At 73.4% G+C, this 55284-nt stretch carries 54 protein-coding genes, 1 other RNA gene and 1 pseudogene; 18 read left to right on the top strand and 38 right to left on the bottom strand.

The genetic code is table 11. From position 1 onward, the window contains the following. Positions 1-214: 214 nt before the first annotated feature. The gene (locus tag ABZ570_RS10235) at positions 215-904 is read left to right on the top strand and encodes a DUF4191 domain-containing protein (protein WP_358059876.1); all 690 of its coding nucleotides are present in this window, start codon (positions 215-217) and stop codon (positions 902-904) included. A gap of 146 nt (positions 905-1050) precedes the next feature. On the opposite strand, the gene ABZ570_RS10230 is transcribed toward ABZ570_RS10235, so the two are convergent. After that, a complete protein-coding gene (locus ABZ570_RS10230) occupies positions 1051-1434 on the bottom strand; it encodes an RDD family protein (RefSeq protein WP_358059967.1) in 384 nt (127 codons plus the stop codon). Between the two features lie 318 nt (positions 1435-1752). On the opposite strand from ABZ570_RS10230, the gene glnA (ABZ570_RS10225) reads away from it, so the two are divergent. Further along, complete coding sequence (gene glnA, locus ABZ570_RS10225; protein ID WP_358059873.1) at positions 1753-3177, top strand: type I glutamate--ammonia ligase; 1425 nt, start codon at positions 1753-1755, stop codon at positions 3175-3177. Between the two features lie 85 nt (positions 3178-3262). Here glnA (ABZ570_RS10225) and ABZ570_RS10220 read toward each other — a convergent pair whose 3' ends face one another. Then, the gene (locus ABZ570_RS10220) at positions 3263-3472 is read right to left on the bottom strand and encodes a TM2 domain-containing protein (RefSeq protein WP_358059870.1); all 210 of its coding nucleotides are present in this window, start codon (positions 3470-3472) and stop codon (positions 3263-3265) included. 194 nt (positions 3473-3666) lie between these two features. Here ABZ570_RS10220 and ABZ570_RS10215 point away from each other — a divergent pair, with 194 nt between their 5' ends. Next, entirely contained in the window at positions 3667-4026 is a 360-nt protein-coding gene (locus ABZ570_RS10215; protein WP_358059868.1) for a helix-turn-helix transcriptional regulator, read from the top strand. A gap of 144 nt (positions 4027-4170) precedes the next feature. Next, positions 4171-5145, top strand: a complete 975-nt coding sequence (locus ABZ570_RS10210; RefSeq protein ID WP_358059865.1) for a hypothetical protein — start codon at positions 4171-4173, stop codon at positions 5143-5145. A 143-nt stretch (positions 5146-5288) separates the two neighbouring features. On the opposite strand, the pseudogene ABZ570_RS10205 reads toward ABZ570_RS10210, so the two are convergent. The 6 genes and pseudogenes from ABZ570_RS10205 to ABZ570_RS10180 all read right to left on the bottom strand — a co-directional run. Then, positions 5289-5399: pseudogene (locus ABZ570_RS10205) on the bottom strand (SRPBCC domain-containing protein); the annotation flags it as partial. Positions 5400-5437: 38 nt separating this feature from the next. Then, positions 5438-6931: a polyprenol phosphomannose-dependent alpha 1,6 mannosyltransferase MptB gene (mptB, locus tag ABZ570_RS10200; RefSeq protein WP_358059862.1), complete on the bottom strand. Its 1494-nt coding sequence runs from the start codon at positions 6929-6931 to the stop codon at positions 5438-5440. 7 nt (positions 6932-6938) lie between these two features. Then, positions 6939-8363, bottom strand: coding sequence for a polyprenol phosphomannose-dependent alpha 1,6 mannosyltransferase MptB (gene mptB / locus ABZ570_RS10195; protein WP_358059859.1), 1425 nt, complete (start codon positions 8361-8363; stop codon positions 6939-6941). A gap of 61 nt (positions 8364-8424) precedes the next feature. Next, positions 8425-10074 carry a hypothetical protein gene (locus ABZ570_RS10190; RefSeq protein WP_358059856.1) on the bottom strand — a complete coding sequence of 550 codons (1650 nt, stop codon included), beginning with the start codon at positions 10072-10074 and terminating at the stop codon, positions 8425-8427. Further along, a complete protein-coding gene (locus ABZ570_RS10185; protein WP_358059853.1) occupies positions 10067-13168 on the bottom strand; it encodes a bifunctional [glutamine synthetase] adenylyltransferase/[glutamine synthetase]-adenylyl-L-tyrosine phosphorylase in 3102 nt (1033 codons plus the stop codon). Before ABZ570_RS10185 ends, ABZ570_RS10190 begins: the two co-directional genes overlap by 8 nt. Positions 13169-13170: 2 nt before the next feature. Continuing rightward, positions 13171-13938, bottom strand: coding sequence for a type 1 glutamine amidotransferase (locus ABZ570_RS10180; RefSeq protein ID WP_358059850.1), 768 nt, complete (start codon positions 13936-13938; stop codon positions 13171-13173). A 374-nt stretch (positions 13939-14312) separates the two neighbouring features. Between ABZ570_RS10180 and ABZ570_RS10175 the strand changes: the two genes are divergently transcribed. Continuing rightward, positions 14313-15242, top strand: a complete 930-nt coding sequence (locus ABZ570_RS10175; RefSeq protein ID WP_358059847.1) for an LD-carboxypeptidase — start codon at positions 14313-14315, stop codon at positions 15240-15242. On the opposite strand, the gene ABZ570_RS10170 is transcribed toward ABZ570_RS10175, so the two are convergent. Further along, positions 15243-16127 (bottom strand): virginiamycin B lyase, encoded by an 885-nt coding sequence (locus ABZ570_RS10170; RefSeq protein WP_358059844.1) that lies wholly within the window; start codon positions 16125-16127, stop codon positions 15243-15245. A gap of 179 nt (positions 16128-16306) precedes the next feature. Here ABZ570_RS10170 and ABZ570_RS10165 point away from each other — a divergent pair, with 179 nt between their 5' ends. Continuing rightward, a complete protein-coding gene (locus ABZ570_RS10165) occupies positions 16307-16810 on the top strand; it encodes a hypothetical protein (RefSeq protein ID WP_358059841.1) in 504 nt (167 codons plus the stop codon). A gap of 288 nt (positions 16811-17098) precedes the next feature. On the opposite strand, the gene glnA (ABZ570_RS10160) is transcribed toward ABZ570_RS10165, so the two are convergent. Next, entirely contained in the window at positions 17099-18448 is a 1350-nt protein-coding gene (gene glnA, locus ABZ570_RS10160) for a type I glutamate--ammonia ligase (RefSeq protein ID WP_358059838.1), read from the bottom strand. Positions 18449-18727: 279 nt separating this feature from the next. Between glnA (ABZ570_RS10160) and ABZ570_RS10155 the strand changes: the two genes are divergently transcribed. Together ABZ570_RS10155 and panB are read left to right on the top strand one after the other, a co-directional pair. Continuing rightward, on the top strand, positions 18728-20488 hold the full coding sequence (locus ABZ570_RS10155) for an NAD+ synthase (RefSeq protein WP_358059836.1): 1761 nt from the start codon (positions 18728-18730) through the stop codon (positions 20486-20488). Positions 20489-20627: 139 nt separating this feature from the next. Beyond that, complete coding sequence (gene panB, locus ABZ570_RS10150; RefSeq protein ID WP_358059833.1) at positions 20628-21473, top strand: 3-methyl-2-oxobutanoate hydroxymethyltransferase; 846 nt, start codon at positions 20628-20630, stop codon at positions 21471-21473. Between the two features lie 325 nt (positions 21474-21798). Here the strand turns inward: panB and ABZ570_RS10145 are convergent, their stop codons facing one another. After that, entirely contained in the window at positions 21799-22230 is a 432-nt protein-coding gene (locus tag ABZ570_RS10145) for a VOC family protein (RefSeq protein ID WP_358059830.1), read from the bottom strand. A 131-nt stretch (positions 22231-22361) separates the two neighbouring features. Here ABZ570_RS10145 and ABZ570_RS10140 point away from each other — a divergent pair, with 131 nt between their 5' ends. Beyond that, complete coding sequence (locus ABZ570_RS10140) at positions 22362-22814, top strand: DUF402 domain-containing protein (RefSeq protein ID WP_358059827.1); 453 nt, start codon at positions 22362-22364, stop codon at positions 22812-22814. On the opposite strand, the gene npdG is transcribed toward ABZ570_RS10140, so the two are convergent. From npdG to ABZ570_RS10095, 9 genes are all read right to left on the bottom strand, one after another. After that, a complete protein-coding gene (gene npdG / locus ABZ570_RS10135; RefSeq protein ID WP_358059824.1) occupies positions 22801-23499 on the bottom strand; it encodes an NADPH-dependent F420 reductase in 699 nt (232 codons plus the stop codon). The genes ABZ570_RS10140 and npdG overlap by 14 nt on opposite strands. A gap of 118 nt (positions 23500-23617) precedes the next feature. Beyond that, positions 23618-25111 (bottom strand): RNB domain-containing ribonuclease, encoded by a 1494-nt coding sequence (locus tag ABZ570_RS10130; RefSeq protein ID WP_358059821.1) that lies wholly within the window; start codon positions 25109-25111, stop codon positions 23618-23620. Between the two features lie 78 nt (positions 25112-25189). Then, a complete protein-coding gene (locus ABZ570_RS10125; RefSeq protein ID WP_358059818.1) occupies positions 25190-26125 on the bottom strand; it encodes a histone in 936 nt (311 codons plus the stop codon). A 77-nt stretch (positions 26126-26202) separates the two neighbouring features. Further along, the gene (locus ABZ570_RS10120) at positions 26203-26406 is read right to left on the bottom strand and encodes a hypothetical protein (protein WP_358059815.1); all 204 of its coding nucleotides are present in this window, start codon (positions 26404-26406) and stop codon (positions 26203-26205) included. Positions 26407-26657: 251 nt separating this feature from the next. Continuing rightward, positions 26658-27629, bottom strand: coding sequence for a hypothetical protein (locus ABZ570_RS10115; RefSeq protein WP_358059812.1), 972 nt, complete (start codon positions 27627-27629; stop codon positions 26658-26660). Continuing rightward, positions 27623-27955 (bottom strand): PadR family transcriptional regulator, encoded by a 333-nt coding sequence (locus tag ABZ570_RS10110; protein WP_358059809.1) that lies wholly within the window; start codon positions 27953-27955, stop codon positions 27623-27625. Before ABZ570_RS10110 ends, ABZ570_RS10115 begins: the two co-directional genes overlap by 7 nt. A 113-nt stretch (positions 27956-28068) precedes the next feature. Then, positions 28069-28797: a hypothetical protein gene (locus ABZ570_RS10105; protein ID WP_358059806.1), complete on the bottom strand. Its 729-nt coding sequence runs from the start codon at positions 28795-28797 to the stop codon at positions 28069-28071. A gap of 78 nt (positions 28798-28875) precedes the next feature. After that, complete coding sequence (locus ABZ570_RS10100) at positions 28876-29346, bottom strand: hypothetical protein (protein WP_358059804.1); 471 nt, start codon at positions 29344-29346, stop codon at positions 28876-28878. A 31-nt stretch (positions 29347-29377) separates the two neighbouring features. After that, positions 29378-29908: a GNAT family N-acetyltransferase gene (locus tag ABZ570_RS10095; RefSeq protein ID WP_358059801.1), complete on the bottom strand. Its 531-nt coding sequence runs from the start codon at positions 29906-29908 to the stop codon at positions 29378-29380. Between the two features lie 173 nt (positions 29909-30081). Here ABZ570_RS10095 and ABZ570_RS10090 point away from each other — a divergent pair, with 173 nt between their 5' ends. Next, positions 30082-30552, top strand: a complete 471-nt coding sequence (locus tag ABZ570_RS10090; RefSeq protein WP_358059798.1) for a VOC family protein — start codon at positions 30082-30084, stop codon at positions 30550-30552. A gap of 964 nt (positions 30553-31516) precedes the next feature. On the opposite strand, the gene ABZ570_RS10085 is transcribed toward ABZ570_RS10090, so the two are convergent. Next, on the bottom strand, positions 31517-32059 hold the full coding sequence (locus ABZ570_RS10085; protein WP_358059795.1) for a dihydrofolate reductase family protein: 543 nt from the start codon (positions 32057-32059) through the stop codon (positions 31517-31519). Positions 32060-32510: 451 nt separating this feature from the next. Continuing rightward, an RNA gene (rnpB, locus tag ABZ570_RS10080) (RNase P RNA component class A) lies at positions 32511-32920 on the bottom strand. A gap of 226 nt (positions 32921-33146) precedes the next feature. Between rnpB and ABZ570_RS10075 the strand changes: the two genes are divergently transcribed. After that, complete coding sequence (locus ABZ570_RS10075) at positions 33147-33908, top strand: sulfite exporter TauE/SafE family protein (protein WP_358059792.1); 762 nt, start codon at positions 33147-33149, stop codon at positions 33906-33908. 66 nt (positions 33909-33974) lie between these two features. Here ABZ570_RS10075 and ABZ570_RS10070 read toward each other — a convergent pair whose 3' ends face one another. Then, the gene (locus tag ABZ570_RS10070; RefSeq protein ID WP_358059789.1) at positions 33975-35207 is read right to left on the bottom strand and encodes an MFS transporter; all 1233 of its coding nucleotides are present in this window, start codon (positions 35205-35207) and stop codon (positions 33975-33977) included. Positions 35208-35261: 54 nt separating this feature from the next. Here ABZ570_RS10070 and ABZ570_RS10065 point away from each other — a divergent pair, with 54 nt between their 5' ends. Continuing rightward, positions 35262-35741, top strand: a complete 480-nt coding sequence (locus ABZ570_RS10065; RefSeq protein ID WP_358059786.1) for a MarR family transcriptional regulator — start codon at positions 35262-35264, stop codon at positions 35739-35741. A gap of 75 nt (positions 35742-35816) precedes the next feature. On the opposite strand, the gene mctP is transcribed toward ABZ570_RS10065, so the two are convergent. The 7 genes from mctP to ABZ570_RS10030 all read right to left on the bottom strand — a co-directional run bounded on the left by mctP (position 35817) and on the right by ABZ570_RS10030 (position 42612). Continuing rightward, complete coding sequence (gene mctP / locus ABZ570_RS10060; protein ID WP_358059964.1) at positions 35817-37475, bottom strand: monocarboxylate uptake permease MctP; 1659 nt, start codon at positions 37473-37475, stop codon at positions 35817-35819. Further along, positions 37475-37717 (bottom strand): DUF3311 domain-containing protein, encoded by a 243-nt coding sequence (locus ABZ570_RS10055; RefSeq protein ID WP_358059783.1) that lies wholly within the window; start codon positions 37715-37717, stop codon positions 37475-37477. Before ABZ570_RS10055 ends, mctP begins: the two co-directional genes overlap by 1 nt. 153 nt (positions 37718-37870) lie before the next feature. Then, the gene (locus tag ABZ570_RS10050) at positions 37871-39091 is read right to left on the bottom strand and encodes a bifunctional RNase H/acid phosphatase (protein ID WP_358059780.1); all 1221 of its coding nucleotides are present in this window, start codon (positions 39089-39091) and stop codon (positions 37871-37873) included. A 5-nt stretch (positions 39092-39096) separates the two neighbouring features. Then, positions 39097-39834, bottom strand: coding sequence for a C4-type zinc ribbon domain-containing protein (locus ABZ570_RS10045; protein ID WP_358059777.1), 738 nt, complete (start codon positions 39832-39834; stop codon positions 39097-39099). Beyond that, positions 39831-40697, bottom strand: coding sequence for a Nif3-like dinuclear metal center hexameric protein (locus tag ABZ570_RS10040; RefSeq protein WP_358059774.1), 867 nt, complete (start codon positions 40695-40697; stop codon positions 39831-39833). Before ABZ570_RS10040 ends, ABZ570_RS10045 begins: the two co-directional genes overlap by 4 nt. A 78-nt stretch (positions 40698-40775) precedes the next feature. Next, the gene (locus ABZ570_RS10035) at positions 40776-41354 is read right to left on the bottom strand and encodes a flavoprotein (protein ID WP_358059771.1); all 579 of its coding nucleotides are present in this window, start codon (positions 41352-41354) and stop codon (positions 40776-40778) included. A 31-nt stretch (positions 41355-41385) separates the two neighbouring features. Continuing rightward, positions 41386-42612 carry a helix-turn-helix domain-containing protein gene (locus tag ABZ570_RS10030; RefSeq protein ID WP_358059768.1) on the bottom strand — a complete coding sequence of 409 codons (1227 nt, stop codon included), beginning with the start codon at positions 42610-42612 and terminating at the stop codon, positions 41386-41388. Positions 42613-42854: 242 nt separating this feature from the next. Between ABZ570_RS10030 and ABZ570_RS10025 the strand changes: the two genes are divergently transcribed. Then, positions 42855-43526, top strand: coding sequence for a bifunctional DNA primase/polymerase (locus ABZ570_RS10025; RefSeq protein WP_358059765.1), 672 nt, complete (start codon positions 42855-42857; stop codon positions 43524-43526). 75 nt (positions 43527-43601) lie between these two features. Then, on the top strand, positions 43602-43787 hold the full coding sequence (locus ABZ570_RS10020) for a hypothetical protein (RefSeq protein ID WP_358059762.1): 186 nt from the start codon (positions 43602-43604) through the stop codon (positions 43785-43787). Here ABZ570_RS10020 and ABZ570_RS10015 read toward each other — a convergent pair. Continuing rightward, positions 43784-44395, bottom strand: coding sequence for a hypothetical protein (locus tag ABZ570_RS10015; protein ID WP_358059759.1), 612 nt, complete (start codon positions 44393-44395; stop codon positions 43784-43786). The genes ABZ570_RS10020 and ABZ570_RS10015 overlap by 4 nt on opposite strands. An 850-nt stretch (positions 44396-45245) precedes the next feature. Between ABZ570_RS10015 and ABZ570_RS10010 the strand changes: the two genes are divergently transcribed. Further along, positions 45246-45503, top strand: a complete 258-nt coding sequence (locus ABZ570_RS10010) for a DUF3040 domain-containing protein (protein WP_358059756.1) — start codon at positions 45246-45248, stop codon at positions 45501-45503. Between the two features lie 39 nt (positions 45504-45542). On the opposite strand, the gene ABZ570_RS10005 is transcribed toward ABZ570_RS10010, so the two are convergent. Next, a complete protein-coding gene (locus tag ABZ570_RS10005; RefSeq protein WP_358059753.1) occupies positions 45543-46571 on the bottom strand; it encodes a hypothetical protein in 1029 nt (342 codons plus the stop codon). Further along, positions 46568-49750 (bottom strand): DEAD/DEAH box helicase, encoded by a 3183-nt coding sequence (locus tag ABZ570_RS10000; RefSeq protein ID WP_358059961.1) that lies wholly within the window; start codon positions 49748-49750, stop codon positions 46568-46570. The genes ABZ570_RS10005 and ABZ570_RS10000 overlap by 4 nt, the downstream gene beginning before the upstream one ends. A 63-nt stretch (positions 49751-49813) precedes the next feature. On the opposite strand from ABZ570_RS10000, the gene ABZ570_RS09995 reads away from it, so the two are divergent. After that, a complete protein-coding gene (locus ABZ570_RS09995) occupies positions 49814-50686 on the top strand; it encodes a carbohydrate kinase family protein (RefSeq protein WP_358059750.1) in 873 nt (290 codons plus the stop codon). Between the two features lie 6 nt (positions 50687-50692). Here ABZ570_RS09995 and ABZ570_RS09990 read toward each other — a convergent pair whose 3' ends face one another. After that, positions 50693-51214: a DinB family protein gene (locus tag ABZ570_RS09990; protein ID WP_358059747.1), complete on the bottom strand. Its 522-nt coding sequence runs from the start codon at positions 51212-51214 to the stop codon at positions 50693-50695. Positions 51215-51297: 83 nt separating this feature from the next. Here ABZ570_RS09990 and ABZ570_RS09985 point away from each other — a divergent pair, with 83 nt between their 5' ends. Next, positions 51298-51504: a hypothetical protein gene (locus ABZ570_RS09985; protein ID WP_358059744.1), complete on the top strand. Its 207-nt coding sequence runs from the start codon at positions 51298-51300 to the stop codon at positions 51502-51504. A 7-nt stretch (positions 51505-51511) separates the two neighbouring features. Here ABZ570_RS09985 and ABZ570_RS09980 read toward each other — a convergent pair whose 3' ends face one another. Further along, the gene (locus ABZ570_RS09980; RefSeq protein WP_358059741.1) at positions 51512-52675 is read right to left on the bottom strand and encodes a polysaccharide pyruvyl transferase family protein; all 1164 of its coding nucleotides are present in this window, start codon (positions 52673-52675) and stop codon (positions 51512-51514) included. 72 nt (positions 52676-52747) lie between these two features. Continuing rightward, complete coding sequence (locus tag ABZ570_RS09975) at positions 52748-53323, bottom strand: TetR family transcriptional regulator (protein ID WP_358059738.1); 576 nt, start codon at positions 53321-53323, stop codon at positions 52748-52750. An 89-nt stretch (positions 53324-53412) separates the two neighbouring features. Between ABZ570_RS09975 and ABZ570_RS09970 the strand changes: the two genes are divergently transcribed. Continuing rightward, complete coding sequence (locus tag ABZ570_RS09970; protein ID WP_358059735.1) at positions 53413-53997, top strand: dihydrofolate reductase family protein; 585 nt, start codon at positions 53413-53415, stop codon at positions 53995-53997. Between the two features lie 234 nt (positions 53998-54231). Here the strand turns inward: ABZ570_RS09970 and ABZ570_RS09965 are convergent, their stop codons facing one another. Together ABZ570_RS09965 and ABZ570_RS09960 are read right to left on the bottom strand one after the other, a co-directional pair. After that, positions 54232-55029: an alpha/beta hydrolase gene (locus tag ABZ570_RS09965; protein ID WP_358059732.1), complete on the bottom strand. Its 798-nt coding sequence runs from the start codon at positions 55027-55029 to the stop codon at positions 54232-54234. 86 nt (positions 55030-55115) lie between these two features. Further along, on the bottom strand, positions 55116-55284 hold a 169-nt coding region (locus tag ABZ570_RS09960; RefSeq protein WP_358059958.1), incomplete at its 5' end, for a GNAT family protein.

Raw genomic sequence — 55284 nt, 5'->3', positions numbered from 1 at the left:
TTCCCCTGTCGTGCGGTGTCGTGTCGTGTCCTGTCGACGTTGACTTTCCGCGCGAAGGTGGCCCCCGGGCATGGGTCTGCCGCCCGATCTTCGGCCGCTCCCCCTCCTTACCCCGGCGCCTCAGGTGCCCGGCGGCGACGTAAGGTACTCAGCCGCGCGGCGGACGGCCGGCCGCGGATCACCGCGGTGCGGAGCGCCCACTAGACTCTGCGGCATGGCAAAGCCCCAGGAGAAGGTCTCGTTCGGCCAGCGGCTGAAGCAGATCGGGATGGTGTTCCGGTTCACCGCCAAGCAGGACCGGTGGTTCGCGCCGCTCACCGCGGCCGCGGTGCTGATCCCGCTCGCGCTCACCGTGGTCGCGGTCATCGCCGGGGGCTGGATCTGGTTGCCGATCGGCATCCTGCTCACCCTGCTCGCCGTGCTGATCGTGCTCAACCTGCGGTCGAACAAGGCGATGATGAACGCCGCCGAGGGGCAGCCGGGAGCGGCGGCGCAGATCATGGAGAGCATGCGCGGCGACTGGCGGGTCACCCCGGCGGTCAGCTCCACCACGCAGATGGACATGGTCCACCTGGTGCTCGGTCGTCCCGGCGTGATCCTGCTCGCCGAGGGCAACCCGCAGCGCGTACGCGGGCTGCTCGGCCAGGAGAAGCGCCGGCTGGCGAAGGTGATCGGCTCCGCCCCGCTGCACGACTTCGTGATCGGCCAGGGCGAGGGTGAGCTGCCCATCCGCAAGCTGCGGATGACCCTGATGCGGCTGCCGAAGCCCCTCAAGCCCAGGGACGTCAACGCCCTCGACAAGCGGCTGAAGGCGCTCACCGCCCGCCCGCAGATGCCCAAGGGCGCCATCCCGAAGAACATGCGCCCCCCGCGCAGCGCCTTCCGCCAAACCCGAGGCCGCTAACCCATCACCCCCACCCACCCTCCCTCCCCTCCCAGCCCCCGCGATCTTGCAGATTGTGTCCCCGGAAAGTCCTAATAGTGACTTTCGTCGGGGCAGCAAGTGCAAGATCGCGGGGATGCCGGGGCGGGGACGGGGACGGGCGGGGGTTAGGGGCGGGGGGCGGGGGCGATGACGGAGTTGGAGAGGCGGTCGTGCAGGCCACGGCGGTGCCCGTCCATGATCAGGGCGGGCACGACCAGGACGAGCAGCACGCCTCGGAGCAGGGCGCGGACCAGGCCGATCCGGCCGCCGTCCGACCAGGCCAGGCAGCGGATCCGGGTGATGTACATGCCGGGCGTCTGGGCGAAGAGGCCGAGGAAGAAGGCGTACTCGACGACCAGCACCACCACCGGGGGCCAGCCGTCCCGGGCCGGGCTGGCGAAGAGCCCGGAGAACAGCAGGCAGAGCACCCAGTCGATGATCAGTGCGCCGAACCGGCGGCCGAGGCTGGGGGGTGTGAAGGTGGGGTCCGTGGCGGGGGGCACCGGCACGGTGGCGGTAGTGGTCACAGCGGTCAAGCGTAGTCACGCCCTCGCCGGGGCGGTTGGCACCACGGTGAGCAGGGGTGCGGTCACTGCCCGGGTACGCCGGTTCGGCACGCCTCGAAGAATGGGACAAAAACCCCAACCGCGGCCACCCGGTCGCAGCGAGCCCGGCCGGGTCCTCGGGTTGGCGGTGGCTGAGCGGGGTAGATGACGCTCCGCGAGGGACGTTACACGGCCGAAACAGAGGAGACACGGCCGGGCAACCGCACCGCCATACCGTCGCCAGGAGCCAGCCACCACCAGTGAGCCCGCCAGGGAGGACACGTGTTCGCCAATCCCGAGGAACTCCTGCGCTACCTCAAGAACGAGGACGTGAAGTTCGTCGACGTACGTTTCTGTGACCTGCCCGGCGTGATGCAGCACTTCAACCTGCCAGTCGAGTCCTTCGACGACAGCGTCTTCACCGACGGCCTCGCGTTCGACGGTTCGTCGATCCGCGGCTTCCAGGCGATCCACGAGTCGGACATGCTCCTGCTCCCGGACGTCGCGACCGCCTTCATCGACCCGTTCCGCGCGGAGAAGACCCTCGCGCTCAACTTCTTCATCCACGACCCGTTCACCCGGGAGGCCTACTCCCGTGACCCGCGGAACGTGGCGAAGAAGGCCGAGGCGTACCTGGCCGCGAGCGGCATCGCCGACACCGCGTACTTCGGCGCGGAGGCGGAGTTCTACATCTTCGACTCCATCCGCCACGAGACGTCCGCGCACCGGTCGTTCTACTACATCGACTCCATCGAGGGCGCCTGGAACACCGGCCGCGAGGAGGAGGGCGGCAACCGCGGCTACAAGACCGCGTACAAGGGTGGTTACTTCCCGGTGCCGCCGGTCGACCACTTCGCCGACCTGCGCGACAAGATCGTCCGCCGGCTGGTGGACAACGGCTTCACCGTGGAGCGCTCGCACCACGAGGTCGGCACCGCCGGCCAGTCGGAGATCAACTACCGGTTCTCCACTCTGCTGCACGCCGGTGACCAGATGCAGCTCTTCAAGTACATCGTGAAGAACGAGGTCTGGGCGAACGGCCGGACCGCCACCTTCATGCCGAAGCCGCTCTTCGGCGACAACGGCTCCGGCATGCACACCCACCAGAGCCTCTGGCTGAACGGCGAGCCGCTGTTCTACGACGAGACCGGCTACGCCGGCCTGTCCGACACCGCCCGCTGGTACATCGGCGGCCTGCTGCACCACGCGCCGTCGCTGCTGGCCTTCACCAACCCGACGGTCAACTCCTACCGCCGCCTGGTGCCGGGCTTCGAGGCGCCAGTCAACCTGGTCTACTCGCAGCGCAACCGCTCCGCCTGCACCCGCATCCCGGTGACCGGCAGCAACGCCAAGGCCAAGCGGGTCGAGTTCCGGGTGCCGGACCCGTCCAGCAACCCGTACCTCGCCTTCTCGGCGATGCTGATGGCCGGCCTCGACGGCATCAAGAACAAGATCGAGCCGCCGGCGCCGATCGACAAGGACCTGTACGACCTCCCGCCGGAGGAGTGGGGCAACGTCAAGCAGGTCCCGGGCTCGCTGCCGGAGGTGCTCGACGCGCTCGAGACCGACCACGACTACCTGCTCGACGGCGGGGTGTTCACGCCGGACCTCATCTCGACCTGGGTGGAGTGGAAGCGGACCAACGAGGTCGACCCGGTGCGCCTGCGCCCGACCCCGCACGAGTTCGCCATGTACTTCGACTGCTAGTCGCGGTCAAGCCACACCACCTGATACCCAGACGCCCCCGCTCTCCCATCACCGGCAGAGCGGGGGCGTTTCGTCGCCTGCTGGGTCAGACAGCGACCGGTACCGCAGCCGCGTTGACCTTCCGCACCTGCCCGGGCAGCGTGAACAGGTCGATCCACAGGCCGATGGTCAGCCAGCCGAACGTCAGCAGCATCGACACGGCCCTGGCCGTCTTGCCGAGGTAGAACTGGTGGATCCCGAGGGCGCCGAGGAAGAACCACAGCACGTAGGCGGTGCCGACGGACTTGGGTTGCATGGTGGGGGTACCTCCGTTGGGGGATGGGGTCCGGGGCAACGTACCGGACTGGCCGGCACCGGGGAATGGCTTGTCGTGTTGTGTCAGTGGGCCTCGCGGACAAGGAGGGCGAGCGCGGCGCCCATGCCGAGTACAGTCGGCCCAGCCGCATGCATCGGGTCCCGCTATACCTTCGTGTGCGGTATATTGAGGCGGTGGACACTCCCCTACGCGAACCCACCTATCTGATCCTCACCGCGCTCGCCGCGGAGCCGCTGCACGGGTACGGGATCATCGGCGAGGTCGGCGCCCTCTCCGACGGCCGCGTGACCCTGCGTCCCGGCACCCTCTACGGCGCCCTGGACCGGCTGGTCGACGCCGGTCTCGTGGAGGTCGACCGGGAAGAGGTGGTCGACGGCCGACTCCGCCGCTACTACCGCCTCTCCCCGGCCGGTCACGTCACCCTCACCGCCGAGACCGAGCGGATGCGGCGCAACGTCGAGGCAGCCACCGCCCGGCTGCGGCGTCGCGCCGCCGGCCGGACCGCCGCCCACCTGGCGGGAGGGCTGGCATGAGCGACCGTCAGCGAGCGAATCATCAGCGCAGTGCACCTCAGGCCGCCGCCGAGCGAAGCGAGGTGACGGCATGAGCGAGCGTCAGCGAGCGAATCAGCAGCGCAGTGTGCCTCATGGCGGCGCCGAGCGAAGCGAGGTGACGGCATGAGCGACCTGGAGCGCCGGTACCTGCGCCTGCTGCTCGCCTACCCTGCCGACTACCGCCGCCTACGCGGGGCCGAGATCGTCGGGACGTACCTCGACCTGGCCGGGCCGGGCCGCCGCTGGCCCTCGCCGGCGGACGCCGCGGACCTCGTACACGGCGGCCTGCGCCAGCGGCTGCGGGCCGCCGGCACCGCCGATTTCGTGCCCGGAGTGCAGCTCGCCGCCGTCCTCGCCTTCCTGACGGCGACCGCCCTGGCCGCGGTCTGGTCGGTCATCGAGCTACGCCCGCCGGCCTCCGAGTTCGGCGTTCAGCCGGTCGGCCCGTTCGCCAGCAGTGCGGTGGCGGCCTGGGCCGCCTGGCTGGTCGCGGCAGTGGGGTACGCCCTCGCCCCAGGGCGGTACGCGCGCCCCCTGCTCTGGGTCGCCGTGCTGCTCACCGCCCTGGTGGCGCCGGTCTCCGCGCTGACCGGTCTGACCCCGCCACCGCTGTTCGTGCTGGCGCCGCAGCTCGCGTTGGGCGTGGTCGCGCTCGGGATGCCGGAACGGCCGCCACTCGCGGCCCGGATCGCCCTGCTCCCGGCAGGTGCCCTGGCCGCTGCCCTGGCCGACCACTGGTTCACGACCGGAAACCTCTTCGCCGGCTACCGCAGCTTCGAGGCCGTCGCCACCCCACTCGCCGCCGGCGCGGTCTTGCTGATCGCCACCCTGGTACTCGCTCTCGGGTTGGCGCACCGGGGCGACTTCCGCGGCGGCTGGGCGCTCCTCGTCCTGGCCACGCCCCTCGGGCTGCTGTCGGTGCGGGAGCTGGCGGAAGGGGCCGTCGGCCGGAACCCGGACTGGGCCGCGCTGACCGCCACCACCCTGACCGTGGGCCTGGCCGGGCCGGCTCTGCTGATGCTCGCCGTGGCTGTCCGTACCCGGCTGGCGCCGCCGCGCGCGGCAAGGTGCTGCCCCAACTGCGGGTCTCCGCGCTGAGCCGCTGGTCGCCCCGCTCCGGCCGACGGGGGCGGAGCGGGGTGACCGGGGCCGCTCAGCCGGCGAGCAGGGCGTCCAGCTTGGTGAAGGAGCTGCCCCAGCCCTGCTCCGCGCCGGACCGGACGTTCGCGGCGAACGGACCAGCCGACCGGGCCGAACCACTGGGCGAACTGGTCCGGATCGGTGAACGCGCGCCACACCAGCTCGCGCGGGGCGTCGAAGACGCGGGTGATGACGAGTTCCTGGGTGGCCATAGGGGTGAGCGGTGGCCCCGTGAACCATCTCGACGAAGTCAGCGGGCGCGGCGAGCCAGCCCGACCCGGATCGCCCAGACGACCACCGCCACGACGATCCCGGTCATCACGATCGCCCCCGGGGCCTTGGTGAACCGGGCCAGGTTGCTGCCGTCCGGCAGCGTGAGGCACGAGGCCACCGCGCAGGGCGCCACGAACCACACCGCCCGGGCCACCGACAGCGTCGCCACCGCCAGCAGCGCCAGCGGCCAGGCCGCGTACCAGGGGTGGAAGACCGGGGCGAGCAGGACCGTGGCGGCCAGCGCCAGGCCCGCCCCGGCCAGCGCCACCCGGGGCCGGGCGGCGGCCAGCCGCGCCACCCGCTGCCGGACGTCGCCCAGCCGGCGCAGGTCCGTCCAGGCCCGCCACCAGAGCATCAACAGCAGCACCGCGAGCAGCGCCAGCGCGACCACCCGGACCACCGGCACGGCGTGCGGCTCCCGGCCGAACAGGCCGCCCACGTAGTCGATCACGAAACCCACCGCGGTCGGCGGCGAGGTCCACTGCTGGGACTCGCCGCTGTGGGCCAGGCCGGCCACCCAGCCCAGGCCCAGCCCGGCCGCCAGGGACGTGACCGCCAGCGTCGCCACCACTCCCCCGGCCAGCCAGCCGGCGTCGCGGAGCAGGGCCCGCACGGTGTAGCGGCCCAGGACCGCGGCGAGCGCGGCGAACGGGAGCACCACCACCGCGAAGGCCTTCACCGCCACCGCCAGCCCCAGCAGCACCCCGGCCAGCAGCAGCGTCGGCGGCTTGCCAGGCCGGCGCACCAGCACCAGCAGGCCGAACAGGAGCAGCCCGAGCCCGACCGCGTCGTTGTGCGCGCCGGCCACCAGGTGCACCCCGACGAGGGGGCAGGCCAGCGCCAGCCAGGCCGCCCGCCGGGCCGGCACCCCGACCGCGCCGGCCAGTCCGGGCAGGCAGAGCGCGGCCAGCAGCACCCCGGCCACCGCGAGCACCCGGAGCAGCACGACCGCCCCGGTCAGGCCGCCGCCGAGCAGCACCGCCAGGCCCGCCAGCAGGACGAAGACCGGCCCGTACGGTGCCGGGGTGTCCCGCCAGATCGGCGACACCGTGTCGGTCCACGGGCAGCCGGCGGCGGCCACCCCGACCCGGTACGGATCGGCGCCGTGCGTCCAGGACCAGCCCTGGCAGGCGTACGAGTAGACGTCCCGGCTGCCCAGCGGCGGCGCGGCCAGCAGCGGCAGCAGCCAGAGCCCGGCGGTCAGGTACGCCCACCGGGTCGACGGGGCACCCCAGCGCAGCGACCACCACGCCCCGACCAGCAGCGCCGTGCCGACCAGCCAGCAGCCGAGGACCACCGGGCCGTACGGGGCCCGCCAGATCTCGGGAAGGCTGGTGTTGTCAGGGGCGCCGGGGAGCGCGCCGCCCAGCCAGCCGGCGACGGCCAGCAGCACCGCCCCGGCGAGACCGGCGTAGCGGGCGACGGCGGCGGCGACGGGCCGGACCGGCCCGTCGGGCTCGCTCACCGGCATTCTCTCCTCAGTCGACGGCAGGGGCCGGCTGACGGTCGGCGGGTGCCGGCTGGCGGTCGGCACGAGCCGACCGTACCAACCGGACCGCCACCACGATCACCAACAGCGTCATCAGCGGCGCGCCGGGCATCTTGGTCCACCGGGGCAGGCCGGTGCCGTCGGCCAGGACCAGGAACGAGGAGACCAGCGCGACCAGCGCGAACCAGCCGGTCCGCCGGGCGGTCGCGGCGAGCACGGCCAGCGGCCACGTCCAGTACCACGGGTGGTACAGCGGGGCGAGCGCGACCGTGGCGGTGAGCGCCAGGCCGGCGTGCCAGAACGGCTCCCGGTGGCGGGCCCGCCACCAGAGCCAGACCAGCAGCACCGCGAGCACCGCCATCCCGATCCCCCGGGTCACCGGCAGCGCGTCCACGTGCGCGCCGAAGATCGCCGCGAGGTAGCCGACGGTCTGCCCGACCGCGGTCGGCGGCGAACTCCAGGCGACCACCAGCCCGCCCTGCTCCAGGCCGCTGATGAAGCCGAGGCCCAGGCCCGCGGCCACGGTCGCCCCGGCCAGTGCGGCCAACGCCCCGCCGACCACCCACCCGCCGTCGCGGACCAGCGCCCGGATCCGGTACGGCCCGACGATCGCGGCCAGCGCCGCGAACGGCACCACGACCAGCGCGGTGACCTTGATCGCGGCGGCCAGCCCGAGCAGCAGCCCGCCGCCGAGCAGCAGCAGTGGGCGGCCCGGCCGGGCGGCCACCACCGCCAGCCCGGCGATGAGCAGGCCCACCATGAGCGCGTCGTTGTGCGCGCCGGAGATCAGGTGCACGGGCACCAGCGGGCAGGCCAGCGCCAGCCAGAGCGCACGCTGCGGCGGCACCCCGCAGCGGCGGGCCAGCACCGGCAGGGAGACGGCGGTCAACGCCACGCCGACGACGGCGAGCGCCCGGAACAGCGCGATGCTGCCGAGCAGCGACCCGGTGGCCGCCACGATCGCGCCGCTGATCACCACGAAGAGCGGACCGTACGGGGCCGGGGTGTCCCGCCAGATGTACGAGATGGAGTCCAGCCACGGGCAGGGCAGGGTGGACACGCCCTGCTCGTAGGGGTTGATTCCGGCGTCGTAGCTGGCGCCCTGGCAGGCGTACGCGTACGAGTCGCGACTGCCGAGCGGCGGGGTGACCAGCATCGGCAGCAGCCAGAGCGCGACCGTGACCAGCGCCCAGCGGGTCGACGGCACCCGGTCGCGCAGCGACCACCAGGCCCAGCCCAGCAGCGCCGTGCCGACCAGCCAGCCGCCGAGGATCAAGGGCCCGTTCGGGCCCTGCCAGATGCTGACGGGGGAGGGACGCAGGTTGGCGTGCGGCAGCGCACCGCCGAGGAAGGCGGCGACGGCGAGCAGCGCGGAGCCGACCAGCCCGATCCAGCGCGAAAGATGGTGAGGCACTCGGACATGCTGCCAGCCTGGTAAATCGGGACGAACGGTGGGCACCCGACCGGGGCGCAGGTCAGCAGTTATTCCGCGGCACGAGGGCACTGGAGATCGAGAACTCACCTGGCGTACCGGCCCGCACCTCGGTCCACCCGTCCGGCCCTGGCCGCAGGCACCCGTCCGTCCCGGAGAGGGAGAGCCAGCGCGACCACCGCACGCGGACCGGCACGTCCCCGGCCCGGTCCGTGGTGAACCTCACCCGGGCCTGGTCGGCGGCGACCAGCCGGCCGGGCGTACCCACCAGCGGTGTCGGATCGACCACCGCGTACAGCCGCCAGTTCGCGTTCCGCCACACCTCGCGGAGGTAGGGCTGGCCGGCCAGGACCAGGTCGGCCTCGGCCCGTCCCCAACGGTCGAGCGGGACGTCGGGCGCGACCGCGACGTACTGGATCGCCTCCCGGCGGAGCCAGTCCGCGTACGAATCGGCGGTCAGCCCGTCGCCGTAGAAGAGTGCGTTGCGGTCGGTGTCCACCTGCCGCTCCCAGCCCCGCGCCAGGGGCACCGTCGGCGGCAGATACGCCGACTCCCAGTGGTCGCGCAGCGGCACCACCTCGACCCGACCCGGCGGTTGCCGTCGGGCCAGTTCGTCGGCGAGCGGGCGGTGGAAGGCGGCAGCGGTCTCCGGCGAGCCGGCTCCCGTGACGTCGTTGACCATGACCGGGTTCTGCCACCAGACCGTGGCCGCGAGCAATCCGGCCAGCCACGGGCCGGGCAACCGGGCGTACCCGGCGAGCACCGGCAGCGCGAAGAGCATCGGCAGCCGCAGCGCGTTGGAACCGATCGGGCTGGGCAGGTAGAACGCGGCGACCAGCAACAGCACGGTCAGCGCCGAGCCGATCCGCAGCACCCGGCACCGCCGGGGCAGGACGGCGAACACCAGCACGGCCAGCGCCACGTTGATCCGCATCGACTCGGCCGAGTAGGGCTGGGTGCCGCCGTTGCCGAACAGCACGGCCATCGGGGCGAGCGCGAGCGCCGGCGCGAGGCAGAGGACCAGGCTCTCGGCCAGCGGGCGGTCCACCCGCCAGCCGCCGGCCAGTCGCCGCCCCGGGCCGTCGCCGCGGCGCAGCGCGGCCAGCAGCAGCGCGGCACCGGCCAGGCCGGTGAAGAGCCCGGCGACCGGGCTGGCCCAGGTGGCGGTCGCGGCGAGCCCGGCCGCCAGGCCCAGCCGCACCGGCCGGCCCGGCCGCCCGGCGCTGACCGCGCAGAGGGCGAGCAGGCCGAACGCGAGGCCGACGGCGAAGGTGATCCGGCCGCTGGCCAGGTTGCCGACCAGCACCGCCGCGCCGAGCACCCCGGCGAGCGCCGGTCGGCGGGCCCGGTGCCGGACGGCGAGCCACCCGAGGGCCGCGGCGCCCACCACGGCGGCGAGGGCCCCCAGGGGCCGCACGCCGAGCCACGTCCCGAGCCGGGCGACGAAGAGGCTGTAGCCGTACTGGTTCACCCCGCCGTACCAGCCGAAGTCGATCGGCGCGGCACCATGGCGGGCGACGAACCCGGCCCGGGCCACCTGCGCGGCCAGGTCGGTACCCATCGGCGGGGCGAGCAGGAAGGCCACGGAGAGCAGCAGTGCCGCCGCCGTGGCCGGCAGCCAGCCGGGGGCCGTCCAGCGGCCGGCGCGAGGGCCGGCCGTGGTCGGCGCCTGGCGGGTCACCACCTCAACCATCGAAGACCCTTTCCATCGCCGCGCGGGAGCGGCGGCCGGTGCGCAGATATTCGTCGAGGAACTCGCCCGGGTCGTCACGGCCGAGCAGGCGCACCACCCCGGCCAGCTCCACCCCGTGCCGGGGCAGCTGGTCCCCGGCCCGGCCGCGGACCAGCATCAGCGCGTTGCGGACCTGCGCCGCGAGGGTCCAGCCGGCGGCCATCTCCGCCGCGTCCTCGGGCTCGACCAGGCCGGCGTCGCGGGCGGCGGCGAGGGCGTCGAGGGTACGCGTGCCGCGCAGCTCGGGTAGCCGGCCGGCGTGCCGGAGCTGGAGCAGCTGCACGGCCCACTCGACGTCGGCGAGGCCACCCCGGCCCAGCTTGGTGTGGGTGGCCGGATCCGCCCCCCGGGGCAGCCGTTCGGTCTCCACCCGGGCCTTGATCCGGCGGATCTCCACCACCTGCTCACGGGTCAGCCCGCCGGCCGGGTACCGCACCGCGTCGACCATCGCCTCGAACTCGGCGCCGAGGTCGGCGTCCCCGCACACGAACCGGGCCCGCAGCAGCGCCTGCGCCTCCCACACCTGCGCCCAGCGGGCGTAGTACTGGGCGTACGCGGCGAGGCTGCGGACCAGCGGGCCCTGCCGGCCCTCCGGGCGCAGGTCGGCGTCCACCCCGAGCGGCGGGTCGGGGGCCGGTGCGGAGAGCAGCCGGCGCAGCTCCTCGGCGATCGCGCGGGCCGCCGCACTGGCCGTTCCCTCGTCCGCGCCCGGCGGCGGGTCGTAGACGAAGAGCACGTCGGCGTCGGAGAGGTAGTTGGACTCGTACCCGCCGAGCCGGCCCATCCCGATCACGGCGAAGCGCAGCCCGGGCGGCGCCGGCTGGGCGGCCCGGGCGGCCCGCAGCGCGGCGGCCAGGGTGGCGTCCGCGACGTCGGAGAGGGCGGTGCCGACGGCGGTGACGTCGGCGAGGCCGAGCGCGGCCGGGCCGTCCGGCTCGGCACCGCTGTGGGCGGGGGCCAGCGCCCGGCCGGACTGCTCGGCGCGGCCCGGGGCGGGGGCCAGCGCCCGGCCGGAATGCTCGGCCCGGCTCGGAGCGGGGGCCAGCGACCCGGCTCGGCTCAGCACGTCGGCGCAGGCGAGGCGGAGCAGCTCCCGGCGACGCAGCGCGCGGACCGCCCGGACGGCCTCGACCGGGTCGGCGTGCCGGGCCGCCGCCGCGGCGAAGCCCTCGCAGAGCACCGCGCGGCTGCGCGGGGTCAGCTCGGCGTCCTCGGCCAGCAGCCGCAGCGCCTCCGGCTCGCGGGCCAGCAGGTCGGCGGCGTACCGGGCGGAGGAGAGCACCCGGGCCAGCCGGCGGGCGACCGGGCCGGAGTCCCGCAGCAGCCGCAGATACCAGGGGGTGCTGCCGAGCTTCTCGGAGACCTGCCGGTAGTTGAGCAGCCCCCGGTCCGGCTCCGGCGCGTCGGCGAATTCGCTGAGCAGCACCGGCAGCAGGGTGCGCTGGATCGCGGCGGTCCGGTTCACCCCGCCGGTGAGGGCCTGGAGGTGGCGCAGCGCCCCGGCCGGGTCGGCGAAGCCGAGGATCTCCAGCCGGTGCCGGGCCGCCTCCGGGGTGAGCCGCAGCCCCTCGGCGGGCACCCGGGCCACCGATTCCAGCAGCGGCCGGTAGAGCAGCTTCGCGTGCAGCCGGCGTACCTCGGTGGCGTGGGTGACCCACTCGGCGCGGAACTCCTCGACGGCGCTGCGGCCCGGGGTGGCCTGGTAGCCGAGCGCGGCGGCCAGCCAGCGCAGCGCGGCCGGCTCGGCCGGCACGGTGTGGGTGCGGCGCAGGCCCTGCAGCTGGAGCCGGTGCTCGACCCCGCGCAGGAAACGGTAGCCGCGCAGCAGCGCCTCCCCGTCGGCCCGGCCCACGTAGCCGCCGGCGACCAGGGCGTGCAGCGCCGGGATGGTCCCCGGTGCCCGCAACGACTCGTCGACCCGGCCGTGCACGAGCTGGAGCAGCTGGACCGCGAACTCGATGTCGCGCAGGCCGCCCGGGCCGCGCTTGATCTCGCGTTCCAGCTCCTTCGGCGGGATGTTGTCGATGATCTTCCGGCGCATCGCGCGGACGTCCTCGACCGCCTCCGGCCGTTCCGCGGCGGTCCACACCAGCGGCGCGAGCGCCTCGATCCACTCCCCGGCCAGGTCCAGGTCGCCGGCCGCCGGCCGGGCCTTGAGCAGCGCCTGGAACTCCCAGGTGCGGGCCCACCGGCGGTAGTAGGCCAGGTGGCTGGCGAGGGTACGCACCAGCGGCCCCCGGTTGCCCTCCGGCCGCAGCGCGGCGTCGACCGGCCAGGCGACCAGCCCGCACACCTGGATCAGCCGGGTGGCGACCAGGGTCGCGGCGGCCAGGTCGTCGTCGGCGGCGGCGACGAAGATGACATCCACGTCGGAGACGTAGTTCAACTCCTCGCCGCCGCACTTGCCCATCGCCACCACAGCCAGCCGGGGCCGGGCCGTGCCCTCCGGCAGCTCGTCGACGGCGATCTGGTACGCGGCGGCGAGGGTGGCGTCGGCGAGCCCGGAGAGCGCCGCCATGGTCTGCTCCAGCCCGCGCCCGCCGGTCAGGTCCGCCGCCGCGATGCGCAGCAGCGCCAGCCGGTACGCCTGCCGCAGCACCGGCACCGGGCCGGTGGCGGCGGTCAGTCGGGCGGCGGCGGCCAGGTCGAGCCGCCCCTCGGCGGCGGGCGCCTGCCCGCCCGGGCCGGTGGCCAGCACCGCCCACTGGCCGGGATTGGCCACCAGATGGTCGCCGAGCGCCGAGGAGGCGCCGAGCACCGCGACCAGGCGCCGGCGCAGCCCCGGGTCGGCGGCCAGGGCATCCAGCACCGCCGGCTTGTCCGCGGTACGGCGTTCCGCCTCGACGAGGCGGTGCAGCTGGCGCAGCGCCAGATCCGGGTCGGCGGCCCGGGAGAGGGCGGCCAGCAGCTCGACGGCCTGCTCGTCGGTGGGCTCCTGCACGTCCGGCCGCCACAGCCCGAGCCCGTCCGGGCCGAGCAGGTCGGCCGCCCGGGCCCGGCCGTCGCCCTCGGCGAAGCCGTACCGGGCCAGGCGCCCCCTGGTCGGCCGGGTCATGCTCAGTGCCCGAGCAGCGGCAGGCTGCGGCGCGGGGCGGCGTCGTCCAGCTCGCCGAGGGCGAGGGCGGCGAACCGGACGGCGAACGGCTGCCACACCTCCTCGACGTCGGCCATCACCCGGTCACAGGCGGCCACCACCAGCTCCGGGTCGTAGCCCAGCTCGGCCAGGAGCGTCGAGTCGCGGGCCCAGTCGGCGATCATGGCGGTGTCGCACTCGATGTGGAACTGCAGCCCCCAGGCCCGGTCACCGAGCCGGAACGCCTGGTGCGGGTAGCGGGTGGAGGCGGCGAGCAGGGTGGCCCCGTGCGGCAGCTCGGTGATCTCGTCGGAGTGCCACTGCAACACGTCCGGCATCAGCGGCACGTACCGGAAGAGCGGGTCGTCGTCGGCGGCGTCCCGCTTGCCGACCACGGTCGGCCCGACCTCCGGCCCGGACGGGCTCCGCTCGACCTGGCCGGCGTGCGCGGCGGCCAGCAGTTGTGCCCCGAGGCACACTCCGAGGGTGGGGATCCGCTGCCGGACCGCCTTGCGCAGCAGCCCCTCGAGGGCGGGGAACCAGGGCGCGCCGGGGCTGCCGTCGGGCAGCGGGTACGCCTGCTGCTCGCCGCCGAGCACCACCAGCGCGGCGTACCCGTCGAGGTCGGCGGGGAGCGCGTCGCCGGCGTGCGGGCGCAGCACCCGCAGGTCGAGGCCCCCCTCGATGAGCCACTCCCCCAGCCGGCGGGGGTCGTCGGTCGGGTCGTTCTCGATCACCAGTGCGGTCGCCACGACGTCGAGGCTATCCGGTACGCCCGACCACGCCCGGTTCGGCTCGGCCCGGCAGTCCGGCTCGGCCGGTCGGCCCGGCGGGCGGCCGGTCGGCGGCGGGGTGGCGAGGCGGGGATGTCTGTGGAGACGCTTTCGAGCTGATGGCACAACCGACTCAGGCCCGGCCTCGGGGCGGTGACCGGCCCGACCGGCGGCACCCCTGCGGGCGAGCGCGACCATGCCGGCCAGTTCCTGGTGATGTGAATCGTTGGTGAGGTCAGCTCGAAAGGCCGCGTAACAGGCACCACCAGCCCGATCGGCAGCCGCGCCGCGCGGTCCGGAGGCGGCCCGATCAGCGACTCGATCAGCGTGGGAGCCCCGATAGGCTGCCGCTCGTGCCCACCGACGACTCCCTGCGTCCGCCCGTCCTACGTCCTGGCGACACGGTGATGCTGGTGTCGCCCTCCGGCCCGACCCGCCCGGAGCGGGTGGCCCGCGGCATGGAGCTGCTGACCGGCTGGGGGCTGCGCCCGGTGCTGGCGCCGAACGCGTACGCCCGCCAGGGCTACCTGGCCGGCGGGGACGAGCTGCGGGCCGCCGACCTGAACGCCGCCTTCGCCGACCCCGAGGTGCGCGGGGTGATCTGCACCCGGGGCGGCTACGGCGCGCAGCGGGTGGTCGACCAGGTCGACATGGACGTCGTCCGGAGGGACCCGAAGGTGGTGGCCGGCTTCTCCGACATCACGGCGCTGCAGTTCGCGCTCTGGCGGGGCGCCCGGCTGGCGAGCGTGCACGGCCCGGGGGCGGCGTGGCTGGACGACCGCACCCCGCCCCGCTCGGCGGAGTCGCTGCACGCCGCGCTGATGACCACCGAACCGGTCACCGTCGCCGCCGTCGAGGACGAGGACACGTACCCGGTCCGGGTCCCCGGCCGGGCCGAGGGCCGGCTGCTGGGCGGCAACCTCTGCCTGATCACCGCGTCGATCGGCACGCCGGACATGCCGGACCTGACCGGGGCGGTGCTGCTGATCGAGGAGGTGCAGGAACCGCCGTACAAGATCGACCGGATGCTCACCCAGCTGCGCCGCTGCGGCGCGCTGGCCGGGGTCGCCGGGGTGGCGGTGGGCCAGTTCACCGAGTGCGCGGACGGTTGGGACACCACCGTCGCCGACGTGTTGGCCGAGCGCCTGGGCGACCTCGGCGTACCGGTCCTCGGCGGCCTCCCGATCGGCCACGGCGTCGGCCAGCTCACCGTCCCCGTCGGCACCCCCGCCGTCCTGGACGCCACCGCCGGCACCCTGACCACCGCCCCCGCCGTCCGCTGATCAGGGGGTCAGGTGGGCGACCGCGCCGGTCTCCAGGGCGATCCAGACCGTGGCGTCGGGAGTGACGGTGAGGCCGTGCGGTTCCGAACGCGGAGTGGGCAGTTCGTGAGCGGTGATCCGGCCGGCGGGGTCGATGTGACCGATCCGGTTCGCGCCCCATTCGGTGAACCAGCAGCCCCCGGCCGGGTCGGCGACGATCGCGTGCGGCCGGGCGGCCCGGTCCGGCAGCGGGAACTCCTCGATCCGGCCGTCGGGTGTGATCCGGCCCAGCTGTCCCGCGGCGATCTCGACGAACCAGAGCGCGCCGTCGCCGCCGAGGGTGATGCCCACCGGTCCGGCCGCCTCGGTGGGCAGGGCGTGCAGGGTCACGTCGCCGTCGAGGTCGATCCGGCCGATCGCGTTCGCCTGGTTGAGGGTGAACCAGAGGGCGTCGTCCGGGCCGGCGGCCAGCATCGACGGGAACCCGCCGGCCACCGGCAGGGAGAACGTGGTCACCGCCCCGTCCACGGTGACCCGGCCGATCGTGTCGTCGCCCATCCCGGCGTACCAGAGGGCATCGTCCGGGCCGACGGCGAGGCCGCAGGGACCGGTCCCCGGTGGCAGCGCGACGGAGCTGCGCTCCCCCTCGACGGTGAGCCGGCCGAGCCGGTGGTCGCCGGAGCGGGTGTACCAGAGCGCGCCGTCGGGTCCGGCCGTGATGATCAGCGGCCGGCTCTCCGCCGGGTCGCCGTCGTAGGTGCGGACCGCGCCGTCCCGCCCGAGCCGGGCCACGCCACCGGTCCCGGCCAGGGTCAGCCAGAGCGCGCCGTCCGGGCCGACCGTGACGGCGTACGGCCCGGAGCCGGGCCCGGTGAGGGGGATCTCGCGGATGACGGGTCTGGTCACGGGTTCACCTTTCGTCGTCGGACTGCCCACCGTTCCGGCCCGACCGCGCCTCGCGCAACTGGTTTGTCCGCATTTCGAAACCGGATTTTCAGCGCGTTGACAGGTTCGCCACGGGTTGCCTCCAGCTCCACCCGTCACTGTCGGTCACGTCAAGCACCACCACCGAACTGGAGAACCGCATGATCCGCAAGATGTCGAGGAAGCACGCGCTGGTCGGCCTGGCCGCCGCCGGGGTGCTCGGCGTGGGGATCGCTGCCCCCACGGTGGCGCTCGCCGACGACAAGAGCCCGAGCCCGAGCGCCAGCGCGAGCGCCGACCAGGGCACCGACCGCCAGCAGAAGCGGGCCGACCGCCAGGCCGAGTTCGCCGAGGCGCTCGCCAAGGAGTTGGGGGTGTCGACCGACAAGGTCACCGCCGCGCTGGAGAAGCTCAAGGAGCAGCACAAGGGCGACCGGCCGCAGCGGCCGTCGACCGAGGACCGGCAGGAGTGGCAGAAGGACCGGCAGGACTGGCAGAAGGAGCGGCAGGCGCAGCTCAAGGAGCGGCTGGACCAGGCCGTCAAGGACGGCAAGCTGACCCAGGAGCAGGCCGACGCGGTGCTGAAGGCCGTCGAGGCCGGCGTCTTCCCGGGCCCGGGCGGCCAGGGCCACCACGGCGGGTGGGGCGGCCGGGCCGGCAAGTGACCCGGGTGGCCTCGCCGGCTCCTCACCGGCCGACCCTCCCTCCCGGCCGGCTCATCCGGCGGGGCCACCTGCGCGACAGCGCATCGCCGACGTGGCGGCATCCCGCTCACCGGGATGCCGCCACGTCCGCCACCTCGGCGCGGCATCACCGCGACCAGCGTGCGCAGCGCCGCGCCGGCGGCCGAGGCGAACGGCGTGCCGCCGAGCCGGTGCAGCGCGACGGCCACTGGTGGGCCAAGGGTCTGCCGTCCGCCGAGGTCCGCGTCCTGCCCGGCTGACCCGGGCAGCCTAGAGCGAGAGGTACCGCTGCCGCTCGTACGGGGTGACCTCGCGGCGGTACTGCTCCCACTCGGCGCGCTTGTTGCGCAGGAAGAAGTCGAAGACGTGCTCGCCGAGGATCTCGGCGACCAGTTCCGAGCCGGCCATCACGTCGATCGCCTCGGCCAGGTTCTCCGGCAGCGCCTGGTAGCCCATGGCCCGGCGCTCGGCGCTGCTGAGCGACCAGACGTCGTCCTCGGCGCCCGGCGGCAGCTCGTACCCCTCCTCGATGCCCTTGAGGCCGGCGCCGAGCATGACCGCGAAGGCCAGGTACGGGTTGGTCGCCGAGTCGAGCGAGCGCACCTCCACCCGGGCCGAGTTCGGCTTGCCGTATGCCGGCACCCGGACCAGCGCGGACCGGTTCAGGTGGCCCCAGCAGACGTACGCCGGGCTCTCGGTGATCCGGTCCGGCAGCGCCAGCGGGAAGAGCCGCTTGTAGGAGTTGACCCACTGGTTGGTGACCGCGGTGTACTCCCGGGCGTGGGTGAGCAGCCCGGCAATGAACGACTTGGCCACCTTGGAGAGCTTCATCGGGTCGCCGGCGTCGTGGAACGCGTTGCGCTCCCCCTCGAACAGCGACAGGTGGGTGTGCATGCCGCTGCCCGGCTGGTCGGTGAAGGGCTTCGGCATGAAGCTGGCCTGCACGCCGGTGGAGAGCGCCACCTCCTTCACCACGTGCCGGAAGGTCATGATGTTGTCCGCGGTGGCCAGCGCGTCGGCGTAGCGCAGGTCGATCTCCTGCTGGCCGGGGGCCACCTCGTGGTGGCTGTACTCCACCGAGATGCCGATCCGCTCCAGCGCCAGCACGGCCTGCCGGCGGAAGTCCCGGGCCACCGCGTGGGTGGTGTGCTCGAAGTAGCCGCCGGTGTCCACCGGAACGGGCACCGAGCCGTCCGGCGGGCCGTTCTCGAGCAGGAAGAACTCGATCTCCGGGTGGGTGTAGAAGGTGAAGCCCTTCTCCGCCGCCTTGGAGAGCGCGCGGCGCAGCACGTGCCGGGGGTCGGCCCAGGACGGGCTGCCGTCGGGGAGCAGGATGTCGCAGAACATCCGGGCGCTCTCGCCGCTGACCCCACCCTCGAAGGGAAAGACCTGGAAGGTGGTCGGGTCGGGCATGGCGACCATGTCGGACTCGAAGACCCGGGCGAAGCCCTCGATCGCCGAGCCGTCGAAGCCGATGCCCTCGTCGAAGGCCGCCTCCAGCTCTGCGGGGGCCACCGAGACGCTCTTGAGCGTGCCGAGCACGTCGGTGAACCACAGCCGGACGAACCGGATGTCCCGCTCTTCCAGCGTACGGAGGACGAACTCCTGCTGACGGTCCACTTCCACACCTCGCGACACGTACGTCCGGCACCGGTCCGGCCGGTCCGGCCTGACCGCCCAGTCTCCACCGGCCTGGTTACGCCGACGTTACGCGACGACCCCGGGTACGTCCCGCCGTCCACATCCGGGTGCGTACGCCCCGGCCGAAGTTCCGCGCGGGGACGCCGTCGGCGTGGAACGGCGTCGGCCGGGGTCCGGCGTTGGGTCGAGGCCTGGCGTCGACCGGGGTCTCCGGCGTCCCGTCGGGTTCGGCCCGTGCCGCTGGGGCAAGATGAGCTCATGCCCACCCTGCGTCTCGCCCTGTGCCAGGTCGACCCGACTGTCGGCGACCTCGCCGGCAACGCCGAGCTGGTCCGCGCCTGGTCCCGCAAGGCCGCCGACGCCGGTGCCCAGCTCGCGCTCTTCCCGGAGCTGATGCTGACCGGGTACCCGGTCGAGGACCTGGTCTTCCGCCGTTCCTTCGTCGCCGCGTCGAAGGCCGCGCTGGAGCGGCTCGCCGCCGACCTGGCCACCGACGGGCTCGGCGAGCTGCCCGTCCTGGTCGGCTACCTGGACGCGGACGGCCCGCCGCAGGTCAGCTCCGACGCCGAGCCGGGCCGGGGCGCCCGCAACGCCGCGGCGCTGCTGCACCGGGGCGGGGTGGTGGCCCGGTACTTCAAGCACCACCTGCCCAACTACGGCGTTTTCGACGAGGATCGCTACTTCGTTCCCGGCGACACGCTGAACGTGGTGCGGATCGGCGGCGTGGACGTGGCGCTGACCATCTGCGAGGACCTCTGGCAGGCCGGTGGCCCGTTCGCGGTGGCCCGGCAGGCCGGCGTCGGGCTGGTGCTCAACATCAACGGCTCGCCGTACGAGCTGAACAAGGACGACGTCCGGTTGCCGCTGGTCCGCCGCCGGGCTGCCGAGGCCGGCGCCACCATCGCGTACGTGAACATGGTCGGCGGCCAGGACGAGCTGGTCTACGACGGCGATTCGATGATCGTCAGCGCGGACGGCACGCTGCTGGCCCGGGCCCCGCAGTTCGTCGAGCATCTGCTGCTGCACGACGTCGAGCTGCCCGCGGCGCGCGAGCCGGCCGGCGGGGACGGCGAGCTGGCCGGCGGGATGCGGGTGGCCCGGGCCGAGGTCGACGGGATCCCGCCGGCGCCGACCGGGGGGCCCGCGGCCGGCGGGGTCATCGAACCGGTCGCCGACGAGGCCGAGGTGTGGCAGGCGCTGGTGCTGGGCCTGCGCGACTACGTCAACAAGAACCGCTTCCCGTCGGTGGTGCTCGGCCTCTCCGGCGGCATCGACTCGGCGGTGTCCGCCGCCATCGCGGTGGACGCGCTCGGCCCGGACCGGGTGGTCGGGGTGTCCCTGCCCAGCCAGCACTCCTCCGAGCACTCCCGCTCCGATGCCGAGGACCTGGCCAAGCGGACCGGCCTGGACTACCGGATCCAGCCGATCCAGCCCATGGTGGACGCCTTCCTGGCCGGTATGTCGCTCTCCGGCGTCACCGTGGAGAACCTCCAGGCCCGGGTGCGGGGCGTGATCCTCATGGCGCTGTCGAACCAGGAGGGCCACCTGGTCCTCACCACCGGCAACAAGAGCGAGCTGGCCGTCGGCTACTCCACCCTCTACGGCGACTCGGTCGGCGGCTACAACCCGGTGAAGGACGTCTGGAAGACGCTCATCTGGCGGCTGGCGAAGTGGCGCAACGCCGACGCCGAGCGCCGTGGCGAGACCCCGCCGATCCCGGAGAGCTCGATCGGCAAGCCGCCGTCGGCGGAGCTGAGCCCCGGCCAGCTCGACAGCGACACGCTGCCCGACTACGACGTCCTCGACCCGATCCTGATCGGCTACGTCGACGGCGACCTGGGCCGGGACGGCCTGATCGAGTCCGGCCACGACCCGGCCATCGTGGACCGGGTGCTGCGGATGGTGGATACCGCCGAGTACAAGCGGCGGCAGTCCGCGCCCGGCACGAAGATCTCGATGAAGGCGTTCGGGCGGGACCGCCGGCTCCCGATCACCAACCGCTGGCGCGAGCACGGCTGACCGGCCGTCGCCCCGGCCCGCCAACCGCGGGCTGGCGAGTGACATCCTCCACTCCGCCCTGCCGCCGGCCGGTCGTCCGGTGCGACGATCGCGGCGGAACCCGGGGACCGCGAGCGCGGCCTCGAGGAAGGAGAGAGTCATGGTGGAATCCACCCCGGCCGAGGTCACCGCCCTCTACGGCGGGCCGGCCACCCGACGGGTCCGCACCCGCGACCTGATCGCCGCCAAGGAGCGCGGCGAGCGCTGGGCGATGCTCACCTCGTACGACCAGTACACCGCCTCGATCTTCGACCAGGCGGGGATCCCGGTGCTGCTGGTCGGGGACTCGGCGGCGAACAACGTCTTCGGCTACGAGACCACCCTGCCGGTGACCGCGGAGGAGCTGCTGCCCCTGGTCCGCGCGGTGGTGCGGGCCACGAAGCACTCGCTCATCGTGGGCGACCTGCCCTTCGGCTCGTACGAGGAGGGGCCGACCCAGGCGCTGCGCACCGCGGTGCGGTTCATGAAGGAGGGCGGCTGCCACGCGGTGAAGCTGGAGGGCGGCCGGCGCTGCGCCGCGCAGGTCGAGGCGATCGTCGGGGCCGGCATCCCGGTGATGGCGCACGTCGGCTTCACCCCGCAGAGCGAGCACACCCTGGGCGGCTACCGGGTGCAGGGCCGGGGCGACAGCGCCGAGGAGGTGATCGCCGACGCCCGGGCGGTGGCCGAGGCGGGCGCGTTCGCGGTGGTGCTGGAGATGGTGCCCGGTGAGGTGGCCAAGCGGATCACCGCCGAGCTGCGCATCCCCACCGTCGGCATCGGCGCCGGCCCGGACACCGACGCCCAGGTGCTGGTCTGGCAGGACATGGCCGGGCTGCGCACCGGTAGGGCCCCGCGCTTCGTCAAGCGCTACGCCGACCTGGCCGGCGCGCTGACCGAGGCCACCCGCCGCTTCGCCGATGAGGTACGCGGCGGCGAGTTCCCCGCCGCCGAGCACACCTTCTGAGTACGCCGGGCGGTGCGACCACCGGCCGCACCGCCCACCCCGGCGCCGCGCGCCTCGCTCCGGCCATGGCCCTGCTCAGGCATCGGTCAGGCCGCGCGGCTGCCCAGCCCCAGCCTGCCGCCGACCGCCTGCAGGGACGCGGTGCATCAGCGTGTAGGTCCAGGGTGTCGCGAAACCGATCGTGACCACGAGGTCGTACCAGGCGCTCGCGGACGGCGCGCAGCGCGGATCGCCGAACTGACCGCCCTGCGGGCCGAGCTGGCCGCCCGCGCCGGCACCGGCTGCCCACTCCGGCCGACCGACGTCAACGGCTGATCATCCACGGTCAGACCACGCAGAACTCGTTGCCCTCCGGGTCGGCGAGCTGCACGGCGTAGTGGCCGTTCGCCGAGTCGTCCATCGTGCCCAGCACCCGGGCCCCGAGCGGCACCAGCCGGGCCACCTCGGCATCAACCCTCGCCCGCCGCTCCGGTAACGGCACCTCCCGGCCGCCGCCGACCTTCAGGTCGATGTGCAACCGGTTCTTGACCGACTTCGGCTCGGGGACCGGCTGGAACCAGATCCGAGGCCCGGCCCCGGTGGGATCCTCCAGCCGGTCCGCACAGTCGCCGTCGCCCAACTCGTCGGCCGGAACCCCCACCGAGAGATACCAGTCCCGCCAGGTGGCGTGCCCCGCCGGAGCCGGCTGCGGCCGGTACCGCAACGCCTCCGCCCAGAACCCGACGAGCCGCCCCGGATCCCTGCAGTCGATTGTCATCTGCCACTCCATCCGGCGATGGTGCCCCATGGGTACGACGATGCATCACCGTCACCGTTCGGCGGTCGCACGGCGTGGGCAGCGCCGGGCCCGGACGGGACGGACCCGACCGGCGGATTCCGGTACGGTGCGTGGATGATCTTCCAGCCTGGGCAGGTCATCACCCGCCGGTAGTCGACGCCGACGGCAACACGCCGCACGAGATCTCCATCGACCTCATGCGCGACCCCAAGCTGACCGTCCTGCCCTTCAAGGAGTGGTGGTTCTTCCGGGAGGGCGTCTTCTCCGGCTGGTACGTCAACCCGGAGGAGCCGTACCTCCGACGGCCCGACGGCGTCGACACGACCGACCACGTCCTCGACATCGTCGTGACGCCGGAACGGCAATGGGCGTGGAAGGACACCGATGAGTTCACCGAGCGGGTCGGCAACCCGCTCTCCTTCGATCAGGCGACCGCCGACGCCGTCCGGGCCGAGGGCGAGCGGCTGATCCCGCTCATCGAGGCGGGCGAGTTCCCGTTCGACGGTATCCACACCAACTTCCGGCCGGACCCGCGCTGGATCCTGACCGTCACAGGTCGGTGACGCGGATGCCGGCGTGGGCCTTGTAGCGCTTGTTGATGGCGATCAGGTTGGCGGTGAACGCCTCGATCTGGTGGGCGTTACGCAGCCGGCCGGCGTAGATGCCCCGCATCCCGGGGATCCGGGCGGCGAGCGCGGCGACCACCCCGACCAGCTCCCGGTCCTCGGTGCAGATCAGCACGTCCAGGTCGATCCGGTCGATCTCGGGGTCGGCCAGCAGCGGCGCGCTGACGTGGTTGAACGCGGCGCACACCCGGGAGGCGGGCAGCAGCCCGGCGGCCTGCTGGACGGCGCTGCCCTCGGCGACCGACAGCGCGTACGGGCCCTGCTTGTCGAAGCCGAGCGGGTTGACGCAGTCGATCACGATCTTGCCGGCGAGCGGCTCAGCCAGGGCGGCGACAGTGGCGGCGTGCCCGTCCCACGGCACCGCGATGATCACCGCGTCGCTACGGCGGGCCACCTCGGCGTTGTCCACCCCGGCGACCGTCGCGTCCGCCGCCACGCCGGGCAGCGCGGCGATCTCGGCGGCGGACTGCGCCGCCCGGTCGGCCGAGCGGGAACCGATCAGCACGGTCTGCCCGGCCCGGGCGAACCGGTAGGCGAGCCCTCGCCCCTGGTCACCGGTGCCCCCGATGATGCCGACGGTCAGCCCGGAGACGTCGGGCAGCGTGGTCGCGTCGTATGCCATGCGCCCATCCTCGCAAACCCCACTCCCCGACCGACAGCGTGAGCCCAGCGGCAGTCGCCGCCCGCCCACCCGGCACGGGGGCGGCGGCGCGTGGGCGCGGGTGCGGGTCAGGCGTGGGTCAGGCGCGTTCGAAGAGGACCTTGCGGTGGGCGGGGTCGGCGCTGACCAGGCGGACCGGGACGCGCTCGCCGAGCGGCAGCTCACCGAGGCACCGGGCGCGGACCGGCGGCTCGTCCAGGGCGACCGTGCCGCCGGGCCGGCGTCCCGGCTTCGCCGCGCCGTTGCCCGACGGGCCAGCCGGCCGGGAGCCGTCCCCGGGCTGCCGGGGCACCTCGACCACCGGCCGTGGGGCGTCCACGTCCAGCACCGCCGCCTCGAACGTCTCCCCCACCCGGTGCTCCAGCAGCACCGCCTCGGCCAACTCGACCGCGCCGCGGGTCGCCGCCGACGCGGTCCGGTCGGTGTTCGTCATCACCTCCGGCAGCTTCGGCAGCGCGGCACGGGCCCACTCGGGCACCTCGCGGCCCTCGTGCAGGGCCAGGCAGACCTCGGTCGCGTACCGGTCGGCCAGCCGGCGCAGCGGCGCCGTGACGTGGGCGTACGCCGCCGCCACCCCGCCGTGCTCCGGCTGGTCGGGCAGCTGCCCGTCGAAGGCGGTGTACGCCGCCCCGCGCATCAGCTCGGCCGCCTGGTCGATGAAGGCCGCCGCCCGGGGCTGGGAGGCGTCCAGCCCGGCCAACACCTCGCCGACCGACATCCCCGCCGGCCAGGGCACGCCGAGCGGGCCGGCGGCCAGCCGCAGCCGCTCGACCGCTTCCGGCTTCGGCCGGGGCATCGTCCGTAGCAACCCGATCCGGCCGGCGAGCATGATGTCGGCGGCGGCCATCCCGGTCAGCAGGGAGATCTGCGCGTTGTGTTCCTCCATCGGGCCGGGCCCACGCAGCACCAGCCGCCAGCCGTCGCCGTCCGGCTCGACGTCCTGCTCGGGCAGGGGCAGGTTGATCGCACCCCGGCGCAGCCCGCGCGCGGTGAGCAGGGCACCGATCTCGGGCAGCAGGGCGATCGGCTCGGGCAGTCGACCGGCGTCGGCGGCGAGCTGCACGCCGACGTAGTCGAGTTTGGCCCGGCTGCGCACCCGCGCGCGTTCCAGGGCGACGCCCGCCGTGTCGCCGCCGGCGTCGAGGTCGATGGTCCAGAGCACGGCCGCCCGCTCGGCGTCGGGCAGCAGGCTGGCCGCCCCCTCGCTGAGCGTGTGCGGGTGCAGCGGCACGTTGCCGTCGGGCAGGTACACGGTCTGCCCCCGGCGCCAGGTCTCCTCCTCCAGCGCCCCGCCGGGGCGTACGTGGGCGGCGACGTCGGCGATCGCGTACCGGACCCGGAAACCGCCGCCGCGACGGCGGCTGAGGTGCATCGCCTGGTCGAGGTCGCGCGAGGCCGCCGGGTCGAGGGTGACGAACGGGATGTCGGTCCGGTCGGCGACGGCCGGCAACGGCGCGGCGGCGGACTCCTCGGCCTCGCGCTGCGCCGCGGTCGGAAAGCCCTCGGGCAGTCCCAGCTCGCGGCGCAGCGCGCCGAAGTCGATACGGGGCGCCAGTACGCGTCGGATCACCACGCCGTCAATCCTGACAGCGCGGCGCGTGATCCGCCCGCCGCTGCGGCGTGGCGCCGGTCAAGCGACGGGCCCCGGAGCTCAGCCGGCCCTCCGCCGGGTGCTCGCCAGCTTGGCCGTCGACCGGCCCGCCGCGACCCTCGTACCGGCCGGCTTCCGGGCGGCGGTGAGCCGCTTGTGGGTGCCGGTGGAGGTGCTCGTCCTGGCCTCGAGGCCGCTCACGGACGACGCCGTGGCGGTCGCCTTCCGGCCCGCCGCCTTACGCGCGGTCGAGGAGGTGCCGGTGGCCTTCCTCGCCGGAGCCTTCTTCGCCGCGGCCGTGGTCTTCTTCGCCGGAGCCCGTTTCGTCGCGGCCGTGGTCTTCTTCGCCGGAGCCCGTTTCGCCGCGGCCGTCGTCTTCGCCGTGGCCTTCTTCACCGCCGGGCCGGCTTTCCTCGCCGCGGTCTTCGTCACCGCGGCGGTGGCCTTTCTTCCGGTGGAGGTGACCTTCCGGGCCGCAGCCGTGGTCCGGGCGGGGGCCTTCTTCGCCACGGTCGTGGTCTTCCGCGCCGCGGCCGTGGCCTTCTTCGCGGGGGCCTTCTTCGCCGCCGCGGTCTTCCTGGCGGTGGCCTTCTTGGCCGGGGCCTTCGCCACGGTGGCCCGCTTGGCCGGGGCCCGCTTCACGGTGGCCTTCTTGGCCGGAGCCTTCGCCACGGTGGCTCTCGTGGCGGGCGCCTTCTTCGCGGCGGCCCTGGTGGCCGTGGCCTTCTTGGCGGGCGCCTTCGTGGCCGGGGCCGTGGCCTGCTTCGCGGGGGCCTTCCGCGCCGCCGACACGGCCTTTCTGGCGGCCGCCTTCTTCGCGACCGCCTGCTTCGCCGGTACCCGGCCGGCGCCGGCTCCCGAGGCGTTCGGGGACGCCTTGGTGACCGTGGCGGTGCGGGCGGTGGCCGCCCCCACGGTCCGCCGGGGGACGGTGGTCTGCTTCGCGGTCCGACGGGCTCTGGCCGGGCGGGTGGTGGCCTGCTGTGCTTCGGCCATCTCGGTTCCCTTCTTGGGGACGTGCCTCCGCCGTCGCGGAGCGCACGAGTACCTCGACGCGGGTCGTCCCGCGCCGTCTACCTGTCCTCCCCGGCCCAACGGGCGTCCTCGGCGTCCCACGCTTCGTTGCGCTCCCGCACCTGCTGCAGGGCGTTCGCTGCGTCGGCGGCCGAGGCGTACGGTCCGAGAACGTGCTTCGCGGGGCACACGTCGGCATCGGTCTCGACCCGGTGGTGTCGCGTGCACCAGTAGTAGTGCTCACCACTTCCGTCGTCGCTCATGCGATCACTGTGCAACGCGACGCGCCCGGCCGCCACCGGAACGCCGCAAATAGTCGCCGATGTTCTCCACAGTAGACGTGCTCCCGGCCGGGCGGGGCGGAACGGGAAAAGACGGCTGAACGGCGGGTGACCCCGACGCCTCGCGGCCGGCAGTACCGGCACGACGGCCGGTACGGGGGCCGGTCCGGAGTGCGGGTGGGCCCGGGTCGTGAGCTGGTCCGGCTGAGAACCACCCGGCCGGCCGGTCGCGGTCAGGCCGGCGACGCGACCGGCTCCGCCGCCGGAACGCCGTCCGGGCCCGCCGACCGCGCGGCCCCGACGACGTACGCCAGCGCGTACGGGGTGCAGGCCAGGTACAGGAAGGGCTGCAGCTCGACCAGGTCACCGATCAGGAACAGCTCCTCCCTCGTCGGACGGGGCAGCCCGAACGACCAGTCGGTCCAGCAGGTGAAGAGCCACAGCGGCGCGGAGATCCGGTCGACGGTGTCGCCCTGCGCCACCCCGTCGATGACGGTGTCCGGGCCGGCCGGGATGTGGTTGACCACGGTGAGCACCACCGCCACGTCCGCGGCGACCAGCGCGCCGAGCACGCCCAGGCACCAGGCGGCCCAAACGCGGCCCCAGCCGGCCAGCGTCCCGACGCCCCACAGCACCAGCGCCAGACCGGTCAGCCAGACCACCAGTCCGGGTACGGCACGTACCAGGTCGTCGGTGGTCTCGTTCAGCGCGTACTCGATGGCGACCGCGGTGAGGGCGATGGGCAGCACCACGCCGAGCGCCGGACCCAGCCGCCCGCGCAGGGCGGTACGCGCGGCGCCCCGGCCGACCCGTCGGGCGAACCACACCGCGAGCACGGCGGTGAGGGCGCTCACCACCAGCGCCTGCGGGACGGTCCGGCCCCCGACGAGGCCCACCTGCGCGACCAGCCCGTTGGACACGACCGCCGCGAGCACCAGGATCGCCAGGCAGGTCGGCGGGGCCAGCAGCAGCGTGGCGGCCGTCCGGCGGGCCCGGGCGTCGAACCGGGCCCGGTCGACGACCGGCGCGCCGGGCCGGCTGACGGCCAGGCTGGCGGCGAAGCCCAGCATCCGCCAGCGCTCCCCCCGCTCGGCCAGCACGTGCAGCTCGCCCTGCCACTCCCGGGACAGCTCGTCGCGCAGCTCCGCCGGCCAGCGCCGCACCGCCGACCGCAGCAGGAACCCGGCCAGCCGCCGGGTCACCACGCCGGGGCTCCCGTCGGCGCGATGCCGCCCCGGGGCGCCCGACCGTCCGGGGCGAGGGCCCGCAGCTCGGCCAGCGCCGGCCGGGCGGCGCGTACCCCTTCGGGGGTGAGCCGGTAGTAGCGGCGCGCGGGTCGACCGGCGGCGACCGGGTCGACCTCCTCCCACTCGGCGGCGAGCCACCCGGCCGTCTGGAGCCGGTGCAGCACCGGGTAGAGGGTGCCGCTGGGCAGGCCGGTGAGCTTCATCAGGTCGAGCCCGTAGCGCGGGGCCTCGGGGTCGGCGAGCAGGGCGGCGAGCACCTTCGCCACCGGGATCGTCATTCGCATGACGGCACTGTATCGGAACTCTACATAGGTGGCCACTCCCATCCGGAGACGCGCCAGCGGTCAGCCACCTTTCAGAGTGGACACGATGCCCCGGCACCGGCTGCGGGGATCGGTCAACGCTGCTGGTCGCCCAGGGCGTCCTGCAGGCGACGGTGCTCGACTTCGGTGCCGATCGCGCCCCGGCGCTCGGGGTGCAGGACGTAGTACCGGATGACGTCGGCGAGGAACTGAGCGTCGATGTTGTCCGTGGGTAGCGTCTCCTTCGCCACCCGCCCACGGCGTCGCACCAGCTCGGGCCGGGCGCACACGAGGCGCAGCCGGGTCGGCTGGTCGGCGGGGCGGTGCGTCTGCCCCACCGGCAACGCCTCCCACGGCACCGTCAGGGTCCCCCAGACCTCGCGGACGCGCACGCCCTCCGGCCGTAGCTGGACGCCGAGCCCACGCCATGTCGCGACAACGAACAGGGCGGCGAAGAACAGCATGGATATGGCAGGTAGCAACGAGTCGAGCGCCGCCGAGGTGCCGACCGAGCGGAGCAGTTTCCCCACCGCCTCCGCCGCGAGCAGCAGCACGCAGAGGGCCAGGTAGACCGGCCCCGCCCGGACCGGGCCGTCGAAGGCGGGCACGTCCGGCTGCGCCACGAACATCGCCGGACGCCGCTGGAGCCAGCTCGCCAGCCCCAGGCTCAGCAGAACCCCGACCACGGCGAGCACCGGAATCAGCCGTTGGCCACCGTACGGCACCAGCGCCGCCGCCGCGGCGTCCACGACGGCCACCACGACGCCCGCGGCCAGGATCGTGCGACGGTGACGAGCCGTCGCACGGAGGATCGTGGCGATCATGCGGTGACGGTACGGCAGCAGGTCAAGAAACGCCGCCGCCGAACAGCTCGACATCCGGGAGGTCCGGCTGCGACATCGCTAGCCCGTCGGACCGTCGTAATAGCCAGGGCGGGCGAGCAGTACCGCGTTGAAGTAGTAGCCCTGAGTCTCGGCCGGGTCATCGTCTTCGACGAACGAGCGCCAGAACGACAGGAGAAGGTCGGGGGCGACGAACGAGGCGCCGTCGTCCTCCTCGACAAGACGCACGGTCCGGCTCAGCTGGTTGACGACCTCCCTGGCGGGCAGGGCGAACACGTCCACACCCTGGTATGTCACCGTGTCGCCACCCTTGTACGGCCGCCCCAGCTCGATGGCTTCCACCGTCCCGCCGGCCCCGCACGACACGCTGATCATCAGGCCGCTTGGCCGGAAGACGTTCAGCCCCGGCCGGTCGGACTCGGAGACCGCAGCGGCGTCCTTGAAGCGGTCCAGAGCCAAACCCGCCTCGGTACGGCTCATTCCGATACGCAGCCAGCCAAGGGTGTCCGGTGGTTCAAGGACCAGATGCATTCGGACATGCTCGCAGGTCTGCTGGGCAAGCTCACGCGACGGTGCCGGCAGCCTGATCAACGAAACCGAGTCGCCGGTTCATAGCGATCGCGGACGCGTTACCCGGGTGATGAAGCGTCCCGAGCCACCGGTAGCCGGACAATCGAACAAATCGGATCGCCAGCAGCTTCATCGCCAGCGACAGGCCCTGCCCACGGTACGGCCCGAGGACGCCGGTCATCTCGCTGAACGCGAGCCCCCGGTCCGGGTGCAGCGAGGTGGCCGACATTCCGATCCACTCGTTGCCGTGAAGGGCGAGGACGACGCCGCCGGGGTTGAAGGTAGGTGCATCAATGCGTTGAGCGAGATATTCCTCGTAGGTGTAGAACTCCCCCCGATCAGGGATGTCGGCCGAGCAGGTCTTGTTGAGGTCGTAGAGCGCCCGCCGGTGATCGGGGGTGTCACCAAGTTCGGCCATCGTCGCGAAGTCGATGCCCGACGCGCGCGCCCGACGCAGGTACGGCTCGAAAGCGTGATCGTCGAACTCGTCAATGTCCAACTGAAGGCGCACCCACTCCGGCATGGCCGAACCTTACCCGTACAGCCGTCACGACCAGCGATGACAGCCAGAGTCGCCGTGTGAGCAGGCGTCGAGCCCCGTTCCCGCTGGTGGCGGGCTAGCGACTCCAAGTTCCGCTTCAACGTCTGGACGACGTCCTTGAGTCTTCCGCTACGTCAGTCTTTATGGTCGCCTGCATGGACGACATCACACCCGAGGTCACGCGTGACATCTACGGCATGCCGGCGTTCGTAACTTTGGCGGTCGCGGATCTTGACCGCGCCGTCGACTGGTACGTCAACGGGCTTGATTTCATATCTCTCTTTACGATGCCCGGTCCCGACGGCGTGCCGGCGTTGGTCCATCTTCGCCGCTGGCGGTACCAGGACATTCTGGTGCGCAAGGGAGTGGCGCCGGTTGGTGGTGAATGGACCACGAGCTTCATGGCCACCGCCGAGCAGTTGGATACGATCGCCGAGCGCGCCCGGATACATGGCGGCGGCGTTGTGGACGGACCATCCGAAACGCCGTGGAACACTCGTGACCTGCGGCTAACCGACCCGGACGGGTACACGATCGTCTACACCGCCCGCCGGCCGGCAGGGGAACGTGATGAACGCTTCAACGCGATGATGGAGCGGGAGGCCCGCCGGCAGCTCAGCGACTAAGTGTGTGCCCGATCCGTGCCCGATGCAGAGGACAAGACTGGCCAACAGCGGCACTTCGACGGCCTAAACCTGAACGCTCCGTGGCTACCTACCGGCTGGCACGGCTGCTCATGGTGTAGATGCTGACGGTCACAGGGTGAGCATCGGGAGCTAAGTCTCGTCCCGCTGCCGCCGTTCTAGCTCCCAGAGCCTCGCGCGGTCGCGGTAGTAGATCTCGTCCTGGCGATGCATCACCTCAACCAGGGCTTTGATGCCGGCGCTACGCCCGAAGCATTCTGCGTGGACGAGCCGCCGTGGGTTGGCCCGGAGGTCGTACACGTACGGCACCCACCGAGCCGGGCTCCATTCGGAACCGCTGCCGGGTCTACGGTCCTGGCTTACTGCCGGTCCGTCGGGATCGATCGGATTGCCGCATTCGGGGCATCTGAGCGACGGCACTCGAACAGTATGGGCTGCTTGAGTTGCCGCACGACATGTACCCAGCCGGTGCCAAGGCGGCCCGCAAGCGGGGCACGCCGGCCCGGCCTCGGCCTGCTGGTGACCTCCGGCCGGCATCGGCCGGGCCGGCCGGCCACGCTGCGGAGCACCAAGAGCATGAGGCGCTGAGGCGGGACGATCGCCATCGGGGTTGCTCTCCATCGAGGGCGGGGCGATCGCTGCCGCGCAGCAGAGCTGCTTGCCCCCGAGTCATGCGGGCACTGTTCGCGGTTCGACGACGACGAGGACCAGGGCGTGACCCATCCCCCGGCTGCCCGATCCTCTACGCCACCCGGACGGCGTCAAGGGCGCTGCGCGTCGGCACGCCGATGGCCTACGGCCACCCTTGACCCCGACCGGGCGCCGCAGTCCCTGGCATCTATCCGGTGGATGGGGGCAGACTGGCGGCTCTCCACTCGATCTTTCTCACGAGTCCCGCTTGTACCTCGTGTAGCGGCCAGGGTCAGCGGCATGTCTCGATCGGCGCTCAGGCCGGAAGGGCGCGGTACCCCAAGAGCAGGTGTCCGGAAGGTGTGGACTGCGCGTCAAGCAGCGTCAGCCGGCGCAGCGTGTCGTCGTGGTCGAACAGCCTTCGCCCGTCGTGGGCTAGCGTCGGAGTGATGACCAGTCGCAGCTCGTCGACCAATCCCGCTTTGAGGAGCGACTGGGCCAAGCTGATGCTGCCGTGTACTCCGATGTCACCGCCCTCCTGACGCTTTAGAGACGCAACATAGTCGGCGACGGGGACATCCACCAAGACCGTCCCAGCCCACTCCGTGGCGGGCTTACTGGACGTGATGACGTGCTTGGCTGTGCGGTTGATAAAGCTGGCGAACGGTTCGACGTCCGAGCTGGGCCAATAATCCACCCAGTAGTCGTACGTGCCGCGTCCCAGCAGCACGGTATCCTGCGTGCTGATGACGCTGGAAAGGTTCTCGAAAACCTGCTGATCGACGTCGAACATCCAGTTTCCCGGCTCTTCGGCAACTCCGTCTAAAGACAGCAGCTCATAGACCACGACCTTACGCATGCTCTGGTTTCCTTCGTTCCGGCGGCGGTCGCCGCGATGACGATGCGATGGCCCAGCGTAAGACACCGCCGTCTGGTCCGCGACTACGAACACCATTCCGAGACGTCCGAGCGCACGCTCCGCTGACGGGAGCCATCAACAGGAATCTGCGGATTAGAAGGTGGCTGTACAGCCATCGGTACAGCCAAGCCCGCCGGTGGACACCGCAGACCACCGGCGACATGGCGTGCAGGCACGAATGGTCACGCGCTTCCTGCCATGACCTGGCCCACCAGGTCCCTGCCGGCCGTGATCTTCGTCCTTTCAAACTGAAGCTCCGCCAGGGCGTCACCAGGGCGTCAGGGCGTCCCCAGGGCGTCAAACGCCGGCCAAAGTTGACCAACGACGACCATCGACACCCGAACATAGAACCAGGCCACAGCCTTGATCAGGTCTCTGAGCTGGTGGGCGACGGACGAGTCGACCTGTACGCCGGATTCTGTGACCGACGCTGCCCGAGGGCGCGTCGGCGGCGGCCATCCATCTCGGCCTGCCGTCACCGGCAGGCTCCAGCGGCCTACCCGCAGACATCGGGCGGGCCGCCCTCAAGCGTCTGCGCGGACCGTCGCCTCGCGGCGACGACCCTTTCTTGGCCTTGCTCCGGGTGGGGTTTACCGAGCCATCCCGGTCACCCGGGATGCTGGTGGGCTCTTACCCCACCGTTTCACCCTTACCGTCCCGTTTCGGGCCGGCGGTCTGTTTTCTGTGGCACTGTCCCGCGGGTCACCCCGGGTTGCCGTTAGCAACCACCCTGCCCTGTGGAGTCCGGACGTTCCTCGGCGACGAGCCGCAGCCCGTCGACGCGACCGCCCGGTCGACTCGTCCGTCGCGCCCTCATACTAACGATCCCCAAGCCGCCGCCATTTCCCGGCAGGCCGGTCAGCACACCAGCCACCGTTTGATCAGCTACCAGGCGATCGCCAGCACAGCCGGCGTGGCGACGGGAGCGGCCGGCGTCACCCTCCTCGTCGGGCCGTCCCGCCCGGAACGACGCGGGAGGGCAGCGAAAGGTTGAGTTCACGGTGGGTCGTACTAGCCTCTGGGGATCATGGACCTCTCCGACGCCGCGCTCCTGGTCACCGCAGGTCTCGCCGCGGGCATGGTGAACGCGGTGGCCGGGGGCGGTTCCCTCATCACCTTCCCGGCTCTGATCGCGATCGGCCTCCCCCCGGTCCCCGCCAACGTCACCAACTCCGTGTCGGTGTTCCCCGGGTACGTCGCCAGCGTGGCCGGCAGCCGGATGGACCTGCCGCGCGGGCGGCAGCTGTGGAGCCTGCTGCCCACCACCGTGCTCGGCACGGGCGTCGGCTGCCTGCTGCTGCTGTCCACCCCGGCGCGGGCGTTCGAGCTGGTGGTGCCGTTCCTGGTGCTGGGCGCGACCGCCGTGCTCGCCTTCCAGGATCCACTGCGCCGGTTGGTCGGCCACCCGGCCGACCTGAGCCCGCGCCGCCGTACCCTCAGCGTGCAGGCCATGGTCGCGGTCGGTTCCGTGTACGGCGGCTACTTCGGCGCGGCGCTCGGGGTGATGCTGGTGGCCGGGCTGGCGCTGGTGCTGGACACCACCCTGGCCCGGGTGAGCGCCATCAAGAACCTGCTCTCGGCGGTGGTGGGGCTGACCACGCTGGTGGTGTTCGCGCTCTTCGGGCCGGTCCACTGGGTGGCCGCCGCGGTGATCGCACCGGCCACGGTGGCCGGCGGCTACCTGGGTGCCCGGCTGGTTCGCCGGCTCCCGTCGGTGGTGCTGAAGACCGTCATCGTGGTCTTCGGCACGGTGATCGGTCTCTACCTGCTCTGGCGCGCCCTGCGCTGAGCAGGCCCGGACGCCGAACCGCCCCGGCGCGAGGCTGCGCCGGGGCGGTTCGACCAGGAGGGAACGTCAGTACGCCTCGCCGACCGGCTCCTCCGGGGAGTGCTCGGCGCCGCGGGCGGCCCGGTTCCACCTCGACCAGAGCACCCGCTCGCCGTAGCCGGCGGCCATCAGGTGCGCGAAGGCGAGATAGATCAGTACGCCGACGGCGAGCACCCCGAAGCCGACCCAGAACGGCAGGGCCAGTCCGTGTTCGGCGAGCTTGCCGGAGATGATCGGGGCCGGCGCGGCGGCGCCCCAGCGGACCAGGTTGAACGCCCCGGTGGCGACCCGCCGGTCGGCGGAGCCGAGGCCGAGCGCCAGGTCGGTGAGGTTGGCGTTGGCCAGACCCATGAACAGGCCGGCGAGCACCAGCACCACCAGCGACTCGGTGGTGCCGGAGGAGGTGGCGAAGAGCACCATGCAGACCAGCAGGCCGGCGATGGCGACACCGACGGTCTGGACGGCGCCGATCCGGTGCGCGAGCCGGTGGCCGATGAGCAGGATGCCGGCGGCCAGGCCGAGGCCCCACCCGGTGAAGGCCAGCCCCAGCGGGATCACGTCGAGGTGCAGGTAGAGCGGCGTGTAGCCGAGCACCACGAAGAAGACGAAGTTGTAGGTGGCGGTCACCACGCAGAGGGTGATGAACGCCGGCTTGCGGTACGTCGAGAAGATCTGGCCGATGCGTACGGGGGCCTGCCGGCTGGCCGGCTCGCGGAGCTTGCGCGCGGCCACGGCCAGCGCGAGCACCATGAAGACGCCGCAGACGAAGAACGGCAGCCGCCAGCTCACCTGGCCGAGCAGGCCGCCGATGAGCGGGCCGACGGCGAAGCCGAGCCCGAGCGCGGTCTCGAAGAGGCCGACCACCCACTCCCGGTCGTTCGCGAGGTTGACCAGCACCACCATCGCGGTGGCGAAGAACATCGCGTTGCCCAGCCCCCACACGCCGCGCAGCACGGAGAGCTGCACGATGTCGTTGCTGAACGACGCGAGGATCGCGGCGGCGCCGACCACCGTGACACCGGTGATCAGCACGGGCTTGAAGCCGAACTTCCCGCTGGCGAGGGTCGCCGGGATCATGCCGACCGCCATCACCGCGATGTACGCGGTGAACAGCAGCTCGACCTGCCAGGCGGTGACCCCGATCGCCGCACCGATGGCGGGCAGGATCGGGTCGACGACGGCGATGCCGGCGATGGCGAGGAACGCCACCAGCGTGGTGGCGTAGATGGCACTGCGGTTGGGCTCGGACTGCCGATCCACTCCGCCTCCCCAGATAGCTGTATCGTACAGGTAATTCGGTTGTATCATACAGCTATGAGCGACGACCACACGACGGGAACGGGTGCGAACGAGGTCACGCTCGGCCGGATCGAGACCGAGATCGCGCTGCTGATGCGGCTGGGCGAGGCGACCCGCCGGGCCACCGGCACGGCCGAGCACCGGGTGCTGGACCGGGCGGCGTACGTGATCCTGCGCTACCTGGACAGCGCCGGCCCGCAGAACGTCTCGGGGCTGGCCGCGCGGCTGAACCTGGACGGCTCCACGGTCACCCGCCAGGTCTCCGCCATGCAGCGCGACGACCTGATCACCCGTACGCCGGACCCCGCCGACGGGCGCGGCACCCTGGTCTCTCCCACCCAGGCGGGGCTGCAGCGGATGGCCGCCGTCCAGGCGGCCCGCACCCGGCTGTACGGCGACATCCTCGCCGGCTGGACCAGCGATGACCGGGAGGCCCTCGCGACGATGCTGCACCGCCTCAACGAGGCCCTCGACTCACGCAACCGCCCCCGCTGACCCCACGCCGGTCTGCCATTGGAGTTAGCAGGGGCCCCCTGTACAACGCCAGGCGTTAACAGGGGGCCCCTCCTTTCAGGCGACCGGCTCGCGCGCGGAGTCGGCGTCGCGGTCCGGGCCGGGGGTGACCCGGGGGTCGCCCTCGTCGGCGAAGTAGTCGTCCGGGGTGGTGCCGTCCACCCCGTCGGCCACCTTGCCGGCCCGCAGCACCAGGGTGAGCAGCGCGGCGACGACCAGGTTGACCAGCACCGCCACGATCCCGACATAGATCGTCTTCTTGGTGTCGAAGCCGAACTCGGAGAGCGGGAAGGCCGAACCGGCGAAGTGCTTCTTCCCGGTCACCGGGTTCGCGACCTGGTAGAGCATCCACATGCCGAGCGCCATGCCGGCCACCCAGCCGGCGATCAGCGCACCGCGGTGGAACCAGCGGGTGTAGAGGCCCAGCGCCACCGCCGGCAGCGTCTGGAGGATGATCACGCCGCCGATGAGCTGCAGGTCGATGGAGAACTGCGGGTCGAGGAAGACGATGCAGGCGACCGCGCCGACCTTCACCACCAGCGAGGTGATCTTCGAGACGTTGGCCTCCTGGGCCGGGGTCGCGTCCCGCTTGAGGTACTCCTTGTAGATGTTGCGGGTGAAGAGGTTCGCGGCCGCGATCGACATGATCGCCGCCGGCACCAGCGCGCCGATCCCGATCGCCGCGTACGCGACCCCGGCGAACCAGTCCGGGAACTGCGCGTCGAAGAGCCGCGGCACGATGGTGTTGGTGTCGAAGCTGTTCTCCTTGGTTCCCGGCAGCGGTGTCACCTTCGCCGCGATGGCCATGTAGCCGAGCAGCGCGATCAGCCCGAGCAGCAGGCTGTACGCCGGCAGCGCGGACATGTTCCGCTTGATCACGTCCCGGTTCCGGCTGGCCAGCACGCCGGTGATGCTGTGCGGGTAGAGGAAGAGCGCCAGCGCCGAACCGAACGCCAGCGTGACGTACTGGAGCTGGTTGTTGGCGTTGAGCAGGATGCCGTCGTTCGGATTGTTCGCGGTCGCCTGGAACTTCGCGTCCGCCGCGTCGAAGATGCTGCCCCAGCCGCCGAGCTTGTACGGCAGGTAGAAGACCGCCACCAGGATCACGAGGTAGATCAGCGAGTCCTTGACGAAGGCGATCAGCGCCGGCGCGCGCAGCCCGGACTGGTACGTGTAGGCGGCCAGGATGGCGAACGCGATGATGATCGGCAGGTGCCGGGCCAGCGCACTCTGCCCGGTGACGCCCATCGTCTTGAGCACCGCCTCGATGCCGACCAGCTGCAACGCGATGTACGGCATGGTCGCCACGATGCCGGTGATCGCGACCAGCAGCGCCAGGATCGGTGAGTCGAACCGGCTGCGCACGAAGTCGGCCGGGGTGACGAACCCGTGCCGGTGCGACACCGACCAGAGCCGGCAGAGCACCAGGAACACAATCGGGTAGACGACGATCGTGTACGGCACGGCGAAGAACCCGGCCGCGCCGGCCCCGAAGATCAGCGCGGGCACCGCGACGAAGGTGTACGCGGTGTAGAGGTCACCGCCGACCAGGAACCAGGTGATCCAGCCGCCGAAGCTTCGCCCGCCCAGGCCCCACTCGTCCAGGTGGGCCATGTCGCGCGGCGCCCGCCACCGGGCCGCCACGAAACCCATGGCGCTGACCACCAGGAAGAGCAGGGTGAAGATGATGATCTCGGTCAGGTGGTCGCGCCACATCATCGGTCACCCCGTTTCTTCGTCATCTGGTAGACGAGCGTGGTGGTGCCGACGCCGAGCAGGATCCAGGCCAGTTGCAGCCAGTAGAAGCGCGGGAACCCGAACAGCCGGGGTGAGTCGGCGTTGAAGAAGACCGGGATCAGCGGCACCACGATCGGTATGAAGAGCAACCAGTTCCAGGGACTGCGGTCCTTCGCCCTGGAGCGCGCCGTGACCGGCGCCTCCGGGTCGGGTGCTGCCATGTGACCCACCTCCGGAAAGGTCGTGACTCGCCAAGTGACGGCCGGAGGTTACGGCTATGTGAGCCAGGTCACGTTCACCCGGGTGGCGGCGGTGCGCCGAGTGGCCGCCCGCGTGCGCCGAACGGCGGAGGCGGGCGGCCGAACGCCTGAATGTCAGAGGCCGGTCAGGTGAGCGGTGTCGTTGACCGAGCGGACCGCGACGCCGCCGTCCGGATACAGGTCGAGCACCGAGAGGCCGGCGGTGTCCAGGTAGAGCCGGTGCAGGAAGGCGTCGCCGGCCGCGAGGGCGTCGCGCAGCACCAGCTTGATCGGCGAGACGTGGGAGACCACCACCACGCTCTCCCCCGGGTACGCGCTACGCAGCCGGTCGACCGCCCGGCCGGTGCGCTCGGCGACCGCGGCGAACGACTCGCCCTCCGGCGGGGCGATCCGGGTGGAGGCGAGCCAGGCGTCCAACTCCCCCGGCCAGCCCTCCCGTACCTCGGCGAAGGTCCGCCCCTCCCAGGCCCCGAAGTCGCACTCGATCAGGTCGTCGTCGGGGCGTACCGGGGGGTTGCCGACGGCGGCGGCGATCACCTCGGCTGTGGCCGTACAGCGGGCCAGCGGCGAGCTGACCACGGCCGCGACCGACGGCGCGAGGGCGGCCACCCGGGCGGCGGTCGCCCGGGCCTGGGCCCGACCCCGGTCGGTCAGCGGCACGTCGTCGCGGCCGGAGTAGCGCTTCTGCACGGTCCGCCCGGTCTCGCCGTGCCGGACCAGGATCAACCGGGTCGCGGTCTCGGTGGGGCGCGGCTCCCAGGAGGCCGGCGTGGTGGCCGGGTCGGTGCCGGTGGCCCGGCCGGTGGCGGCCCGGGCGGCCACCTCGCGGGCCGCGGCCCGGGCGGCCGAGTCCGGGCCGGCCACCTCGCGCGGGGGCTCCACGATCCGTGGCGGCTCGACGGCCGGCCGGGCCGGCGCCAGTCCGGCGGCGGCGTCCATCGCCGCGTTGGCCAGCGCGTCGGCGTGCCGGTTGCGTTCCCGGGGCACCCAGCTGAACCGTACGCTGGCGAACCGCCCGACCAGGCCGGCGGCCTGCGCGGCGAGCGGCCGCAGTCCCGGGTGCTTGATCTGCCAGCGGCCGCACATCTGCTCGACCACCAGCTTGGAGTCCATCCGCGCCTCGACCTCGGCCGCGCCCAGCTCGGCGGCGGCCTCCAGCCCGGCGATCAGGCCCCGGTACTCGGCGACGTTGTTGGTGGCGGTGCCGATCGCCTCGGACCGTTCGGCCAGCACCTCGCCGGTCGCCGGATCGCGGACCACCGCGCCGTAGCCGGCCGGCCCGGGGTTGCCCCGCGACCCGCCGTCGGCCTCGACCACCACCGCGCGCACCGCCACGACGGCTACAGCCCCGACTCGCTGGTGCGGACCAGGATCCGCCGGCACTCCTCGCAGCGCACCACGTCCTCCGGGTCGGCCTTGCGGATCCGGGCCAGGTCGGCCCCGGAGAGCTCCAGCCGGCAGCCGCCGCAGCGCGCACCGGTGAGCAGCGCCGCGCCGAGCCCGCTGTCCTCGCGGATTCGCTCGTAGAGGGCGACCAGGTCCGCCGGGAGGTCGTTGGCGAGCGGCTGGCGGGCGCTCCGCTTGAACTCCTCCTCCTTGGCGATCTCGGCCAGACTTGCGTCGCGGCGCTGCTCGGCGGCGGCCCGCCGGTCCCGGGTCTCGGCGAGGCGGCGCTCGACGCCGTCGAGCACCCCCTGCGCGGTCTCCCGCTGCTCCATCAGCTCCAGCTCGGCATCCTCCAGGTCGCCCTGCCGGCGGTTGAGCGAGACCAGCTCGTGCTGGATCGCCTCCAGCTCGCGGGCCGGCCCGGTGCCGGCGGCCAGCCGCGCCTCGTCCTTGCTCTTGCGAGCACGGACCTGGTCGATGTCCTTCTCCAGCCGGGCGATGTCCCGGTCCAGGTCGTCGACGGCCACCTGGGCGCGGACCCGCTCGTCCTCCAGCGCGGAGAGCTCCCGGGCGAACGCCTCCAGCTCGGCCAGCTCGGGCAGCGACCGGCGGCGGTGGGCGAGCTGGGCCAGGGTGGTGTCGATCGCCTGCAGGTCGAGCAGCCGGCGCTGCACCTTCGGGTCAGCCTTCACGGTGGGGGCTCCTTGTCGTCCGGTCGGGGTGCGGCGGCATGCACGGTCCACGGGTCGGTGTCCAGGTCGGACACCACGGTCTCGACGCCCAGTTCGCCTCGCAGCTGGGCGGCCAGGTCGTCCAGCCAGGGTCGTTCGGTCGCCCAGTGGGCGGCGTCCAGCAGGGCCGGGCCACCGGCGGCGAGGTGCTCGCCGGCGGGGTGATGGCGCAGGTCAGCGGTGAGGAACGCGTCCACCCCGGCAGCGGTCGCCTCGCCGAGGAAACTGTCTCCCGAGCCGCCACTGACCGCGAGGGTACGAACCATACGCCCGGGATCCCCGGCGGCGCGAACCCCCCAGGCGGTGGCCGGTAGCACCGCGGCGGCGTGCCGGGCCAGCTCGGCGAGGGTCATCGGCGTGGGCAACTCGCCGATCCGGCCGATGCCACGCCCCGGGCCGTCGGCCGGCGAGCCGGGCCGGGGCCGGTGCAGCGGGCGCAGCCCGGTCAGCCCGAAGCGGGCGGCGAGGGCGTCGGAGACGCCCGGGTCGGCCACGTCGGCGTTGGTGTGGGCGACGTACAGCGCGACGTCCGACTTGATCAGCCGGTGGACGATCCGCCCCTTGTAGGTGGTGGCGGCGACCGAGGAGACCCCGCGCAGCAGCAGCGGATGGTGCGCGACGATCAGGTCGGCCCCGGCGGCGAGCGCCTCGTCCACCGTCTCCGGCACCACGTCGACCACGCAGGCGATCCGGCGTACCGGATTCGTGGGCTCGCCGACGACCAGGCCGACCCGGTCCCACTCCTCGGCCCAGGCGGGCGGGTAGCGACGGTCGAGCGCAGCCACCACGTCGGCGACGGTGGGCGGGGATCCGGTTGTGCTCACGGCCGGCCAGCTTACCGGCGTCCGGGCCCGGTCAGGGCGTCGGACGGAAGGGCCGGCGCCCATTTCGGGCCGGGCCGCTCAGCCGACCCGGGCGGCCGGGCGCGGTGTGCCGCGCAGCGCCGCGAGGCCGACCCCCCAGGGAAAGGCGTCCAGGTGCCGCTCGCCGGTGCCCGGCGAATGCAGCGGTACGACGTGGTCACCGAAGACGACGCGCACCCCCCACTCGCGCAACCGGTCCAGGCTGGTGCGGAACGCCGGGTGCGCGGCCATCGCCGAGTTGGTGTAGGGGACCGCGGCGATCGGCACCCCGAGCCCCTGCGCCTCCACCAGCAGCCCGAGGGCGAGCGTGTCGGCGATGCCGACCGCCCACTTGTTGACGGTGTTGACCGTCGCCGGGCAGACCAGCATCGCGTCCGCCGACGGCAGCACGTCCGGGTCGCCCGGGTTCTTGTAGTGGGTGCGTACCGGGTGACCGGTCTGCCGGGCCAGCGCCGCCCGGTCGACGAACTTCGCGCCGTCCGGCGTGGTCACCACGCAGACGTCCCAGCCGTCCTGCTGGGCCAGGTCGACCAGCCGGCCGACGTGACGGGCCAGCGGCGACCCACAGGCGATGACGTAGAGCACCCGACGGTGCAGCTGACTGGTGTGACCGTTCATCCCACGAGCACCGCGCTGATGATTCGCTCGCTCATACTCCGACTCCCATGTGCTCAGCCAACTCCGCGATCGGCGGAGGCGGCGCACCCCGTGTGCGACGGAGCACGTCCGACATCACCTCGTGCGCGATCGGCCGGCAGCGGATCTCGGACGGGGCGAGCCGGTCGCCGCGCAGCAGCATCTCCCCCGCGTTCGCGACGTCGCCGATCTGGGCGTAGCCGCGGGCGATGTCGAGCAGGTGGTGCGCGCGCCGCTCGGGCAGCAGGGCGTTGAACGCGGGCTCGGAGATGCCGTGGTGGATCTCCACCGCCCGGCCGCCGTCGCCCATCTCCACCGCCGCGGCCGCCCGGTGCAGCTCCAGGTTCGTCGGACCGAACGAGGTCCAGTAGTGGTTCTGGTCCCCGCCGAGCAGGGTGGCCGCCTCCTGCGCGCCGGCGAAGAGGTCGTCCACGGTGGCGGAGTCGCCGATCCGGGAGGCGGCCATCGCACCCTGGAGCAGCAGCATGCCGTAGACGGAGAGCCGGCCCGGGGTGGCCTCGTTGCCGCCGCCGGGAGCGAGCCGGTTGGCGATGTTCACGTTGAGTTCGAGCGCGGGGCGGGCCCGACCCATCGCCACCAGCGCGTTGCAGACCCGGGTGGTGGCGATGCCGGCCAGCAGCTGGTCGTCGGCCCGCTGGGCGACCGCCATCGAGCGGTCGGCGGCCAGCCAGGCCAGGTCGCACTCGCCGAGCTTGCGCAGCACCGACGAGGCGATCTGGTAGACCTGCCCGAGCAGGTGGGCCGCCTCCATGGCCTGGTCGCCGCCGTAGCCGGCGTCGGCGGCCTGGGCGTCGCGTAGCAGCTTCGGCAGCGCGCGGGTGAGCATGCCGTAGCGGCCGTACTGGTAGGTGAGCCAGGCGTGGTTGACCGCCTTGCGCATGTCGCCGAGCGGCGGGGGGTAGGGCGCCGCGTCGAAGTACGCGCTCATCGAGTCGTACCGCTCCAGCGCGGCCCGGATCTCCTCGACCTCGACCTGGTCGATGCAGTTGAGGGCGTCGCTACGCCGCTCCGGGTCCTTGCCGAGCAGCAGTTGCACGTCGACCTGGAGGATGTCGGCGATCTCGTAGAGGACGGAGAACTTGTCCAGCCGCCGCACCCCGCGCTCGACCTTGTCCACCCAGCTCTTGGACTTGCCGAGTCGGTCGGCGAAGACCTGCTGCGACATCTTGCGCCGGCTACGCCAGTACGCCACCCGGCGGCCTATGGGCAGTTCGTCCATCTCGCAGTCCCTCCCCCTCGCCGTTCTCGGCTGATCCCCCGAGCGGGCCCTCGCGACGGCCCGTCGGTCTTGCGATTCCCTCTGGTCGCACAGTCTGTACGTCAGCCGTACGGCCAGCCCTCGTAGTTTCCGTGCAAGTTGCATCAGCCGTTCGTCAAGTCAACGAGCGCACGTTACGGCAGTGACGGCGCTCGACGTGTGACATGGACCGCGTCCGATCAGGGCGAGAGGGGATGGCGCAGATGTGGGGGAACGTCGGACCGCGGGTGGCTCGCCTGTCGCCACTGGAACGGGTCCGGCTGCGCCGGGTCGCCGTCCGGTACGCCGCGCACGGCTGGGCGGTGACCCCCGGCGCCTGCCTGGCCAACCGCCGCTTCGTCTGCGGCCGGGCCGGCTGCCCCACGATCGGCTGCCATCCGGCCCTCGAGGACTGGGAGCACGCGGCGAGCGCCGACCCGGCCCGGGTGGCCACCTGGTGGCGCAGCCGCCCGCACGCGGTGCTGCTGCCCACCGGGCGTTCCTTCGACGTGCTGGAGGTGGCCGCCCACCTCGGCCGGCACGTGCTGGACGCCGTCGCGGCCCACCCGGCCGGCTTCGGCGTACGCGGGCCGGTCCTGGTCACGCCCACCGGCCACTGGATGTACCTGGTCCGCCCGGGCGACCCGCTCCGGCCGGAGCTGGAGCACTGCTTCCAGGTGGTCCGGCACGGTCCCGGCTCGTGGATCCCGGCGCCGCCGACCCCGCTGCCCGAAGGAACGGTGCGCTGGGCGGTCGCCCCGGAGCAGGCCCGCTGGCAACTGCCCGACTCCTACCTGGTGCAGAACGCGCTGATCAAGGCGTTGCGGGCGGCCGGCGTCACGCTCACCTCCGACCTGCTGCCCGGCCAGCTTCCCCTGCCGCGCCGCAGCCGCTGACCGGCGGGTTCCCGACAACTCCTCCCCCGACAACGTCCTCCCCGGTGCCGGACTCGTTGCACCAGGTGACGGCGCGTGCGCGCCAAAGCGGGGGTGACCATGTCCACGGACGACGCAGCCCGCCACACCGGCGGCACCGAACCATCGCGGCACCACCGCCGCCCGTACCGCTGGGCCGGCACCCGCCCCTGGGGCACCCGCCCCGGCCGCCCCCGCCCCACCAACTCCCGCCCCAACACCACCCACCGCCCCCTCCGCTAACCCCCCATTCCCCACCCCCCATCCCCCGCCCCTCCCCCGTCCCCTCCCCTCCCGCCGCGATCTTGCACTTTCTGCCCGCACAGATCGGGCATCCTACGCAAATCCCCGACAGCAACTGCAAGATCGCGGCTGGGGTGGGGAGGGGTGGGGGGGTCGCGGAGCAGGGTGCCGAGCTCGCCGAGGATCGACTTCCGCTCCGGGCCGGCGTAGCCGACCACGAGCAGGGCGAGGTGGGCGAGGACGGCCACCAGCAGGGTGGCGCCGAGGTCCCCGGGGCACCCGGGAGAGGCGCTCGCGTGCAGGGCGCCGAGCCGGCTCACCATGAACACCTGGACCAGCAGCAGGTAACCGGCGGCCAAGCCGGTGATCCGGCCGGCGGCGGTGAGCAGGTCGGTGGTCCCGGTCAGCGAGCCGGCCGGGGTGTCCAGCCACCAGGGCAGCACCGCCGCGACCAGGCCGAGCCAGAAGAGCACGGCCAGCGCCCGCCGGCCGCCGGGCCCGCGGCGGGGCAGCCCCCGGGGCGGGGGTACGAGGGCGGCCGGCCGACCGTCGGACGGCTGGGGCGCCCGGGTATGGCGGCCAGTGGGGTGGGTGTCCTGGTATGTCATTCGCGCAATTTCATCGGGGCGAATTTCTGCTGGGGAAAATCCTGTCCACCTCTGCCGGCGCGAGTCCGAACCGCCCCTGCGCGACGGATCCGTAGACGCGGAAAATGCTGCGGTATTCAGTTATGCCCCCGTTGTCCTGCTCGTTCGATGCGTACCAATTGCCGAGCAGGGACCGGGCGAGTCCACGCCCGCCGAGGATGATGGCAACCGCGCCATGATCATGATCCGTGCGGCCCTGGTTCGAGGCGACCCGCCCGCCGCACTTCGCCGGGCACCATGATCGGCACGTCGGCGGCCCGGGCGCCGAGGTCGGTACGGAAGGCCGCCGGCACCCTCCAGGTTGGACAGGTCGGGGCCGGAGGCCGGGGCGACCCGGGTCGACCCGGTGGGGGGTTCAGGCCGCCCACGTGCCACTCCCGATTCCTCCGAGCGCCGCGACGCCGGCGACCGGGAGAGGGCTACGGAGCGGCGAGGTTGCCACGGGACGGTAACCAGGTACTCGGGGTCGCTCAAGGCACGCCGACGGCGCAGCCGAGTGCACTTGAGACAGTGCTCAGGACGCGAATCGTCGGCTCCTCCGGCCCCGTTGCCGGCGTACCGGAGCAGCGACGACCACGGGCGGCGACCGTCGCGACGTGACGTTTTCGGCCGCCTCGGTGCCGTTCGCGACGTTCGAAGGCCAGCAAAATTTGAGGCGCGGATAAGCCCCCGCTGAGGTTCCTCGACCGGAAATGCGGCCGCGGTGCGTTCTGCCCGAACCGATTGAAAGTAGCGGCAGCAGGGGCGCGTGACCCGCCGCCATTCCGGGTATGCCGCCGAACCGCTGAAGCCGTGAGGGGAAGGACCCGCCATGCTCAGCAAAGAGGATCAGCGCAGGTTTGAACAGATCACCCGCCAGCTGCGGGAAAGCGACCCGCAGTTCTTCGCCCGGCTCGACCACCGGGCCCGGGCCCGCCGAGGCCGGTACCTGATGCTGCTGACGATCGTGCTGTGGGCCTCGCTGCCGGCGATGACCGTGCTGGCCGGGCGGCTGGCCGGCGCGATCTGCGCGGTGGTGCTGCTGGCCAACGCCGGATTCATGTGGCGGTTCCGGCGACGCTGGCTATGACCGCCCCGACCGTCCGGCCCATACCGAGGGCGGGCGGGGTCAGCGCGCCGAGGGGTCCGGCTCCGTCGCCGGTCGGCGGCCGAACTCCCGGTACGCCCGGCGCAGCCGTTCGACGAGGCCGGGGCCGCCGATCGCCGCCCCCGGCGGGGCGAGCTGGCGCAGCAGCAGCTCCGGTCCGGTCGCCAGAGTGGGCGGCTGGTCGGGCAACGACACCGGGGACAGCCAGAAGCGGTCCACCGCGTCGGCCAGCGGGGCCGGCGGCAGTCCGCCGAGCACCCGCCCCGCGCCGGCGACGGGTGGCTCGCCGGCCCCGGCCCGGTCGACCGCCGGGCCGCCCGGTCCACCCGCCGCCGTCCGGCCCTCCGGTGCGCCGGCCCGGGTGGCAGCAGCGCCGGCCGTCCGGTGGGACGGGGTGGCGGCGCCGGCCGTCCGCCCGGGCGGTGCGCCGGCCGGGGTGGCGGCGGCACCGCGCAGCGTACGCAGCCGGGCGAGCAGCTCGCCCCGGCTCCGGCCGCGCCAGTGCAGCAGCTGGAACGGGTCGGCGTCGAACGCCTCCGCGAGGAGGTAGAAGCTGGCCGCCAGGTGTTTGCACGGGACGGCGAAGTCGGGACAGCCGCAGTGCTGGTCCAGCTCGGCCACCTCGGCCGGGAAGAGGGGCGCGCCCGCCGCGGCGAACAGCTCCTCCAGCTCGGCCGGCAGGTCGCCGGCGAGCAGCCGGGCGCTGAAGAACGCCTGCCCGGCGAGCTCCGCCTCGATCCGCTCCCACACCTCGTCCGGGTACGCCGCCAACCCGATCCGCACCGGGTACGGCTTGGGCCGGGAGCCCTGCACGCTGGCGGTGACCAGCCCGGGGGCGACGTCGAGCCGGAGCACCTGGCCCCGGCGCGCGTACGCCCGTCCCCGGGTGAGCCGGGTGCCGAGCGCGAAGGACTCCAGCACCTCCAGGAACCGCCGGGACCACCAGGAGCGCCCGATCGCGCCCCGGGTGCTGCGCGCCTTCAGACCGCCCTCGACCCGGCGGGGCGGCCCGAACTCGGCGAACCGGGGGCGTTCGTCCGAGGTGCTCACTCCACCACCGCCCCGGCCTCCAGCGTGAACAGCTCGCGCAGCGTATCGGTGGAGAGTTCGGTGACCCACTGCTCGCCGCTGCCCACCACCCGCTGGGCGAGGCTGCGCTTGTCCGCGATCATCGCGGCCACCTTCTCCTCCACGGTGCCGGCGCACACGAACTTGCGTACCTGCACGCGGCGGCGCTGGCCGATGCGGAACGCCCGGTCGGTGGCCTGGTCCTCGACGGCCGGGTTCCACCAGCGGTCCACGTGCACCACGTGGTTCGCCGCGGTCAGGGTCAGCCCGGTGCCGCCGGCCTTGAGCGACAGCACGAACAGCGGCGGGCCGTCGGGCGACTGGAACCGGGTCACCAAGGCGTCCCGCTCGGCCTTGCCGACGCCACCGTGCAGGTAGAGCACCTCCCGGCCGGTACGGGCGGACAGGTGACCCCGCAGCATCCCGCCGAACTCGGCGTACTGGGTGAAGAGCAGGGCCTTCTCCCCCGCCGCCAGGACCTCGTCGACGATCTCCTCGAGGCGTTCGAGCTTGCCGGAGCGGCCGGGCAGCGCGGAGCCGTCGTGGAGCAGTTGCGCCGGGTGGTTGCAGACCTGCTTGAGCCGGGTCATGGTGGCCAGCACCAGGCCTCGGCGTTCCATCCCGTCGCTGGATTCGATCTTCGCCATCATGTCGTCGACCACCGCCCGGTAGAGCGCGGCCTGCTCGGCGGTGAGGTTGCAGAGCACCTCCATCTCCAGCTTCTCCGGCAGGTCGGAGATGATCGACGCGTCCGTCTTGAGCCGGCGCAGCACGAACGGGCCGGTGACCCGGCGCAGCCGTTCGGCCACCTCGGCGTCCCCGTGCCGCTCGATCGGCTCGGCGAACCTCTTGCGGAACGTGGCGGCCGGCCCGAGCAGGCCGGGGTTGGCGAACTGCATGATCGACCAGAGGTCGGCCAACCGGTTCTCCACCGGCGTACCGGTGACCGCGACCCGGTGCCGCGCGGGCAGCGACCGGACCGCCTCGGCCTGCCGGGTGGCGGCGTTCTTGATGGCCTGCGCCTCGTCCACCACCACCCGGTGCCAGTCGATCCCGGCCAGCTCGAACGCGTCCCGCGCGGCCACCGAGTAGGTGGTGAGGATCAGGTCCGCCGCGTGCACGGCCGCCGCGAACTCCGCGCCCCGGGCCCGCTCGGCCCCGTGGTGCACGTGTACGCGCAGCTCTGGCGCGAACTTCGCCGCCTCCCGCTGCCAGTTGCCGACCAGGGACATCGGACAGACCAGCAGGGTGGGCCCGACCTCCGGCGGGTCACCGGCGAGCAGGGCGAGCAGTTGCACCGTCTTGCCGAGCCCCATGTCGTCGGCGAGGATCCCGCCCAGCCCGAGCGACTGGAGGAACGCCAGCCAGGCCAGCCCGCGCCGCTGGTACGGCCGCAGCGTCCCGGCGAACCCGGGCGGCGGGTCGGCCGGGGCCAGCCGCCGTTCGGCCTCCCCGGCCAGCAGCTCGCCCAGCGCGCCGTCGGCGGTCACCTCCAGCACCGGCAGCTCGTCGGGGCGGTCGGCGCCGGCCAGGCCCATCCGGAGCAGGTCGGCCACGGTCAGCTCGCCGGCCGAACGGAGCAGCCGCAGCCCGGCGGCGAGCCGCTGCGGGTCCAGCTCGACCCAGCGGCCCCGCAACCGGACCAGCGGTGACTTCAGCTCGGCCAGCGAGGCCAGTTCCTCGGCGGTCAGCGGCTGGTCGCCGAGGGCCACCTCCCAGCGGTAGTCCACCAGGGCGTCCAGCCCGAGCCCGCCGGAGGCGGCGGCCACGGTGCCGGGCGCGGTGCGGCTGCGGGCCCGCAGCCGGGCACCGAGGCGCGACGAGGAGCGCCGCCACCAGGACGGCAGGAGCACCCCGAACCCGGCCGCGTGCAGCACCGGCGCGCCCTCGCGGAGGAACCGGTGCGCGCCGTCGGCGTCCAGGTCGGTCCCCTCCGGCGCGGCGGTCCGCAGCGCGTCCTCCAGCTCCGGCCAGAGCCGGCTGGCCCGGCCCAGCTCGGCGAGGAGCGTCTCCTGCGGGTCGACCCCGCGCCCGGCGAGCGCGGCGGCCGGCCCTCGCCACACGTCCGCCGCGTCGACCACCAGGCCCGGCTCGTCGGCCGGCTGCAGGCCGAACTCGACCCGCCAGGATCCGCCCTCGACCAGCTCGGCCACCGGATCGGCGTCCGGCTCGACCAGCCGGAAGGCGGCCCGTACCGCGCCGCCGGCGGCGTCCCGCTGCCAGGCGTCCAACTCGGTACGGAGGGTGTCCAGGGCGGCCGGCTCGGTGTTGAAGGCGCGCTCCGGCCCGGTGAGCGCGGCCAGCCAACGCGGCACCGGTCCGCCGGGACGCATGCCCCGGTGCAGCGGGATGTCGGCCAGGGCCGCCCGGGCCGCCGCGTCGGTCAGCGCGTCCAACGCCGCCGCGACCAGCTCCCCGGGCTCGACGGCGGCCGGCACCACGCCCTCAACGGCCCGGCCGACCGCCCATTCCACGGCGGCGCGGGCGGCCGGGGGCAGGGCGAGGGCCAGCGAGCGCGCCCAGGCCGCGTCCGTGCCGGTGAGCAGGGGGCGCCACACCGCTCGCGCGGTCACCACGTCCGAGTCGTCCACCGGGCGCAGGTGGCGCCGGCCGTCTCCGGTGCCCCGCGCGCTCCGGCGCCGGCCGCCCGGTCGCACCGGGTCGGGCCCGGCGGCGGTGGGGCCGGTGGATCCGGGGGGCACGTCGGCCACGCCGGGCAGCACCCGGCCGCGGGCCACCAGGTCGGCGGCGAAGTCGGCCAGCTGGGCCAGGTGGCGCAGGTTCGCCCCAGCCACGGCGTCCGCCGGGTCCAGCGCACGGAGCAGGGCGTACGCGGCGTCCGGCGGGTACGTGAGGGCCGGGACCCGCCACCGGGCGAGGGTGACCGGCCCCCGGACCGGCGCCTCGACGGTGGCCCGGACCAGCTCCGGCGAGTCGAGCGGCGAGCCGGCCCGGGTGGGCAGGATGAGCAGCACGGAGGCCGGCTCGGCGGCCGGGTCGCCCAGCACGGCGGCGAGCCTGGGATGGTCGGCGGCGAACGGGTGCGGGCGCTCACGCGGGGGACGCCCGGGGCGGCGGGGGGCACGGGACGGCCGGGTGCTGTCCTCGGCCCAGACGGCGAGCCCGGCGCCGGGCAGCCACAGCCCGTGGACGACCAGCACGCACTCCCCCTCGACGACGCCCGGGGCAAGGATAGGCGGCACCGGCCGGCTAGTGTCGGCGGCATGCTCGATCTGCTCGTGATCGGTGGCCTGGGCGTCGACATCCGCGCTCGGGTTCCCGCGCTTCCGCTGCCGGCCGCCGACTCGCTGACCGTACCCCCGGTCGAGCTACGGATCGGCAACACCGGCGCCGGGGTGGCGCTCGCCGCGCACGCCCTCGGCCTGCGGGTGGCGCTGGTCGACGTCCTGGGGGCCGACCCGGCCGGCGACGTGGTTCGGGCGGCGCTGGCCCGCACGTCGGTACGGGCCGTGCTGGCCGACGCCCCGGCCGGTACCCGACGGTCGGTGAACCTGGTCGACCCGGCTGGCCGCCGGATGTCCCTCTACGACCCGCGCCCGTGGCACGGCCCGGCTCCGTTCCCCGCGGCGGAGCTGACCGCGCTGGTGCGGGACGCGGCACACGTGCACGTATCGATCATGGACTGGGCCCGGGACGCGCTGCCGGCGCTGCGCGCGGGCCGGGCCGCCGGCACGGCCCTCTCCACCGACCTGCACGACTGGGACGGCGAGAACGACTACCACCGGCCCTTCGCGGAGGCCGCCGACCTGGTCTTCGTCAGCGACGTCCGGCTCGGCGACCGGGCCGGGAAGGTGGCGGCCGGGCTGGCCCCGCGGACGGTGCTGGTGACCGGCGGAGCGGCGGGCGCGACCCTGCACGAGGTGGACCGCTCGCCGGCCCGGGTGCCCGCGGCGCCCCCGCCCGCACCGGTGGTCGACACCAACGGCGCGGGCGACGCCTTCGCGGCCGGCCTGATCGCCGCCCGGCTGCGCGGCGCGCCAACGCTCGACGCGGCCCGCTACGCGGCCCGGGTGGCCGCCGCCGCGTGCACCCACGACGGGATGGAGTATCCGCCCGGCCTGCTGCCCCGGGACTGACACCGGTCAGAGCGCCCCGGTCTCGCCGTCGGTCAGCTCGCGGAGAATGTCCGCGTGCCCGGCGTGCCGGGCGGTCTCCTCGACCATGTGGATCAGCACCCAGCGCAGCGACACCTCGCCGAGCTGCGGGTGCGGCACCACGTGGTCCAGGTCGAACCGGGCGGCCACCTCCCGTGACCGGGCGCAGGCCGCCGCGTACGCCGCGGCCAGCGTCTCGACGGTCTCGCCCGGGTCGAGGGTGAAGCTGGCGACCGCCTCCTCCTCGGTGGTGAGGTAGACGTCGTCCGGCCCGGGCGCGAACAGCGCCGGGAACCAGTTCCGTTCCACCAGGGCCAGGTGTTTGAGCAGGCCGGCCAGGGTGGTCAGGGACGGCACCAGGCGTCGGCTCGCCTCGGCATGGCTGAGACCGCGCACCTTGCGCAGCAGGATGGCCCGGTGGAAGTCGAGGAACGATTCGAGTACGGCCCGCTCGTCGCCCGTGCGGGCAAGAACCGGACCGAGCGTGGGGTCGATCGTCGCGTCCGCCATCCCCGGACCCTAGTCCCGCTGACGGCCGGCCCGCTGCCCCGCTATCCGCTGCGCGCCGACGAGCCGCGCGGCAGGATGGGCGCATGGCTTCCACGGTGCAGATCCCCCTGGTGGGCGGCGCGGCCGACGGCGAGACGGTCACCGTCGAGCTGGACAGCAACGGCCGCCCGCCGCTGACCCACCACCACCTCGGCGCGGAAGGGCTGGCCGAGGCGGAGATCTACGAGTTGGAGTCGGACGACCACCAGGGCCGGCCGTGGATCTACACCTGGCGCGGCCCGGCGGTCTGAACCGGCCTCAGCCGGGGGCCTGCACCTCGGTCACCGGCGAGAAGGTTCGTGACCGGATGCTCTCCAGCACGCCTCGGGTGACCTGCGAGGTGGCCCGGGCCTGGTCGCACACCTCGGCCACCAGTTGGGCGGTCTGCTCGGCCCGCGCCTCCCGCTCGTCCCACAGCCGGTCCACCTCGGCCAGCAGCGGGCCCTCGACCTCGCGTTCCACGCCGCGCAGCGCGGGCACCCCGAGCCGCTGGGCCAGGTCGAAGACCTTCCCGGCGTACGGCAGGGGGAGGAACGGCGTGCCGACCATCGCGGCGAAGATCAGGAAGTGCAGCCGCATGCCGACCGCCAGGTCGAAGTGGCGCATCAGGCCGAGGACCTGCCGGGGCGAGTAGTCGCCGTGCAGGACCCGCCCTCGCTCGGCGGTGGTCATGTGCGACATCACCCCGTGCGAGTGCCGGATGTCGTCGCGTTCCATCGGGACGAAGAGCACGTACGCGTCGATCCGGTGCACCAGGAAGTCGCCGATCTGGGCGATCAGCCGGTGGTAGCCGTCGACGTCGAGGCGCTCCGCCGCCCGGCCCGGCTCGCGTACGCTCAGCCCGACCAGCCGTTTGCCTGCCGGGACACCCTCGTCGCGCAACCAGCTCTCGGGGAAGTCCTCCGGTTCGAGCAGGAACGCCGGATCGGCGGTGACGGTGATCGGGTTCAGCAGGCCGGCCTCCTCCAGCACCATCCGGGACTCCTGGTCCCGCACGGTCACCTCGGTCGCCCCGGCCAGGGTCTCCCGCACCATGCCGGTGTCCACGGTGTCGCTGAGCGGCCCGACGCCGACCGCGTACGTGAGCAGCGGCAGCCCACGTTCCTGGGCGACCCGGACCACCCGCAGGTAGCGGCGGGCCTCACGGTTGTAGAGGATGCCGCCGCCGCCGAGGATGAGCAGGTCGAGATCGGCCAGGACCAGCGAGGAGTCGGCCCGGCTGACGCCCTCCCAGGGCACCGCCTCCACGTCGGGGTGGGCCAGCGCGGTGTGCGCCGGATTCCGGGAGAACACGATGATCCGGGCATTCGGCTCGAGGTGCCGCAGGTCGGATAGGAGACCGGTGAGGATCGCCTCGTCGCCGAGGTTGCGGCCGCCGTACGAGCCGAGCACGCCGATGGTCAGTCCGGCGCCATCCGTCATCCCGTCGCCCCTCCCCCGCCGAGTTCCGTGCCGGGTTCCCGCTGCACCGGTTGACATACCTGGAGGCAGGGGTCAGCCGGCCGCGCCGACCAGCCGGGAGACCAGGGCGGAAACCACCTGGTCGACGTCGAACCCGGCGTCGATCGAGGTGGTCAACTGGTCGAGCAGGAGCCCGTCCACCGCGTAGTGCAGCAGGGCCACCTCGAACGCCCCGCCGGGCAGCCCGGCCGCGACGTGGAACGCCACGTCGTCGGCGTACCCCCGGCGGAGCACGTCCCCGAGGGCCCGGCGCAGCTCGGGCCGGCGGGACGCCTCCAGCCGCAGCTCGAACAGCGCCCGGGTGAGGTCCGGTTCGCGGGTGGTGCGTTCGACGATGTACCGCAGATAGTCGGTGACCAGGGCGAGCGACGGCTCACGCCGGCCGAGCTCGGCCAGCACCGCCGGGTCGGGCGCCATCCGGTCGAAGATCCGCTCGGCGAGGCCGGCGAGCAGCGCGGCCCGGGACGGGAAGTAGTTGGAGGCGGTGCCGGTCGGTACGCCGGCCTCGGCGTCGACGGCCCGGTGGGTGAGCCCGCGGGCGCCGGACGCGGCGAGCACGCGCAGCCCGGCGTCGGCGAGCAGGTTGCGTCGTTCCGGATTCCTGGCCACGGAAGCACCCTAGCAAGAACCACGACAGGTGTTGTACATTCACTCGACCACGACAGCCGTTGTGGTTGAGCCCGAACCTCGGAGCAGATTTGCGCAAGCTCGTGTACTACGTCGCCAGCACCCTCGACGGCTTCATCGCCGCCCCCGACGGGTCCTACGACTTCTTTCCCCTGGCGCCGGAGCCGGACCTGCTGGCTCACCTGGCCGCCGAATGGCCCCAGACCTTCCCCACGTTCGCCCACGCCCAGCTCGGCATCGAGTCGCCGCCCACCGGCCGCTTCGACGCCGTGGTGATGGGACGCGGCACGTACGACCCCGGGCTGAAGATGGGCGTCACCAGCCCATACGCCCACCTGAAGCAGTACGTCTTCTCCCGTTCGCTGCCCCCGTCCGACGACCCGCAGGTGGAGATCGTCGACGCCGACCCGGCCGCCTTCGTCGGGCAGCTCAAGCGGCAGCCGGGCGGGGACATCTGGCTCTGCGGCGGCGGGCAGCTCGCCGGCCAGCTCCTCGACGAGGTGGACGAGCTGGTGGTCAAGCTGAACCCGATCGTGGTCGGCAGCGGCATCCCGCTGGTCGACCGGGGCTTCGCCCCGCACCGGTTCACCCTGGTCGAGGCACGCCCGTTCGACAGTGGACCGGTCATCCTCCGCTACGCCGCCACGGCGCGGTGACCAGGCCGATGCGGCCGTCATCCGCCGGCCGGCCGAGCCGCCGCTGCCGGAACCGGGCAGCCGTACCCACGTTTCTCCGCTAGGGTCTGCGCCGATCGACGTCGCGGCCGACGTGGTGCGCGCCGGCCGGGTCCGCGCCGCCGACCCGCCCTGGGGGGGTGGGCGGCCGGTTCTGGTGGTGGGTCGCGCCGGCGGTGCTGGTGCTGCTCGGGTACGCCGGCCTGCGCCGGCTGGTCAGGCGGGTGCGCGGACCTCGTGGGTGAGGAACGGCAGGGCGACGGCGGGCAGCGCCGGTGACGCGACGATGTCGTAGTGGGTCAGTCCGGGCAGCACGGCCAGCCGGGACGCCGGCCGGTCGGCACCGTCCCAGCCGGCGTCCCGGTGGCCGCCGCCGAGCAGTCCGAAGAACTCCGCCATGTGGCTGACCGGGATCGAGTCGGCGTCGGCGTAGACCAGCAGCACCGGCAGGGCGAGGGCGGCCACCTCGGCGGACCAGTCGTACTCGCGGCGCAGCAGCTCACCGGTCTTGGCCCAGAGCGTCGGCCAGTCCTGCGGGCGCGGCGCCACCCGTTCGTACAGCTCGTGGGGCGGGGTGCCGCGCATCTGGTCGGCCACCCGCTCGTCCTGGGCCGCCATCGCGGCCAGCACCTCCGGATACCAGCCCCGCCGCCGGAACGGGGTGGAGACCAGCACCAGGCGGCGGACCCGTTCGGGGTGCTGGATCGCGGTACGCAGGGCCACCCCGCCGCCGAGCGAGTAGCCCAGCAGGTCGGCCTCGGGCAGGTCCAGGTGGCGCAGCAGCACGCCGATGTCGTCGGCCATCGACTCGTACCGCAGTGGACGGTCGACGTCGGCGGTGCGGCCGTGCCCCTGCAGGTCGACCGCGACCACCTGCCGGCGGGCGGCGAGGGCGGGCAGGATCGGGGTGAACATCTCCACCGAGCCGTAGCCGCCGTGCAGCAGCACCAGGGGTTTCCCGGTGCTGTGGACCTCGTACCAGAGGCGCAGCCCGTTGACGTCCGCGTAGCTCATGTCCGTTACAACGAGGGCGGCCGGTCCCCCGCCTTCGGGTGCGCTTGTTGTCGCCGGCGCGGCAACAAACGCACCCGAACCCGGTGCTAGTCGGCGACGTACCGGTGCAGCGGGCTCTCGTCGGAGGCCACCGTGCCGGTGCGGCGCAGGCCGGCCTTCTCCAGCACCCGGACCGACGCCAGGTTGGCCGGGTCCACGTCCGCAAACAGGCGGGTGACCCCGGGCACGGTGCGGGCGAAGGCGACGAGGGCGCGG

The sequence above is a fragment of the Micromonospora sp. NPDC007271 genome (assembly GCF_040634005.1).
Lineage (GTDB): Bacteria > Actinomycetota > Actinomycetes > Mycobacteriales > Micromonosporaceae > Micromonospora.
This window is presented reverse-complemented; position numbering and strand designations above follow the sequence as displayed.

Bases quoted from the DNA above. Each gene is read 5' to 3' on its own strand.
- ABZ570_RS10235 (WP_358059876.1), top strand. From the start codon at position 215: ATGGCAAAGCCCCAGGAGAAGGTCTCGTTCGGCCAGCGGCTGAAGCAG.
- ABZ570_RS10220 (WP_358059870.1), bottom strand. From the start codon at position 3,472: ATGCAACCCAAGTCCGTCGGCACCGCCTACGTGCTGTGGTTCTTCCTC.
- ABZ570_RS10210 (WP_358059865.1), top strand. From the start codon at position 4,171: ATGAGCGACCTGGAGCGCCGGTACCTGCGCCTGCTGCTCGCCTACCCT.
- mptB (WP_358059862.1), bottom strand. From the start codon at position 6,931: ATGCCGGTGAGCGAGCCCGACGGGCCGGTCCGGCCCGTCGCCGCCGCC.
- ABZ570_RS10190 (WP_358059856.1), bottom strand. From the start codon at position 10,074: ATGGTTGAGGTGGTGACCCGCCAGGCGCCGACCACGGCCGGCCCTCGC.
- ABZ570_RS10185 (WP_358059853.1), bottom strand. From the start codon at position 13,168: ATGACCCGGCCGACCAGGGGGCGCCTGGCCCGGTACGGCTTCGCCGAG.
- ABZ570_RS10165 (WP_358059841.1), top strand. From the start codon at position 16,307: ATGATCCGCAAGATGTCGAGGAAGCACGCGCTGGTCGGCCTGGCCGCC.
- ABZ570_RS10155 (WP_358059836.1), top strand. From the start codon at position 18,728: ATGCCCACCCTGCGTCTCGCCCTGTGCCAGGTCGACCCGACTGTCGGC.
- panB (WP_358059833.1), top strand. From the start codon at position 20,628: ATGGTGGAATCCACCCCGGCCGAGGTCACCGCCCTCTACGGCGGGCCG.
- ABZ570_RS10145 (WP_358059830.1), bottom strand. From the start codon at position 22,230: ATGACAATCGACTGCAGGGATCCGGGGCGGCTCGTCGGGTTCTGGGCG.
- npdG (WP_358059824.1), bottom strand. From the start codon at position 23,499: ATGGCATACGACGCGACCACGCTGCCCGACGTCTCCGGGCTGACCGTC.
- ABZ570_RS10125 (WP_358059818.1), bottom strand. From the start codon at position 26,125: ATGGCCGAAGCACAGCAGGCCACCACCCGCCCGGCCAGAGCCCGTCGG.
- ABZ570_RS10120 (WP_358059815.1), bottom strand. From the start codon at position 26,406: ATGAGCGACGACGGAAGTGGTGAGCACTACTACTGGTGCACGCGACAC.
- ABZ570_RS10110 (WP_358059809.1), bottom strand. From the start codon at position 27,955: ATGCGAATGACGATCCCGGTGGCGAAGGTGCTCGCCGCCCTGCTCGCC.
- ABZ570_RS10105 (WP_358059806.1), bottom strand. From the start codon at position 28,797: ATGATCGCCACGATCCTCCGTGCGACGGCTCGTCACCGTCGCACGATC.
- ABZ570_RS10100 (WP_358059804.1), bottom strand. From the start codon at position 29,346: ATGCATCTGGTCCTTGAACCACCGGACACCCTTGGCTGGCTGCGTATC.
- ABZ570_RS10095 (WP_358059801.1), bottom strand. From the start codon at position 29,908: ATGCCGGAGTGGGTGCGCCTTCAGTTGGACATTGACGAGTTCGACGAT.
- ABZ570_RS10090 (WP_358059798.1), top strand. From the start codon at position 30,082: ATGGACGACATCACACCCGAGGTCACGCGTGACATCTACGGCATGCCG.
- ABZ570_RS10085 (WP_358059795.1), bottom strand. From the start codon at position 32,059: ATGCGTAAGGTCGTGGTCTATGAGCTGCTGTCTTTAGACGGAGTTGCC.
- ABZ570_RS10075 (WP_358059792.1), top strand. From the start codon at position 33,147: ATGGACCTCTCCGACGCCGCGCTCCTGGTCACCGCAGGTCTCGCCGCG.
- ABZ570_RS10065 (WP_358059786.1), top strand. From the start codon at position 35,262: ATGAGCGACGACCACACGACGGGAACGGGTGCGAACGAGGTCACGCTC.
- mctP (WP_358059964.1), bottom strand. From the start codon at position 37,475: ATGTGGCGCGACCACCTGACCGAGATCATCATCTTCACCCTGCTCTTC.
- ABZ570_RS10055 (WP_358059783.1), bottom strand. From the start codon at position 37,717: ATGGCAGCACCCGACCCGGAGGCGCCGGTCACGGCGCGCTCCAGGGCG.
- ABZ570_RS10035 (WP_358059771.1), bottom strand. From the start codon at position 41,354: ATGAACGGTCACACCAGTCAGCTGCACCGTCGGGTGCTCTACGTCATC.
- ABZ570_RS10030 (WP_358059768.1), bottom strand. From the start codon at position 42,612: ATGGACGAACTGCCCATAGGCCGCCGGGTGGCGTACTGGCGTAGCCGG.
- ABZ570_RS10025 (WP_358059765.1), top strand. From the start codon at position 42,855: ATGTGGGGGAACGTCGGACCGCGGGTGGCTCGCCTGTCGCCACTGGAA.
- ABZ570_RS10015 (WP_358059759.1), bottom strand. From the start codon at position 44,395: ATGACATACCAGGACACCCACCCCACTGGCCGCCATACCCGGGCGCCC.
- ABZ570_RS10010 (WP_358059756.1), top strand. From the start codon at position 45,246: ATGCTCAGCAAAGAGGATCAGCGCAGGTTTGAACAGATCACCCGCCAG.
- ABZ570_RS09995 (WP_358059750.1), top strand. From the start codon at position 49,814: ATGCTCGATCTGCTCGTGATCGGTGGCCTGGGCGTCGACATCCGCGCT.
- ABZ570_RS09990 (WP_358059747.1), bottom strand. From the start codon at position 51,214: ATGGCGGACGCGACGATCGACCCCACGCTCGGTCCGGTTCTTGCCCGC.
- ABZ570_RS09985 (WP_358059744.1), top strand. From the start codon at position 51,298: ATGGCTTCCACGGTGCAGATCCCCCTGGTGGGCGGCGCGGCCGACGGC.
- ABZ570_RS09980 (WP_358059741.1), bottom strand. From the start codon at position 52,675: ATGACGGATGGCGCCGGACTGACCATCGGCGTGCTCGGCTCGTACGGC.
- ABZ570_RS09965 (WP_358059732.1), bottom strand. From the start codon at position 55,029: ATGAGCTACGCGGACGTCAACGGGCTGCGCCTCTGGTACGAGGTCCAC.